Source organism: Spiribacter sp. 1M189 (assembly GCF_040838345.1).
Lineage (GTDB): Bacteria > Pseudomonadota > Gammaproteobacteria > Nitrococcales > Nitrococcaceae > Spiribacter > Spiribacter insolitus.
Map to the genome: position 1 here is coordinate 1133366 of NZ_JBAKFF010000001.1, position 55124 is coordinate 1188489.

Sequence of the window (55124 nt, forward strand, 5' to 3'; positions counted from 1 at the left end):
GCCGATGGGCATCTGTGCGCTCGGCGGGGTGCACATCGGCGACTTGCCCCGAATTGTCGAATTCGATCACCGATTCGGTGGTATCGAAATCGAGCGCGCCGCGCTGTTCCCGGTCCCCTCGCATGGCATGGAACACTTCGTAGAGGTGCTCGATGTGCTTGAGCAGCCCCTTATGCTGACGGCGCAGGGACGGATCGCGGTGATTATGGATCGCATCCACATCCTCATAGGTGAGCCGCGCCGAAGAGTTCATCACCCCTTCGTAGAAGCGCGAGCGCGTCAGTTGCCCCTCGGGATTGATCTGCATCTCGCAGACCATGCAGAGCCGATCGACCTCGGGATTGAGCGAGCACAGCCCGTTGGAGAGTGTCTCCGGCAGCATGGGCACGACATTGCGCGGGAAGTACACGGAGTTGCCGCGCTCGGCGGCCTCGGTATCCAGCGCCGAGTCCGTCGTGACATACGTGGCGACATCCGCGATGGCCACGATCAGCTTCCAGCCACTCTTGGTCGGTTCGCAGTACACCGCATCGTCGAAATCCCGCGCATCGGCACCATCAATGGTGACCAGTGGCAGTTCGCGCAGGTCACGGCGGCCGGCCTTGTTCTCCTCCGGAACCTGATCACCGAAACGCTCACTGTCGCGCAGCACCTCATCCGGCCATTCCACCGGAATGCCATGGGTCCGGGCGGCCACGGCCACCTCGTCGCCCGGCGCGATCTGCGTGCCGAACACCTCGATGATGCGACCGATGGGCTGGCGGCGCTGTGAAGGCTGATTGACCACCTCGGCGGTGACCAGCTCGCCATGCTTCGCGCCGTTACGATCGGCGGCCGGAATGATCAGATCCTGATGCAGGCGCTTGTTGTTCGGCACCACAAAGCCGATGCCGCTTTCCTCGTAATAGCGCCCGGCGATCTCCTGGTTGGCGTGCTCGATGATTTCGACGACTTCGCCGCCGGGCCGGCCCTGCTCGTCATCGCCGGTGAGCCGGACCACGACGCGATCCCCGTTGAGCAGGCGACGCATCTCGCGTGGCGCAAGGTAGACGTTGGGGCCGGGCCGATCGGGATGCACCATACCCGAGCCGTCGGCCGAGGCGCGGATCCGGCCCCGCACAAGCTCTTCATTGTCGACGACGACGTAGCCGTTACGGCGGTTGCGGACCAACTGCCCGTCGCGCTCCATCGCCTTGAGCCGGCGTCGCAGCCCCTCCAGGGCGTCTTCGTCATCGAGGCCGAACAGCTCGGCCAGTTCCTTGCGCGACAACGGACGGGCCTGGTTCTCGAGTTGATCGATGATGTACTCCCGGCTGGGCACCGGGGACTCGTATTTCTCACGCTCCCGATCCAGGTACGGATCCCGGCCGGGGTCGGCGGTTTCGGTCTTGCGTTTTGACATGGGCGAAGGATACGGCATGCGCCGCGCGGTGCCTACGCGCAAATGACCGGCATTTGACAGCAACGGGGTGCGACAGTATTCTCAGCGCCGCTGTCGACGGGGTCCCGTCGATCAGCAAAGCCGAGGTGGCGGAATTGGTAGACGCGCTAGCTTCAGGTGCTAGTGGGGGAAACCCCGTGGAGGTTCAAGTCCTCTCCTCGGCACCACGTCCCCGACGCAGTCCGTGCACTGCAACCCGACCGAAGAAGGTGTCCGCGCAGGCAATAGCCCGCGCGAACGGTGATCACTCCATAGGACGCCTCACCGGCCCAGATCCGGCAGACGCGCAGGTTCGATAACTTCGATCCAGTATCCATCGGGATCACGGATGAACGCGACATCCGGCAGCTTGCCCTGCTCAGGGCGCTTTATGAAATCAACACCCTGATCATCAAACCATTTCATCGCTGCATCCAGATCCGGTACGGCGATACAGATGTGACCATACCCTTGGGGTGCATCATTCCCGTTGTGGTACTGGACATCAGGGTCATCTTCGCTGCCCCAGTTATGCGTGAGCTCGAGAAGCCCGCTCTGCGAGAACGTCCATACCGTGCGCTCACCGGTCTCCGCCGGGGGGGCTCCCGCCTCGCCGGGCGGTTGGAGGAAATATAGAGAGAAACCCAGCTCCTCGAAGTCCAGCCGGCGCAGCACCCGCATACCCAGCACGCCCGTGTAGAACGCCAGTGAGCGCTCGGGATCCTTAACTCGCACCATACTATGGTTGAGAGTGAAGCCTCGCGTTGCGGCGGGGGTGTCAGCGACCACGCCGGGATACTTCTCGGTGGTGAATGCCATCCTCTGAAAGCCTCCTGCTAGATGAAAGAGAAACGGTAGCGTAGCGTCGACACCCGGATCCACTGTGGCGGCATCCAGACCGCTCACGACCAGCGGGCGCGAGCGATGGCCTGTCGCGCGCTTCGATTGAATCGCAGCCGCGCACAAGCAATACTTTGTGCCTTGTGAACCGCCCATGTCTGACTGAACAGGGATCATCCCATGACGGATTGCGCCGATAGCACCACCGACGAGCTCTACGCCTCCCATACGCTCTCTCTGGCACTTGAGAAATCGCAATTCCCCGCTGACGCGGCCAACCCGCGGGCGGTGAGCGCGGCGATCCGCGACGAACTGCTACTGGACGGCAATGCCCGGCAGAACCTCGCGACCTTCTGTCAGACCTGGGAGGAGCCGGAAATCCACGAGCTCATGGACGTCTGCATCGACAAGAACATGGTCGACAAGGACGAATATCCACAGACGGCGGAAATCGAGGCGCGCTGCGTGCGCATGCTGGCCGACCTATGGAATGCGCCGGCCGGGCCGGCCACCGGATGCTCGACCACCGGCTCCAGCGAGGCCGCGATGCTGGGCGGGCTCGCGATGAAACGCCGCTGGGAGGCGAAGCGCAAGGCTCAGGGGCTGAGCACGGACAAACCCAACCTCGTCACCGGGCCGGTCCAGGTCTGCTGGCATAAGTTCACCCGCTACTGGGACATCGAGCATCGCGAGATTCCCATGGAGCCGGGACGCCTGCTGATGACCCCGGAGGAGGCGCTGAAGTACTGCGACGAGAACACCATCGGTGTGGTGCCCACCCTGGGGGTCACGTTCACCGGTGAATTCGAGCCGGTCAAGGCGATCAGTGACGCCCTCGATCAGCTCGAGCGGGACACCGGCCTCGACATCCCGATTCATGTGGATGGGGCGAGCGGGGGTTTTCTGGCCCCGTTCTGCGCCCCGGACCTCGAGTGGGACTTCCGCCTCCCGCGGGTGCGCTCGATCAACGCCTCGGGGCACAAATTCGGCCTGGCGCCGCTCGGCGTCGGTTGGGTGCTCTGGCGCGAGCAGAGCGATCTGCCCGAAAACATGGTCTTCTGGGTCAACTATCTGGGCGGCGACATGAAGGATATCGCCCTCAATTTCTCCCGGCCCGGCGGCCAGATCGTCTGCCAGTACTACAATTTCGTGCGCCTGGGCCGCGACGGCTATGAGCGCGTGCACGGCGCCTGCTATGACACGGCCGCCTATCTCGCCGGCGAGATCGCGGCGATGGGACCTTTCGAGATCATCTACGACGGCGATCGCTCCCGCGGCATCCCCGCGGTCTCCTGGAAGCTGAAGGACGGAACCGATCCCGGCTTCACGCTGTTTGATCTGGCGGATCGGCTGCGCGCCCGGGGCTGGCAGGTGCCGGCCTACACCCTGCCGCCGAAGTGCGATGATCAGGCGATCCAGCGCATCCTCGTGCGCAATGGCGTGAGCCGCGACCTCTCAGAGCTTCTGATCGGCGATATGAAGGCGGCACTCGAGCATCTCGAGGAACATCCGGCAAGGGTGCCGCTCGGCGAGGACGACGCCTCGGGTTTCCACCACTAGGGGCAGTCCCATCGCTCGGAAAAACCACCACGGCATGATCACCCGGGGCGTGGCGGGGTTCGTCACGTTCCGCCGCTTCCAGCGCCACGGCAGGGAGGTGATCTGGCGGGCGCGTCAGCATCGCAAGGGCCTGCAGCGCCATCATCGCGATGTGGCGGCACCCTTCTGGCAGCGGCCCGGTTATAACGCGGGGACCGCCAGCTTTTTCGCGGTGGGCTCTCTGCTTTTCATGCTGGGCGCGGGCCTGTCGCTGGTTCCAAACCCGCTCACCCCGACGCAGATCGCCATCGTCTTCTTCGCCGGATCAATCCCGTTCACGATCGGCGGATTCCTGCAGAATTTCCAGGCCGCGAATACGACGGATTTCTCGCCATCCGGCGATGTGCAGCCGGGACGACGGTTACACCTCGTTGGCTGGCGCCCCGGGAGCCTGGGCTGGCTCAGCACCGTCACGCAATTCATTGGCACCGTCGCGTTCAACTTCAACACCTTCGACGCGATCCATCCCATCGCCGGGTGGTACGACCAGGACATCACCATCTGGGTACCCGGGATGATCGGATCGGTGCTGTTTCTGGTCTCGGGCTATCTCGCCTTCATGGAGGCGAGCCACGGGTTCTGGTCGTGGCGGCCGGCCTCGCTGGACTGGTGGATCGTGTCGGTGAATCTGCTCGGCTGCATCTTCTTCATGACAGCCGCCATCACCGCCTTCATTCCGGATGGCCGTGCCCCTGCCTGGATCGGGATCATCGCCAATGTCCATCTCTGGCTGGGTGGCGCCTGCTTTTTTATCGCCGCGCTGCTGACGATCATCGAGAGCCGTCAAAGCGAGGCGGCCAATGCAGCAGCGCCCGGGAATCAGCCGTCGTAGGGATGCCGGCGTATGATCGTGTCCCGCCGGTCGGCACCGGTGGAGACGATATCCACCGGGACGCCACAGAGCGCCTCGATCCGCTCGAGATAGTCGCGCGCCGCCCGCGGCAGATCCTCGTAGCGCTGTACGCCCAGCGTGGAAGACTGCCAGCCGGGCAGCTCGACATACTCCGGCTCGCATTCGGCCAGTGCCTCGGCGCCAGTGGGCAGGACATCACTGCGCTTTGAGCCGCAGCGGTAACCCGTGCAGATGCGCAGCGTATCCAGCTCGTCGAGGACATCCAGCTTGGTCATGCACAGCCCCGAGATGCTGCTGATCTCCACCGCACGGCGCATGGCCACGGCGTCGAACCAGCCACAGCGCCGCGGTCGGCCCGTGGTCGAACCGAACTCATGGCCGCGGCGGGCCAGATGCTCACCCAGGTCGTCAGAGAGCTCAGTGGGAAAAGGACCCGCGCCCACCCGGGTGGTGTAGGCCTTGGTGATGCCCAGCACATAGTCGAGCTCGAGCGGGCCGACGCCGGTACCGGTCGCCGCCGCGCCGGCGGTGGTATTCGAAGAAGTGACGAACGGATAGGTCCCCTGATCGATATCCAGCAGCGTGCCCTGGGCGCCCTCAAAGAGCAGATTGTTGCCGTTCTCGCGATGGGTCTGCAGCAGATGGCTGACATCGGCCACCATCGGCTCAAGCTCGCCGGCCACCGACAGGCACTGCTCCTGGATGGCCTGGAAGTCCTGCCCGGGTTCGCCGTAGTACTGCTTGAGGATGAAGTTGTGATAGTCCAGCAACTCACCGAGCTTGGCCGCCAGTCGCTCACGATGGAAAAGATCTCCCACGCGGATGCCGCGCCGGGCCACCTTGTCCTCGTAGGCCGGACCAATGCCGCGACCCGTGGTGCCGATCGCCGCCTTGCCGCGGGCCTTCTCCCGCGCCTGATCGAGGGCGACGTGCGAGGGCAGGATCACCGGGCAGGCGGGGCTGATGCGCAGCCGCTCCCGAGCCGGCACGCCGGAGGCCTCGAGGGCCTCCAGCTCGGTCATCAGCGCCTCGGGCGAGAGCACAACGCCGTTGCCGATCAGACAGAGGACGTCTTCCCGGAGGATTCCGGAGGGAATGAGATGGAGGACGGTCTTCTCGCCATCGATGACCAGGGTGTGTCCAGCGTTATGCCCGCCCTGGAAACGCGCAACCGCCGATACCCGATCGGTGAGCAGGTCGACGATCTTACCCTTGCCCTCGTCTCCCCACTGGGAGCCGATCACTACCACGCTTCTGGCCATTGTGTTCCTCGTTATCTAGAGCGGCTCGACCCGCCAGTCGCCATCCGCAGTGGATGACAACTGCCGGTCGCATCCCATATCCGCTGCTTCGCCCTCATGGCCCGGCAATAACCAGACCACGGTCTCGCCAGCCGCCCGCAGCGCGGTGATCCTTTCCCTCAGGGCGGTATCGCCACGCCAGGGGGCAGCGATCGCTCCCGGTTCTGCGTGGCGGTCACGCCTGCCGGCCGTCACCCGGTAGAGCGCCTTGAGATCGGCACTGAACCCGGTGGCCGGACGGCCGCGACCGAATACCGCACCGATATCGTCATAACGCCCGCCCCGGGCTAGCTCGCCGGACACCCCCGGGGTATAGGCGGCAAAGACGACACCCGTGTGATACCGATAACCCCGCAGCTCACCGAGATCAAAATGCAGCGTAACCTCCGGCAGGCCGGCCGCCAGTGCCTCGGCGATGCGGGCGAGCGAATCCAGGGCCTCGCCCACCGCCTCACCGGCACCCCGAAGCCGCTCCTGCGCCTCAGCAAGCACTTCGAGTCCGCCACTCAGCGAGGCGAGTGCCGCCAGTCGGTCGCGGAGAGGCGATGCGACGCCGAACGCGTCGAGCAGCTCGTTGATATCCGCCGCGGCCTTGCGCTGCAACGCGTCCCAGAGCTGTCCCTCGGCATCGCTGTCCAGACCCGCCTCCGCACTCAGGCCGCGGAAAATACCCACATGCCCCAGGTCGATGTGCAGCGCTCCGACACCCGCCTCCGAGAGGAGCTCGGCCATGAGGGTGATGACCTCGACATCGCTCTCGATGCCGGCATGGCCATACAACTCGGCACCCATTTGGAGGGGGTTGCGGGAGCCGTCGGCACCCTCCGGCCGCGTCCGCAGTACGGTGCCGCTGTAGCAGAGCCGCACCGGCCCTTCCCGGCGCAACTGATGGGCGTCGATGCGCGCGGCCTGCGGCGTGATATCCGCCCGCACGCCCATCATGCGGCCACTCAACTGGTCGGTCAGTTTGAAGGTCTGCAGATCGAGATCATGGGCCACGCCGGAGAGCAGCGCCTCCAGGTATTCGATCGCCGGCGGCATGATCAGGGCGTAGCCCCAGCGCGCGCAGCGCTCGAGGCATGACTGGCGGAGCTGCTCGAGGCCCGCTGCCGCCGGTGGCAGCAGCTCTTCCACCGCATCGGGCAGCAGCCAGGGGTTGCGCTTGCCCGCCAGATTGTCGTTCATGCCCCCTCCCCTCAGCGGATCAGATAAAGCAGCAGGACGCCTGCCAGCATGGTGCCCAACCCTGTCAGACGCAGGCTCTTGTCATTCTGCTGCACGATCGAGAACAAGGCCCGACGCAGGCTACGCGGGCTCAGGAATGGCAGGATCCCCTCGATGATCAGCATCAGCGCGATCGCCGTGAGCAGATCCTGCATCCCGTTGACGTCAATCAGGGCTGCAAGGTGTCAAGCTGGTCGAAGTAGCGGAAGAACTCCGATTCCGGCGAGAGAACGAGCATGTCGTCCTGAGAGTTAAAGGTGTTCTCGTAGGCCCGCAGGCTGCGATAGAACCTGTAGAACTCCTCATCGGCCCCATAGGCATCGGCATAGATCGCCGTTGCCTGCGCATCCGCCTGACCGCGAAGCTCTTCGGCCTGTCGTTGCGCCTCGGCGATGATCTCCGTGCGCCGGCGATCCGCCGCCGACCGGATGCGCTCCGCCTGCTCCTGACCTTCCGCCCGGAACTCACGCGCCACCTGTTCTCGCGCCGCGACCATGCGGTTGAACACCGATTCGCTCACGCCCTCCGGCAGGTCGACACGCTGCAGTCGGACATCAAGGACCGCGATGCCAAGGGAGTCGCCGGCCCTCTTCGCCTGCTCGGTGAGGATCGACATGATCTCGGCGCGGTCGCCGGAGATCACCTCCTGGACCGTCCGCTTACCGAACTCGGCCCGCAGGCCGTCCCGGATGATCTCGGAGAGGCGCAGGTTGGCGCGCCGGGGATTGGCACCCACGGTCACGTAATATTGCTCGACGTCCTCAACGCGCCACTTCACGAACGAGTCAACGATCAGGTTCTTCTGCTCGCTGGTCAGAAACCGCTGCGGGCTCTCGTTGAGAGTCTGCACCCGGGCGTCGACCTTGCGAACGTTGTTCACGAACGGGATCTGAAAGTAGAGACCCGGCATGTAGTCGGTACGGACCACTTCACCCAGCCGGAATTTCAGTGCGCGTTCGGTTTCCTTGACGGTGAAAGTGCCGAAGGTGATACCCACGATCAGCAGGACGATCACCACCGCGCCGATTGTAGTCAGGCGATTCATCAGCGTGTCTCCCGCATGCGCAGCGAGCTGCTCGGTACGCTGCTCTGTGATCGGTTCGAGCTGCTGTTGCTCGAGACGGTGTTATCCATCGACGATGTTCCGCTGGTGTCCGTACTGCTGCCGGTGGCACCGCTGGAGCGCATCATCCGGTCAAGCGGCAGGTACATGAGCTGCTGACTGGATTCGTTGTCGATCAGCACCTTGGCCGAGTTACCCAGCACGCGCTCCATCGTGTCGAGATACAGGCGATCGCGCGTCACGCGAGGCGCCTTGGCGTACTCCTGCTGCTGCTGCGAGAACCGGCTGGCATCACCCTCGGCCCGCTGCACGATGCGCGCGACGTAGCCCTGGGCTTCCTCGCCGATACGCGCGGCCTGACCCTGAGCCCGCGGAATCACCTCGTTGCGATAGGCCTCGGCCTGGTTGATCAGTCGCTCGCGGTCCTCACGTGCCTTGATGGCATCCTCAAAGGCCGGCTGCACCTGCTCCGGCGGCTGGGCATCCTGAATGACCACTTCCACCACTTCGATGCCGACCTCGTATTCATCCAGCGCCTGGACCACGAGCTCGCGGGTGCGCTGGGCCACCTCGGTCCGGCCCTCGGTGATCACAAAGTCCATACGCCGTTTGCCAACGACCTCGCGGAGCGCGCTCTCGGTGAGCTCCTTGAGGGTCTGCTGCGGATCAACGAAGTTGAAGACGAAGTCCGCGGCGTTAGAGACCTGATACTGCACCGCAAGCTGGACGTTCACGATGTTCTCGTCCTCGGTGAGCATGAGGGCCTCGGAGAGCACTGGCCGGGTCTGCTGCGCGGAGACCGCCTGGTAGCCAATGGTGATCCGTCGACGGCTGGAGACGTCGACCGTCTGCACCGACTCGATGGGATAGGGCAGATGCCAGTGTGGACCCGGCATGGCGATCGACTGATAGGCGCCGAAGCGGGTGACGACCCCTCGGGTCCCCTCGTCGATGATGTAGATGCCAGAGAGGATCCAGACGGTCAGCAGCAGGCCGACGATGATGCCGATACCCTTGAGGCCCGGCGCCTTTGGCCTGCCTCCTCCGCTGCTATCATCGCCGCCACCGCCGAACCCGCGGTTGCCACCACCGCGTTTACCGAACAGGCCTTCCAGGCGCTGACGCAGCTTGCGGATCGCTTCGTCCAGGTCAGGCGGCCCCTGATTGTTGCCGCGGCCGCCCCCGCCACTGCTCCAGGGGTCGCGGTTGCCGCCACCGGGTTCGTTCCAGGCCATGCAAATTCTCCAATGTTTGGCGATCGGCACCGTCGCCGGCACCAACCGCGTGATTCTAATGAGCCACCGCACCTACCGGCAAGTTGGCATCCGCGAAAGGCATGAGTTCCGCGGCCAGTCCTTCGTGCCGGTAGAGCCGTTCGAGCTCCCGACGCGGCAGCTCGACGGCCAGCCGGACATGGCCCGAATCGGTGTATTGCTCCTCAAGGACATCCCCAAGGGCGTAGAAACGCGCCCGCAGCCGTCCTTCCGACGGACTGAGCTCAATCACCCCGCGCGCCTGCTCGGCGCTCACGCGCTCGGCGATGGCCTCATGGAGCAGATCGAGGCCTTCACCCGTGGCCGCAGACAGCCACACCGCCACGGCCTGCCCGTCATCATCCCGATCGATCCTGGGCGCCATGCCCCGCGCGTCGATCTTGTTGTAGACGCGCAACTGCGGCACCTCATCCGCTGCCAGCGCCTTCAACACCGACGCCACCTCCACCGCGTTGTCTTCACGCGCTGGGTCGGCCGCATCAATCACGTGCACCAGCAGGTCCGCCTCGACCACTTCTTCAAGCGTCGAGCGGAACGCCGCGACAAGCTGCGGCGGCAGATCACGGATGAAGCCGACGGTATCCGCGAGCACGGCCGCCTCACCGCCAGCAAGCTCGATACGCCGCAACGTGGTGTCGAGCGTGGCGAAGAGCTGGTCGGCGGAGTAGACGCCCGAGTCGGCGACGCGATTGAACAGCGTCGACTTGCCGGCATTCGTATAGCCCACCAGCGAGACCGCCGGCAGATCCTTCCGGCGACGGGCCTTGCGTCCCTGGTCGCGCTGCTGGCGAACCCGGCCGAGGCGTTTCTCGAGCTGCCGGATCCGGTTGCCGAGCATGCGACGGTCGAGTTCGAGCTGGGTCTCGCCCGGGCCGCGCAGCCCGATGCCACCCTTCTGGCGCTCTAGATGCGACCACCCCCGCACCAGGCGGCTGGCGATATGGCGCAACTGGGCAAGCTCGACCTGGAGCTTGCCCTCGTGGGAGCGGGCACGCTGGGCGAAGATATCGAGAATCAGACCGGTGCGATCGAGCACTCGGCAGCGCAGGGCGCGTTCGATATTCCGCTCCTGCACCGGCGACAGCGCATGGTTGATGAGCACCAGGTCGGCGTCGTGGTCGCCCAGCATGCGGGCGAGCTCTTCGACCTTGCCCGGCCCCACGTAGGTCCGCGGATCCGGCTTCCGGCGTCGCCCGGTCTGGCTGGCAACAACCTCTGCACCAGCGGATTCGGCGAGGGCATGGAACTCGCGCAGGGCATCGTCGGCATCGACGACGCCATCATCCACCTGCACCAGCACCGCCCGCTCACCGCCGCCGGGGCGCTCGAAAAGCTGCGATGGCGCGGTCTCGGGACCCGCCGCGCGCTCAGTCTTCGTCGGCTTCGGGATTACGCTCCTCCTGCAACAGACTGCGGACGTTGCGGGACGGGACAATCGTGGAGATGGCGTGCTTGTACACCATCTGGCTGATGGAGTTACGCAGCAGGATCACGAACTGGTCGAACGACTCCACCTGGCCCTGCAGCTTGATGCCGTTGACCAGATAGATGGACACCGGAACCTTCTCCTTGCGAAGCGCGTTCAGAAATGGTTCCTGCAATGACTGCCCCTTCGACATAGTGCCGTGACTCCTTGATCGCTAGCAGCGGTTTTTCTTCTCGATGCCGTGCCCTAAATTACCACGTCCGGGAGCAGATCCCTAAGCTGTTCCAGCCGGTTGCCGGCCCCGGTATCAACCCAGTTGAGCGCCGGCTCCCGACGCAGCCAGGTCATCTGCCGGCGCGCGAACTGGCGAGTGGCGACCACACCCCGGAAAAGCAGTTCATCCCGGGGTATCCGTCCATCGAGCCAGTCCCAGACCTGGCGATACCCCACCGCCCGCATGGACGGCAGGTCCCGATGCAGATCAGCCCGCGCCCGCAGCCCGGCTACTTCGTCAACGAACCCCTCGGCGAGCATTGCTTCGAACCGGGCGGCGATCCGCTCATGCAACTCGGCGCGAGACGCCGGTGCCACGGCTACTCTGACCAGCCTGCCCGGCCAGGGTTCCGGAGCCGCCTGTGCCTGCAACGCACTGAGCGGCTGCCCGGCCAGAATATGGACCTCGAGCGCCCGCTGGATGCGCTGCGCGTCGTTGGGATGCAGTCGCGCCGCAGTGGCCGCATCCACCGCGGCCAGCCGCCGATGCAGAGCGGGCCAGCCGACTTCGACCGCCTCGCGCTCCAGATCCGCCCGGATTGCCGGATCGGCGGTGGGCAGGCGCGAGAGCCCCTGGAGGAGCGCACGGAAATACAGCATCGTCCCCCCGACCAGCAGCGGCACGCGGCCGGCGCGATGGGAGGCGTCAATCAGTGCACGGGCATCCCGGGCAAATTCCGCGGCGGAGTACGCCTCAGCCGGGTCACGGATATCAATCAGCGCATGTGGCGCACGGGCCTGCACCGCCGCTTCGGGCTTGGCGGTCCCAATATCCATGCCCCGATAGACCATGGCCGAATCGACACTGATCAGGTCGACGCCGCCGCCGGCATGCAACGCCAGCGCGACGTCGGTCTTGCCGGCCGCCGTGGGGCCCATCAGACAGACCACCGGCGGTTTATCGGCCGCGCCCCTGCTCATCGCCCGCGCAGGAAAAGCCGATCCAGATCCGCCATCTCCAGGGCAACCCAGGTCGGCCGGCCGTGATTGCATTGATCGATATTGGGCGTGCGCTCCATCTCGCGCAGCAGGTTCTCCTGCTCCGCCGGGGTCAGGCGGCGGTTCGCGCGCACCGAGCCATGGCAGCCCATGGTGGCCAGCAGGTGGCGCTGCCGCGCCTCGACAGCGGCCGTACCACCCTGCGCCCGCAGGTCGGCAAGGACATCTCGGAGCAGGGCCTCGCCATCGGCCCGGGCCAGCAACGCCGGTACGGCCCGTAGACGCAGTTGCTCGGGCCCGGCCCGATCCACCTCGAGGCCCACGGCCTCGAGCAGCGAACGGCTGTCCTCCGCCATATCGGCCTCCGCGGGGGTCACGCCCACCGCCACCGGCACCAGCAGCGGCTGGCGGGCGATCCCTTCCCGGGCGTACTGACGCTTCAGACGCTCGTAGACGATGCGCTCATGGGCGGCGTGCATGTCGACCAGAATCAGCCCGGTGGCCGATTCGGCCAGCACGTAGACGCCATGGATCTGGGCGATGGCATGACCGAGCCGCGGCACCGCCCGCACCCCGACACCCAGGTCTGCGGACTCGGCCTCGGCGGCCGGTGTTCCATCCGCCGGCACCGCATAGACCGCCCTCGCCTCGGCCACCGGCAGGGGAAGACGTCCGGGCTGAGGGGCAGCCAGGCGGGTCTGCGCGCTACCGAATGCATCGCCCCGCCATCGGGTCTCCGCCGTTGCCGAATCACCTGGCCCAGCCGGACGCCCGGCCTCGACTGAATGCTCCTCCGGCGCCGCGCCGCCATGGGCGAGGGCGCGGGTGACCTGGCGGTGGAGGAAATCAAACACCAGACGACCGTCGCGAAAACGCACCTCATGTTTGGTCGGATGGACGTTGACATCCACCAGCGCCGGGTCCATCTGCAGATGCAGAAGATAGGCCGGAAAGCGATCCTTGAAGAGCACGTCGGCGTAGGCCCGGCGCAGGGCCTGGGTGATCAGCCGGTCACGGATCATCCGGCCGTTGAGATAGACGTACTGCAGATCCGGCTGGCCCCGCGAGGCAGTGGGCAGGCCGACCCAGCCCTGCAGCCGCAGCCCGGCCGCCTCGGTGTCCAGGTGCAGGGCGGCCTCGGTAAAGGCACGGCCCATGAGTTCGCTCACGCGCTGCTCGCTGCGCTCGGCGGGGAGGGCCGGCAGGTGCAGCAAGTCACGGCCATTATGTGTCAGCCGGAAGGCGACCTCCGGACGGCCCAGCGCGACGCGGCGCACCAGCTCCTGGACATGGCGCAGTTCGGTGCGCTCGGTGCGCAGGAATTTGCGCCGCGCCGGCACCGAGTGGAACAGATCCCGCACCTCCACCGTGGTCCCCGGCGGATGCGGGGCTGGCACGGGTGTCTGCCCCTGGCCGGCCTTGAGTCGATGCCCGTGATCGGCGTCGACGCGGCGCGAGGTGATCGTCAGCGCGGCCACCGAGGCGATGCTCGGCAGGGCCTCGCCGCGAAACCCCAGCGTGGCGATATGCTCGAGATCATCAAGCGCGGCGATCTTGCTCGTGGCATGCGACTCCACCGCGAGCGCCAGATCCGCCGCCGCCATGCCACGGCCATCGTCGCGCACCCGGATGAGCCGCGTGCCGCCGGCCTCGATATCCACCTGAATCGCCCCAGCGCCGGCGTCGAGGGCGTTCTCCAGCAGCTCCTTCAGCACCGAGGCGGGTCGCTCGATGATCTCACCGGCGGCGATCTGGTTGACGAGTTCGGGGGGCAGGCGGCGAATGCTCATGCGCGCATTATGCCGCTGCACTGCCCGGGGGAGGAAACCGGATCAGGGGATACGCAGCGTGCGACCGGCGGTGATCATGTCGCCGCCGAGGTCGTTGACGCGGCGCAGCGCGCCGACACTCACCGAATGGCGCTGGGCAATGGCCGATAGCGTGTCGCCGCGGCGCACCATGTATTCGCTGTCGTCCACCTCGAGGGCGAGCTGCGGGCGAGTCCGCGCCACATACGCCTTGACGCCGTGGACCAGCCCGTCGGCGAGCTGGCGCTGGTAGGCCTTCGAGTTAAGGCGCCGTTCCTCGTCGGGGTTGGAGATGAAGGCGAGCTCCACCAGCACCGAGGGCATGTCCAGCGATTTGAGTACCGCAAAACCGGCCTGCTCGACATCTCCGCCGTGCACGTCGCCCAGTGCGTCGAGCTCTTCAATGAGCACGCTTGCCACGTCAACGCTCTCCTCCACCGTGTGAGCCCGTGACAGGTCCACCAGCACGGAGGCGAGCTGTTCATCCTTGTCCGCCAGCGACACACCGCCGATGCGGTCCGCCCGGTTCTCGCTCCGGGCAAGAACCCGGGCCATCTCACTCGATGCCCCGTTGCGGGAGAGCACGAAGACCGACGAGCCCTTGACGCGGCGGTCGTGGAAGGCATCGGCATGCAGCGAGATGAACAGATCCGCATCGGCGTCCCGCGCCTTGCGGGTCCGCTCCCGCAGGCCGATATAATAGTCGCCATCCCGGATCAGCACCGCGTGAAGGCCATCAACGGCGTTGACACGGTTCGCCAGCTTGCGCGCCACCGCCAGCACGATATCTTTCTCATAGGTGCCGGCGGCGCCGATGGCACCGGGGTCTTCACCGCCATGACCGGCATCGATGGCCACCACGAACTCACCGGCCGCCCGCGACTCGGCAATGCGCACCGGCGCCGTACTCTGGTCGGCCGACGGCTGATCATCGGCGCCACCACCGACGTGGTCGAGATCCACCACCAGGCGGTGGCCATAGGTTTCATTGGGCGCGACACGGAAACTCTCGGTGGCCAGCGCCCGATCGAGGTCGAGCACGATGCGCACGCCACCGTCGCGGCGCCCGCTGCGGATCCGCCGGATCGGCCCTTCATCACGGATGTCCTCGACCAGCGCCGGATCGAGGCGTGCGCCCGCGAGGTCGATGACCGCCCGATGCGGACCCTCGAGCGTAAAAAGCTCGTGATTCGCCGGCGCGCTCAGGTCAAACACGACCCGCGTGTGATCGGGGCCGTTCCAGGTCCGGACGTCCTCCACCACCGTTGTGGCCAACGCGGTGGCAGGCGCCAACACAAATGCAAAAATCATTGCCAGGACGCGCATCGTCCCCCCATTCCCGGAATTCTTTTCTCCAGTACGCCACAGCGCCGAGGAGATTTCAATAAAACCCGTGGTTCGATAGGAGGATAGGTTGATCTCTTAGCCTAGCGCATCAACCATTGTCCGCGGATCGGGCCATTCCCCGGACACCGCCTCGAGATGCGCAAGGCGTCCACTGCCTGACAGCGCCAGATGCACGCGCAGCCCGGGCGCCGGAAGGACGCCCTCGCCCCGCTCCGGCCACTCCACCAGCAGCAGGCCGGCATCGAGGAGCTCTCGCAGCCCGATGAATTCGAGCTCTTCGGGGTCTGACAACCGATAAAGATCCAGATGAAAGACCGCGCCATCGGCCAGCTCATAGGGCTCGATCAGCGTGTAGGTCGGGCTGCGCACTGCGCCCTGGTGGCCCGCCGCGCGAAGGAACCCGCGCACCAGGGTGGTCTTGCCGGCGCCCAGATCGCCAGTGAGATGCACGCAGCCATACCGCGGCCGCCGCCCCTGGAGGACGGCACCCAGCGACTCGGTGGCCGCCTCATCCGGCAGATAGCGTTCTGCCGCACTCATGGATTGACCACGCCCCGCAGCATATCGAGCAGATCACCGGCGAGCAGGCCACGCTCGCCATCGACTGCGGCCCGATCCGCCGCCCGAGCATGGACCTGAACGCCCAGACAGGCCGCCGTCAGCGCATCGAAACCCTGGGCCCGGAAGCCGGCGATCAGTCCGGTGAGCGCATCGCCCATGCCGCCGCTTGCCATGCCGGGATTGCCCTCGGTGCAGACGCGGCAATCCCGGCCATCGCTGATGAGGGTCCCGGCGCCCTTGAGCACCGCCACGCCGCCATACTGGCGGGCGATTGCCGTCACCGCGGCAAACCGGTCGTAATTGATATCCGCAACATCGCTATCCAGCAGGCGCGCCGCCTCCCCCGGATGCGGTGTCAGCACCCAGTCATCACGCCGGGCCGGTGACTGCGCGAGCCAGTTGAGCCCGTCGGCATCCACTACCATCGGCCGGTCACCGTCACGAACCGCCTCGAACAGGGCCCGCCCCCACTCGGCCTGACCCAGGCCAGGTCCGAGCGCGAGCACATCGGCACGCGCCAGCGGTGTCGCCAGATCACCGGCTGCCTCCACGCCCCGCACCATGAGCTCGGGCCGTGCCGAGAGGAGCGCAGCGACATGCGCCGGCCGCGTGGCCACACTGGTTAGTCCCGCGCCACAGCGGGCCGCAGCCTCACCGGCGATGCGCACCGCACCGCCCATGCCATGATCACCACCGATGACCAGCACATGGCCGAAGTCGCCCTTGTGCGCGGTGCGCGGCCGCCGCGGCAGGGCCGCTGACAGCGCCTCACGCGGCAGCAGGCGCGCCGAGGGCGGCATGGCGTCATGAACGGCGTAGGGAACCTGGAGATCATCAAAAACCACCTCGCCGACACAATCGGCGGCATCACCGGTAAAAAGCCCCTGCTTGAGCCCGATGAAGGTCGGCGTCAGCGCGGCGCGCATCGCCACCCCCATGACCTGCCCGGTCCTTGCGTTGAGTCCGGAGGGTACATCCACGGCGACAACCGGACAGGGACGGGCATTGACCGCGTCGATGGCCTCGGCCATGGCGCCGGCCACCGGGCGATCGAGTCCGGTGCCGAGCAGGGCATCGACGACGAGATCCGCCGAATCCAGCCGCTCGGGCGAGAAATCCATGGGGGTGATGCGTGCCAGCGCCTCATCGGCCGCCGTACGCGCATCACCGCTCAACCCAGCCGGGTCGGCGAACGCACAGAGCTCCACCGCGAAGCCGGCATCGGCGGCCAGTCGGGCCATGACATAGCCGTCACCGCCGTTATTGCCGCCGCCACAGAGCACCATGAGCCGTCGGGCCCCGGGGAAACGCCGTCGCAGCAGACGCCAGGCGGAACGGCCCGCGCGGGCCATGAGCACACGGCCCGGTATGCCGTGGGCCTCGATGGCCCGCCGGTCGAGCTCGCGGACCTGCTCCGGTGTGTAGAGGGCGTCAGGCAAGTGATTCATATCTCGATTATAGCGGCTATGCCGATCACGGGCCGGGAGCCGATACACTGGGGTACATGGATCGCACTGCCGACATACAACGCCTCCGCGAGGATATCCGTCAATGGGCGGACGAGCTCGGGTTCGATGAGCTGGGTATCGCCCGTCCGGCGCTGGCGGAGGACGAAGCCCACCTGCTGCGCTGGCTGCGCGACGGCCGCCACGGCACCATGCGCTGGATGGGACGACACGGCGTCAAGCGCGCCCGGCCCGAGCGACTGGTTCCGGGTACGGTGCGGATCATCAGTGTGCGCATGGACTACCGCCCGCCCGATCTCGAGGCCGATGACGCCATCCTTGCCGATGGCCGCCGGGCGTTCATCGCGCGCTATGCGCTGGGACGGGACTACCACAAACTCATGCGCAAGCGCCTGCAGCGGCTCGCGCACCGCATCGAGGCGGCGGTGGGCAAATTCGGCTATCGGGTGTTCGTGGATAGCGGCCCGGTGCTGGAAAAGGCCCTCGGGCGCAACGCCGGCCTTGGCTGGATCGGCAAGAACACGTTGCTGCTAAACCGTCATGCGGGCTCGTATTTCTTCCTGGGTGAGCTCTTTACCGATCTGCCGCTGCCCGAGGACGAACCGGTCGAGGATCTGTGCGGGAGCTGCCGCGCCTGTATCGATATCTGTCCGACCGGAGCCATTACCGGTCCTCGCCAACTCGATGCCCGGCGCTGCATCTCCTATCTGACCATTGAGCATGAGGGGAACATCCCTGAGGATCTTCGACCGGCCATCGGCAACCGCGTTTTCGGCTGTGACGACTGCCAGGCCGTCTGCCCCTGGAATCGCTACGCCCAACCTACCGACGAGGCCGATTTCCATCCGCGGCATGGTCTCGAGAGCGCCTCGCTGGTGACCTTGTTCCGCTGGGATGAGGCCACCTTCCTCAAGCGCACCGAGGGCTCGGCCATCCGGCGGCTCGGCCACGAGCGCTGGCTGCGCAATCTGGCCGTGGCGCTCGGTAACGGCCCGGCCGACCCCGAGGTGCTCGAGGCGCTGCGCGAGCGCCTCGAGCATCCCTCAGAGATGGTGCGAGAGCATGTCGACTGGGCATTGAACCGGCTCAGTCGTCCCAGCGCCGCTGCAACGGCTCGCCCGTCGTCGGGTTGATGTAGGTCTCGATCACCATGCCCTGACCATCGACCATGGTCACCTCATAGGCCCCGTCATCGATCTCGATCTCATAGGGTGTGTAACCCTGATCCTCAAGCTGCAGGGCGAGCTCGGTGAGACTCATCCAGTCGTCACGCGGCATATCGTCATCGCCACCACGGCGGTCGTCGCTATCGGCGAGGGCGATGCCCGCGCTCAAGAGCAACGCACCGGCCAGGCCGCCGATAACACCGGGGATCATTCGATTGCGATTCATATTCTTGTCTCCTTCAGGTCATTGACTGATGCAGCCCTTCGCTGCGGAGACCAATCTGCCACCCCATCGCTGATCCCAGCCTGACAAGCCCTGTCAGCGAACTGTCAGTCTCCCGCGCGCTACACTGTCGCCATGAAATACTGGATACCGGTTTTCGCCCTCGCGGGTTGGCTCAGCGCCGGAGCGGCGCTCGCGGATGAGGACCATGAACGTGCCCATGAGGCGCTCGAGCGGGGGGACATCCTGCCGCTGACCGAGATCCTCGAGACAATCCGTCTGACCTACCCGGGCCACGTCCTGGAGACGGAGTTCGAGCGGGAGGATGGCGGCTACCGCTATGAGCTCGAGCTGCTCGACAACGATGGCTATGTCCTCGAAATCGAGGTGGATGCCAGCACCGGCGAAATCCTCGAGGTTGAGCGGGAGGACGACTGATGCGGGTGCTGGTGGTGGAGGATGACCCGCTCATCAGCGCTGATGTCGGCGCGGCGCTGGCCGCCGCGGGATTTCGTGCCGAGCCCTGCAGCGACGGCGACGAGGCCCTGTTCCTGGGCGATACCGAGGACTATGATCTGATCGTCCTCGACCTCGGCCTGCCGTCGCTGGATGGCCTTAGCATCCTGCGGCGCTGGCGGGCCAACGGCCGGGCCATGCCGGTGCTGGTACTCACTGCCCGGGGCACCTGGAGCGAGCGGGTCGAGGGCATCGAGGCCGGTGCCGACGACTACCTGCCCAAACCCTTCCACATGGAGGAACTGGTCGCCCGCGCCCGGGCACTGATACGACGGGCAGCCGGCCATGGCAGTGCCATCCAGACCCTCGGCGATCTGCGCCTTGATGCCAATCAGATGCGCGTCACGCAGCGGGGCAAGCCGGTGAACCTGACTGCCCTGGAGTACCGGCTGGTGGCCTATCTCTTCCACCATCGCGACCGAACGGTCCCCGTCACGGAATTGCTGGAACACCTCTATGGTGATGATGACTCCCGCGACGTCAACGCGATCGAGGCCATCATCGCCCGGCTGCGTCGCAAGATCGGTGCAGGCACCATCGCCAATCGCCGCGGCTTCGGCTATTACCTGCGCGAGCCGACGCAATGACCCGCGGCTCGCTGCGTCTGCGCCTGGCCGTTGCCGGGGCCATTGCCATCTGCCTCAGTCTGGCCGTGGCCGGATGGGGGATGACCCGGCTTTTCTCGGCCCATGTCGAGCGCGGAGCGGTCAGCGAGCTGGAGACGCATCTTGAGCAGGTACTGGGGGGGCTGGAGCGCGACCCGGGCGGTTCATTGACCCTCGCCAGCGAACCGGCTGATCCGCGCTTCAGACAGCCCTATGGCGGGCTTTACTGGCAGATCAATACCGCCGACGGGAGCCTTCGGTCGCGGTCACTATGGGACTGGCAGCTCGCGCTGCCGCCCCTCTCGCCAACAGAGGGCCTGGCGGTGCTGGATGATCTGCAGGCACCGGATGGCCGGCGGCTCCTGGGTGTCGAGCGCAGTGTCGTGCTACCACCTTCGCTGGGCGGCGAGACCATCACTCTAATGCTGGCCATGGACCGGGCCGCCGTCAGCGCAGCCGTCAGGTCATTCGCGACAGATCTCCTGCCTTATCTGACCCTGCTGGCGTTGGCGCTGATCGCCGCCGGCTGGCTTCAGCTTGAGGTCGGCCTGCGCCCACTGAGAGAGCTCGCGGAGCGCCTGGCGGCCATCCGCACCGGCGAGGCCCAGCGCCTGGGTGGCGATCTGCCACGCGAAGTCAGCCCGCTCGCCTCGGATTTTGATGCCCTGCTCGACGCCCGCGAGGCCGAGATGGACGCGGCGCGACAGCGGGCCGCCGACCTCGCCCATGGACTCAAGACACCGCTTCAGGCCCTGCTGGGTGAGAGCGATCGCCTGCGCCGAACGGGCGACGAGGCCACAGCCGACACCCTTGAGCGCATCGTGGGCCGCATTCGCCAGCACGTCGACCGGGAACTCACCCGCACCCGCGTGGCGAGCCGCGCCAGCGGATCACGTAGCGATGTCATCGAGGTCACTGCGAGTGTCGTGGCGGTGATCGCCCGCACGCCGGATGGTGAGCGCCTCACCTGGGAGACACCGACCAAGGGCGCAGAGGCCATGCCGGTGGCGCTCGATGCGGCCGACCTCGCCGAGGCCATCGGCACCCTGCTGGAGAATGCGGCCCGCTATGCCGATCAGTGCGTGCGAATCAGCGCCCGCCCCGTCGGCGGCGGCAAGGTTGAAATCCGCGTTCGGGACGATGGCCCGGGCCTGCCCGATTCCGCCCTGACGCGTCTGCTGGATCGAGGCGCGCGGCTGGATGAGCGCCGCGATCACACCGGACTGGGGCTTGCGATCTGCCGGGAGATCGCCGAGGGAGCCGGCGGCTCACTGGCCCTGGAGAATGCCGAGCCGGGGCTCAGGGCGCGGCTGACGCTGCCAACACCCCATCGCCCCAGGCCGGATGCTCAGCCGCGCCAGTCTCGGTAGCGCGCAATCAATCCGGCAGTGGAGCCATCCACCCCGTCGAGTGCCTGCCCTCCGGCGATCAGTGGCTTGAGGTCGGCGGCCAGTACCTTGCCGAGTTCGACGCCGAACTGATCGAACGCAGTGATCCCCCAGAGGGCGGCCTCGACGAAGGTCCGGTGCTCGTAGAGCGCGATGAGCGCGCCGAGACTGGATGGCGTGAGCGCTTCGAGCAGGATGGTGTTACTGGGCCGATTGCCGGGACAACGCCGCTCCGCCGCCATGTCGGCATCGCCACGACCCTGCATCAGCGCCTGGCTCTGGGCGAACAGGTTCGCGGTGAGCTCGAGTGGATCGCCCCGCTCGCCGGCCACTGGGCGGGCGACACCGATGAAGTCCACCGGCACGACGTCGGTGCCCTGATGCAACGCCTGGAAAAAGGCGTGTTGCCCCGGCGTCCCGGTCTGCCCCCAGATCGCCGCCGCGGTGGAAAAGGTGACCGGATGCCCGCTGCGGTCCACGGATTTGCCATTGCTCTCCATGACAAGCTGCTGGAGATACGCCGACAGACGGCCGAGCCGTTCAGTGTAGGGCACCACCGCCTGGCTGCGACGGCCAAGCAGCGTACCGTTGAGCACCGAGACCAGGCCGAGCATCACCGGCATATTCGACTCGAGCGGGGCCTCGGCAAAGTGTCGATCCATGGCATGGGCGCCCGCCAGCAACGACTCAAAGGCCTCCGGGCCGATCCCCAGCACGATCGCAAAGCCCACCGCGGACCAAAGTGAGTAACGGCCGCCGACCCAGTCCCACATGGGCAGTGCCAGTTCGGGGTCCAGGCCCAGCTCGCGGACGCGGTCGAGGCTGGCGGTCACCGCCATGACCTGTCGCTCCAGCACGTTATCGGCGGGCACGCGCCGGCGCAGCCAGGCCATCGCCTCATGCGCATTGGCCATGGTCTCGACCGTACCGAAACTCTTGGAGACGACCAGCACCAGTGTGCGCTCGGGATCGCAGTGTGCCATCGCCTGCTGCAGCTCGACGCCGTCCACATTGGCGACGAAATGCACCGCCGGCCCGTCCGCGAGCGGGGCCAATGCCTCCAGCACCAGTCTGGGCCCCAGATCGGAGCCCCCGATGCCGATATTGATGACATGCTCGATGGGCTGGCCGGTGGCCCCGGTGCGCCGGCCTGTCCGAATCGCCTCGGCCAGCTCGGCCATACGCGAACGGGTGTCCTCTACCGCCCGGGCAATGTCGGCTCCGGCCCAGCCGGTCTCTCCTTCCGGCACCCGCAGTGCGGTATGCAGCACCGCCCGACCCTCGCTGGCATTGATCGGCTCGCCCGCGAGCATGGCGTCACGCTGGCCGATCACATCCCGCGCCCGGGCGAGCTCGAGCAACCTCTCGCGGGTCTGCCGGCTGAGCGGCTGCTTGCTGTAATCGAGCAGCATCCCGCCGGCGGTCAGCGAGAAATCCTCGAATCGGTCGGCATCCTCTGCGAAAAGGCCGTTGATGGACTGCGTGGCAATCGCCTCCCGGGATGCCCACAGGCGCTGCCAGGCCTCCGTGTGCTCCAGCGTCTTCATGCTCTCCCCTTATCCGGTATGCGGGCGGCTTACCCGCACGTTGTCAATCAGGCGCGCACGGCCGAGGTAGGCGGCCGCCGGAATCACCAGCTCGCGATCGCCGGCCCCCGCCGGCGCCAGATCCTCCGCCCGGCGGATCTCGAGATAATCCGGCGTCATCCCCGCCTCGCGGATCCGCTCCCGGCCCTCGGCCAGAAGGCGCTCGAAGTCGGCCTCTCCGGTCTCGATCCGCTCGGCGAGATCACAGAGCGTGCGATACAGCACCGGCGCCCGCTCACGCTCGGCGGGCTCGAGGTAGGCGTTGCGGCTGCTCATGGCGAGGCCGTCGGACTCCCGCGCGATGGCCCCGCCGACAATCTCCACCGGCAGACTGAGATCCTGTACGAGGCGGCGGATGACCAGGAGCTGCTGATAGTCCTTGAGTCCGAAAACGGCGAGATCGGGCTGGACGATATTGAGCAACTTCGTCACCACGGTGGCCACGCCGGTGAAATGCCCGGGCCGCGATGCCCCGCAGAGGATATCGCTCAGCTCCGGCACTTCCACCCGCGTACGCAGAGTGGGGCCATGTGGATAGACGGCCTCCACCCCGGGGGCGAATACCAGATCGGTGTCATGGCGCTGCAGCGATGCGTAATCCGTGGCCCAGGTCCGGGGGTAGCTCTGGAAATCCTCGCCCGGCCCGAACTGCGTGGGATTGACGAAGATGCTTGCCACCACCCGGTCGCTCCGGCGCCGGGCCTCATCGACAAGGGCGAGATGGCCGCCATGGAGGTTGCCCATGGTGGGCACGAAACCAATGCGCTCGCCATGGCGACGCCACCGCGCCACCGCCTCGCGGAGTGCCGCGATGTCCGTGATGGTCTGCATGAATTACTCGAATCCGTGTTCCGGGCCCGGGAACCGGTGCGAGCGCACCGCCTCGACATAGCCCTCGACGGCGGCCGGGATACTGCCTTGCTCGGCCAGGAAATCATGACTGAATTTCGGCGGCCGCCCCGGCGTAATGCCGAGAATATCCTGCAGCACCAGGATCTGCCCGTCACAGTCCACGCCGGCACCGATCCCGATCAGCGGCAGCTCGGTGGCCGCCCTCACCCGGGCCGCCACCGGCGCCGAGAGGCACTCCACCAGCAGGACATCCGCGCCGGCCGCCGCCAGCGTGCGGGCGTCGGCGAGTACCTGCTCAGCGGCCTCGTCGCCGCGCCCCTGCACCCGGTAGCCGCCAAGCTGGCCGACCCGCTGGGGGCGCAGGCCGAAATGCGCACAGACCGGTACGCCGGCCCGCGATAATGCCTCCACAATCGGTGCCTGCGCGGCATTGGCCTCGATCTTGACCATATCCGCGCCGCCCTCTTTCATGAGGACCGCCGCGCTCTCGAGGGCCGCCCGGTCGTCGTAATCGCTGAGGAAAGGCAGGTCCACCATCAGATAGGCCCGCTCCAGCCCGCGCGCCACACAGCGGGTGTGATAGGCCATCTCCTCGAGCGTTACCGGCACCGTGCCGCCATGCCCCTGCATGACCATGCCCAGCGAATCGCCTACCAGCACGACGTCGACGCCGGCGCGATCCACAACGCGGGCAAAGCTGTAGTCATAGGCCGTCAGCGCCACGATGGGCGTGCCATCGGCCTTCATCCTGCGCAATGTCGAGAGCGAGATAGAACGTGTCATGGGCTCAGAGTACGCCCCTCTCCGGGTTGAAGTAATGCCGCCCGGTCCGGGCCAGCGCCATTTCCTCGATCAGCAATTCGAGATGATCGGCATTGTCCAGCGGATCGAAGGCGGCGGCGTTGACGATGAGTACCGGCGATTCCTGATAGTGATGGAAGAAATCGACATAGGCACCCGCGAGGCGCTCCAGGTAGTCGATGTCGAGACGCCGCTCCGGGCCGCTGGCATATCGCCGCAGCCGTGCCTGCAGCACATCGGCGGGCGCCTGCAGATAGATCACCAGATCCGGCGCGGGCACCCCAGGCGCCAGGGTTTGCCAGACGCGGTCATAGAGATCGAACTCGTGGGCATCGAGGTTGAGCTCGGCAAACAGGCGGTCCTTCGCGAACAGGAAGTCGGCGACATGGCGCGGCGCGAAGAGGTCGTTCTGCCGCATACCGCTGAGCATTTCCGCACGCTGCATCAGAAAGAAGAGCTGCGCGGGGAACGCCGCCTCCCGCGGGTTTTTGTAGAAACGCTCCAGAAAAGGGTTCTCCTGGCTGCGCTCCAGCAGCGGCGTCGCCACCAGGCGTTCGGCGAGCTGCTCGGCAAGACGCGACTTGCCCACCCCGATGGGCCCCTCCACCACCACGTAATCCAGGCCTGGCGACGTCATGCCCTACTCCACTGCCATCAGGTCATCCGCCGCGACGCGCCCGGCGAGGCTGGCCACCGTCCCAAGGCCTGGTACCGAAAGCGCCGGGGCGATCTCGGCCAACGGATGCAACACAAAGGCGCGAGAGGCCAGACCCGGATGGGGCACGGTGAGCGTCGCCTCCTCAATCTCCCGGTCGCCGTAGATCAGGAGATCCAGATCCAGGGGTCTCGCGCCCCAGCGTCGGCCATTGCGATCCCGACCGGCCTCGGCCTCCAGCGCCTGCAGCGCGGCCAGCAGGGCCTGCGGCGAGAGGCCCGTTTCTATCTCGGCCACCGCGTTGACGTAATCCGGCTGATCCGCCGGACCCATGGGTGGATTGCGGTACAGCCGCGAGGCCGCGCAGCGGGACGTCTCCGGGAGCTGATCGAGCCAATCGATCGCCCGGCGCACCTGGGCCACCGGGTCAGCCAGATTGCTGCCTATACCGATGAATACCTGCGCCGCCAAGGATCAGCCCCTGTCACTATCCGCGGGCGAGGCGCTGCCACCGGTGCCGTTGCGGCGCCGACCACCCCGTCGCCGCCGGCGGGGCGGCGTTGGCGGCGGCGCATCCGCGCTGCTCGTAGTATATTCCTGCCACCAGTCGGCAAGCTCGCGATCCACCAGCCCGGCCTCGCCGCGGAGCAACAGGAAGTCATAGGCCGCCCGGAATCGCGGGTGCGAGAACAGTCGCTTGGCCTTTTTCTCCGAGCGGGTATCAAAGCGCGGCTGCAGGGCCCAGATCTCGCGCATGGGCAGGGCAAAGCGCTTGGGAATCGCGACCTGACGCAACTGCCGCTCGAGGGCCTCGGTGACCGACTGCTCGAAGAGCTCGCGGTCGACGCCCGGCTGCAGTCGGCCGCCGGGCAACTGGGCGAGAATGGCCGGCCAGAGCAGTGCCGCGAAAAGGAACGCCGGCGTCACCGGCCGTTCCTCGTTGACGCGTCGGTCCGTGCTCTCGAGGGCGCGGGCCACGAAGGTGATGAGCTCGCCGTGCTCGTCATCATCCAGCGCCGTGTCGCTCGCCGGGAAGAGATAGCGGAACAGGCCATGCTGGCGCAGCGCCTCGAAGGTCTCCACGCCCTGACCCGCCATGAAGAGCTTGAGCACCTCGTCAAAGAGCCGCGCCGGCGGAATGTCGTCAAGCAGATCGGCCATGCGCGGGATGGGATCAGCGGTGCCGGCATCAATGGTAAAACCGAGTTTCGCGGCGAAGCGCACGGCACGCAGCATTCGAACGGGGTCTTCGCGGTAGCGCACGGCAGGATCGCCGATCAGCCGCAGACGACCCGCCTGCAGGTCGGCCATGCCACCGGCGTAATCGACGATCGAGAAATCGGCAATGTTGTAGTAGAGCGCGTTGATGGTGAAATCGCGCCGCAGTGCATCCTCCTCGATGGTGCCGTAGATGTTGTCGCGCAGGATCATGCCGTCCTCGACGACGCGGTCCCCGCCCTCATCATCCGTCGGCGCCGGGGTGAGCGCGCGGAAGGTGGCCACCTCAATGATATCGGGGCCCCAGTGCACATGCGCCAGCCGGAAGCGCCGCCCGATCAGGCGACAATTGCGGAACAGCGCCTTGACCTCGTCCGGCGTGGCATCGGTGGCGACGTCGAAATCCTTGGGCTCGCGACCGAGCGACAGGTCGCGCACGCCGCCGCCCACCAGATAGGCCCCATAGCCGGCGTTCTTCAGCCGGTAGAGCACGGTCAGGGCCCGCTCGCTGATCTGCGCGCGCGATATGACATGCTGATCACGCGGGACGATGGTGGGTTCAATACCCCGGGCTTGCGCTTCAGTCACGGAGTGGGCTCAACCTCTTGTGCGATAACAACGAGCCCGTATAATACCAGCCCTCGCCAGCGAGGCCGATCATGGCCTGCATTCGGCGCAAAACCGGCAACGCTCCCATCGTCTAGTGGTGAGGACGCCGCCCTCTCAAGGCGGAAACCGGGGTTCAAATCCCCGTGGGAGCGCCACTAAGCCACGGACTGATATCCCGCCCGCCCGGAAAAATCTCCAGGCGTCGTTCACGTGCGTGATGCCAACCGGCCCGGGATTCCGTATCCTCCTATGCCATGGCCATTCCCGAGGAAAACCGCCCCAGCCTCCTGCGCCGCCTCGCCGCCGTGCTATACGACGGCATGCTGCTGATCGCATTGTGGATGGGGGCGGGCGCGCTCTGGATCGGTTTTCACGGGGGCAACGCGGCGCCCGCGGGAGACGGCGCTTTCCGGCTTTATCTGCTGGCGGTGGCCTACGCCTTTTTCGTCGGCTTCTGGATCTGGGGCGGGCGCACTCTGGGCATGCAGGCCTGGCGGCTGCGGCTGATTGACGCCGACGGCAACCGCGTCACCGTCCGCGCCGCCACCAACCGTTTCGTGGCCTCCATCCTCTCGTGGCTGCCCGCAGGCGCCGGTTTTCTCTGGGCACTCGTTGACCGTGAGGGCCTGACCTGGCATGACCGCCTGTCGAAGACCTACCTCTACCTCGATCCCAAGCGCAGCCGCTAGCGCACGCGCCGCAGGGCGACGAGCGAGATCACGAAAAAGACCAGCGTCGGCGCGAGCGCACTGAACGATGGCGGCAGGCCATAGACCAGCCCGGCATTGCCAAGGAACCGGTTGAGGAGGAAAAACGCGAGGCCAATGAGCACGCCGAGGAAGACCTGCTGCCCCACACCAGCACCGCGTTGCGAGCCGAACACCAGCGGCACCGTCAGCAACAGCATCACGATGGTGGCGAGCGGCGTGGCCAGCTTCACCCACAGCGCGAGCCGGTAGCGCCCGCTGTCGAGATCATTGCCTTCCAGATAACCGATATAGCGACGCAGCTCGCGACCGGACAGTGTCTCCGGCGCCTGGACGACGACCTCCAGGGTGGCCGGCTGCAGCTCGCCACCAATGGCCAGCGAATGTCCGGATGAGACGACCACCGACTCGCCGCCGAGCGCGGTCACCGAGGCATCGGACAGGCGCCAACGCCCCTGCTCGAAACGCGCCCGGGGCGCACTGATGATGCGCTGCAAGCGGCCATCCCGCAGCTCATAGGCGCGCACATCGGCCAGCAGATCCGGCCGCACGACCTGCTCGACCCGCAGCCGGTAGTTACCATCCCGGGCCCAGAAGCCACCGCCGGCGGTAACCACGCCGCCACCGGCCGCCTCGGCCCGTACGGCCTGGGCGAGCTGATTGGCCGGCGGTGCCACCCACTCCCCCAGCGCTGCTGCCAGCAGGGCCAGCAGCACGCCGGCGGCCACCACCGCGCGGGCGATCTGCCCGACGGACATGCCCACGGCCCGCATCACGGTGAGCTCACTGCGGGCGGCGAGCGCACCGAGGCTGACCAATGCACCGATCAGCGTCGCCATGGGGAAGGCCTCATAGGCACGCTGCACCATCGACAGCGCCACCACCAGCATTACCGAGGCAAGGTCGTAGCCGCCGCGGCCGATGTCATCGGCCTCGTCGATGAACTCGAAGACAAAGCTCAGCGACACGATCACGAAGAGCCCGGCGAGTGCCCCACCGAAAACCGTCTTCGCGATATAGCGATCCAGGCGCCTCACACCGCCCACCTCCGCCAACGCACGCCGAGTCGTGTCCACAGCCCCAGAAGGGCGGCCAGCAGCGCCAGCGCGTGAACCCAGCCAACCCCCACCCAGGCGGGCAGCAGGCCGCTTCCCACCCAGTCGGCCGCGGTGTAGAGCAGATTGAAATAGATCATGAACAGCAGCACCGCCAGGACCACCCGGCCGTAGCGGCCGCTGCGCGGGTCGGTACTGGCAAGCGGCAGGCTGCCCAGCGCCAGCACCAGGACCATCATCGGCAGGGAGAGCCGGAGCTGGAGCTCAGCCAGGGCGGGATCACCGCCATCGGCGAGCAATTGCCCGGGCGGCTGTGCATCGCGCCCGAGACCCGGTTCGACGGCCTCCGGCTCGGCGATGCGAACCCCATGCTCGGCATACTGCATCATCCGCCAGGCGGCCTGGCCCGGCTCGCCCTCATAGCGCCAGCCATCCTCCAGTACCAGGAACTCCCCCTGGCCCATGGCATTGATGGCACGGCGACCGCGCTCCGCCACCCAGATCTGATCGCCATCAGGCTGCGTCCGCTCCGCGAAGATCCCCTGTAGCTCGCCATCGTCGGCCACCCGGGCGACATAAACCGTGGTGTTGTCACCCAGCTCAATGAATCGGCCCGGCTGGACGCCGGCAAAGCGCGCCTGCTGCTGGGCATTGGCCAGTACCCGATCGGCCTGGCGCTCGGCGGCGGGCCCCAGCGACATCGTCAGCATCGCCACCAGAACGGTCAGCGGCACCGCCACCGCGAAAATCCCACGATAGATTTGCCATGGGCCAATCCCGCAGCCGGCCATGGCGGTCATTTCAGCGTCGCGATAGAGCCGGCCAAGTGCCAGCACCACACCGAGGAAGAAGCTCCCCGGCAGCACCACCCCGAGGTTGGCGGCGGCCTTGAGCCCGAGCAGCGTGAAAATGACATTGGCGGGGATATCACCGCTCGCGGCGTCCGCCATGAACTGCACCAGGCGATTGGTGAGCAGAACGACCACCAGCACCACCGTCACGGCCAGCCAGGCGAGCAGCACTTCGCGCAGCAGATAGCGCGTCAGGCGGGTCAGCCCCACGACAGCGCCCCGGCGGCTGCGGTAACCTTCACCCGTTTGTGCAATGCGATCGTTCCCATGCCAGCCGATCCTCGGAGCGTCATGGTACAGCGCCGGAGCCGATGATGCCGCGCATCGATTTCTACATCCTCGCCGCCGAAGGCATCGCCGGTCGGGAGCATTTCTGCTGCCGACTGGCGGCACGCGCCTGGCGCGAGGGGCTGGATGTGCATATCCGCACCGCCGACGAGGCCATGAGCGAGCGCATCGACGAGGCCCTGTGGACCTTCGATGAGGCGAGCTTCATCCCCCATGGCCGGGAGCCACTGGACGGCGACAATCCTATCGTCATCGCCCCGACACCGGCCCCCGGCGCGCTGGTGATCAACCTCGCCGATTCCCTCCCCGAGGACTGGACCGAACGCCAGCGCGTCGCCGAGATCATCAGCGCCGACGCCGCGACCCGCAGGGCGGGACGCGAGCGCTACCGCGACTACCAGCAGGCGGGTGCGGAACCCGGCACCCACCACATCGATCACTAGGAGCCACTGCCGCCCATGGACAAGACCTACAATCCCGCCAGCATTGAACCCCATTGGTATGCCACCTGGGAGCGCAACGGGCATTTCCGCCCCGCGGGCAAAGGCAACCCCTACTGCATCATGATCCCGCCACCCAACGTCACCGGCACCCTGCACATGGGCCATGCCTTCCAGGACACCCTGATGGACATTCTGGCGCGCTACCATCGCATGCGCGGCGACAACACGCTCTGGCAGCCAGGCACGGACCACGCCGGCATCGCCACGCAGATGGTCGTCGAGCGGCAGCTCAACGCCGAGGGCACCGATCGCCATGCGCTCGGCCGCGCCGCCTTCGTTGAGAAGATCTGGGAGTGGAAGGCGCAGTCCGGCGGCACCATCCAGAACCAGATGCGCCGGCTCGGGACCTCGGTGGACTGGTCGCGCGAGCGCTTCACCATGGACGAGGGCCTCTCGGCGGCAGTCCGCGAGGTCTTTGTGCGACTGCATGACGAGGGACTGATCTATCGCGGCCAGCGCCTGGTCAACTGGGACCCCGTGCTGCAGACCGCCGTCTCCGATCTGGAGGTGGAATCGAGCGAGGAACAGGGCTCGATCTGGAAACTCCGCTACCCCCTCGCCGATGGCGGTGAACACCTGGTGGTGGCGACGACACGCCCGGAGACCATGCTCGGCGACACCGCCGTGGCGGTGAATCCCGAGGACGAGCGCTTCCGCCATCTGGTGGGCCGCCACGTCAGACTCCCCCTGGTCGGCCGGGAGATCCCCATCGTCGCCGACGAGTACGTCGACCCAGCATTCGGCACCGGCTGCCTGAAGATCACCCCGGCGCATGACTTCAACGACTACGAGGTCGGCCAGCGCCATGGCTGTGAGCCGATCAACATCTTCACCGAGGCGGCCCGGGTCAACGGCAACGCCCCCGAGGCCTACCGCGGCCTGGATCGCTACGAGGCCCGCGAACGCATCGTGGCGGATTTCGAGGCCGCCGGCCTGCTCGAGGGCATTGAGCCACATAAACTTATGGTCCCGCGCTGTGACCGCACCGGTGTGGTGGTCGAGCCCTACCTCACCCACCAGTGGTTCGTCGACCTCACCCGCGAGGTGCAGGAAGACGGCCGCCCCGGCGGCTGGGCGGAAATCACCCGCCCGGCCATCCAGGCCGTTCGCCAGGGCGACATCCGCTTCGTCCCCGAGAACTGGAGCAAGACCTATTACAACTGGCTCGAGGATATCCAGGACTGGTGCATCAGCCGCCAGCTCTGGTGGGGGCATCGTATCCCCGCCTGGTACGACGGGCAGGGCGCGGTCTACGTCGGCCATGACGAGGCCGATGTGCGCCGTCGCAACGGGCTCGACGACACCGTGACCCTCACCCAGGACGAGGATGTGCTCGATACCTGGTTCTCCTCGGCGCTGTGGCCCTTCTCCACGCTGGGCTGGCCGGAGGAGACGCCGGAGCTCGCCACCTTCTATCCCACCAGCGTGCTGGTCACCGGCTTTGACATCATCTTCTTCTGGGTCGCCCGGATGATCATGATGGGCTTGAAGTTCCGCGGTGACGTGCCGTTCCGCGAGGTCTACATCCACGGCCTGGTGCGGGATTCCGAAGGGGCGAAGATGTCGAAGTCGAAGGGCAACGTCCTCGACCCCATCGATATCGTCGATGGCATCGATCTTGAGTCGCTGGTGGCCAAGCGCACCACCGGGCTCATGCAGCCCCAGCGCGCGCCCGCCATCGAAAAGCAGACCCGCAGGGCATTCCCCGAAGGCATTGCCGCGCACGGCACCGATGCCCTGCGGTTTACCTTCGCCAGCCTCGCCACCACCGGCCGCGACGTGGTGTTCGATATGGGCCGCGTCGATGGCTATCGCAACTTCTGCAACAAGCTCTGGAACGCGGCGCGTTATGTGTTGATGAACACCGAGGGAAAGGACTGCGGCAGTGGCGACGGCGGGATCGAGCTCGGCACCGCCGAGCGCTGGATCATCTCGCGCTTGCAGCGGACCGAGCGTGCGGTCGCCGAGGCCATCGAAGGCTATCGCATGGACCAGGCGGCGCAGGCCATCTATGAATTCACCTGGGACGAGTACTGCGACTGGTATCTCGAGCTCAGCAAGCCGACGCTGCAGGGCGATGCCGATCCGGCCCGCGCGCGGGGTACGCGCCAGACACTGGTCCGGGTCCTCGAGGCGCTGCTGCGGCTGGCGCACCCGATCATGCCGTTCATCACCGAGGAGATCTGGCAGCGCGTGGCGCCGCTCGCCGGCGTTGATGGCGACACGGTCATGACCCGGCCCTTCCCGGTGGCGGAGGCCGGCCGCGAGGATCCCGCCGCGGAGGCGGAGATCGACTGGATGCAGCGCTTCATCCTCGGCATCCGGCGCATCCGCGGGGAGATGGACATCGCCCCGGGCAAGCCGCTGCCGGTGCTGCTGCAGAATGCCGCCGACCTCGACCGACAGCGCCTGCAACGCCATCGCGCCGAGCTCGACTTCCTCGCCCGGCTTGAGTCGGTCACCGTGCTGGAGGCCGGCGAGGAGGCGCCGGAGTCGGCCCTGGCACTGGTCGACGAGCTGGAAGTGCGCGTCCCCATGGCCGGCCTCATTGACAAGGCCGCCGAGCTCGCGCGGCTCGACAAGGAGCGCCGGCGCCTCGGCGACGATCTCGCGCGCACCGAGGGCAAGTTGGCCAACGAGGCCTTCGTCAGCCGGGCCCCGGCCGATGTCGTCCAGCGTGAGCGCGACAAGCTGGCCGAGGGGCGCTCGGCGCTGGAGCGCATCGACGAGCAGATGGCCCGCATCGAGCGGCTCTAGCGCAGGTAGGTTTCGTCGTCGAAGCTTCGAACCCAGTCGGGCTGATAGACGGCGAGCGCCGTCATCACCCCGCCGTTGATAAAGCCCTCGGGGAATAGCACCAGCGGCAGCAGCGCAAGATAGTCACGCTGGATGGCCCAGCCGGGTTGCAGGCCGAGGAGGGCAATGAGCGCGGCGGAGACAAGGATGGGCGCCGCCAGGGCCAGCATGCCGCCAACAAAACCGCTACCGAGGAAGAAAATGAACGGGTTGGGTGGCAGCAGGCGGCGCAGCAGCCGGTGCGATCCGTCGGCCACCCACACCGGGAGCACCGCCAGTAGCAGCCCCTGGTAACCGGCCATCAGGACATCGGTCTGACCGGCCATGATCGTCATCAGCAGCGCGCCGGCGCCGGCCATCATGGCAAGCGCCGGCCCGAACACCAGCACCAGGCTCGCCGTGCCGAGCAGATGCAGTGTGAGGCCTTCGCGCACACCGACCTGCATGCTCCAGAGCAACCCTGCCAGTGCCGTCGCCGCGATGAATACCGTCACCAGCCCATTGGCCCGCAATATCCGCCAGGGCGCGCGCCACGCCGCACGGCCGATGATCAGGCCAAAGACCGTCAGCAGCCCCCAGGCAATCCAGGACGGCAGACTGTCCGCGGCCAGGTTCATGGTCGACTCGGCTCCCTAGCCACCACGCCACCAGGGCTGGCCATGAACGCTCAGGCGCCCCTCGTCCATCGATACCTCCAGCCGCCATTGGTCATCCTGCCGTTGGAGAACACCGAAGGCCTGGAGTTGCCGCAGCCACGTCGACTGCTCCGCGGGGAGCGCCTGAATCAGCGCCTCGTCGATGGCCATCGAGGCATCCAGCCGCAGCGCCGACCACAACGCCATACCGCCGGCCCCTGCGCGCAACCGATCGGCCATCCGCGGTTGAACCTGCAGGTCAGCCCTGGCGCTCAGGCCCACGCCGGCGTCGTCACCGAGCTGCAGGCGGGTGAGCGTGGCCCGGGGGCCGGTCTCGGCAAGCAGTGCCAGCGCGTCCGCGCTGCCCTGCCGGCCCAGCGCGACCACGCCCGCCGGCGATAGCCGCTCGAGCGCCAGCGCGAGGCCGCCGCGCAGGACCGGCAGGCCGGCCACGGCAAGCCGGGTCCAGTCGAGGCCCGCCGTCGCATCGATTAACCCGGCCTCGAGCCGGCCCTCGGCGTCGCCCTGCAGGCCCTCCAGCCGCAGCAGCTCATCGCCCCCGGCGGCTCCCAGGGTGAGCCCTGACCCATCCAGCGACGCCGTCAGGCGACGATCATCGGCCGTGTAGTCCGATTCAAAGCGCAGTGGCTCAAGGCGCAGGCGCAGCGTCCCCTCAGGATCCAACGGTCCCGTCAGCACCTTGGTCTGAACCGTCAGCGATTGTCGGCCAAGTCCAATACGACCACGGATTTGCACGCTTCGCTCACTGCCACCCAGTCGGTCAAAGGGCTCAGCGAGTGCACCGACCGGTTGTAGGTAACCATCGAACGACACGCCGCGCCAGCCGTGCTGAACCGTCTGAACGAGCTTCAGCTTAACGGGACCGGGTGGCAGGGCGAGAGCGGTCCGCAGGCCGGCGTCCAGGACTGAGGCCGGCAGCTCGACCCGGGAGAGCGTCCGGGCGGTAAAGACGCCCCGCTGATAGTCGATCACCGCCGCGCCCGCCCGGTTGTTGGCAGCAGCTAGCGAGGAATCCAGCCAGGCAACCTGGTCACGCCAGTGCCTCTCCGCCTGCCAGCCATTGAATGCCGGGACCGCTGTGGCAAGCGCCCCGAGCAGGATCAGTGCGCCCGCTATCCCCCGGCGCCATCGCTTTTTCATCGGCAACTCCGACACGCGCCAATCATCAGCTCTGCATCATGCCCGGCGCAGCGCCGATTGCCCAGCCAGCCCTGTTTGCACCAGAGCATACCGGCCGGCATACTCGCCCGTGCTGAACAATCTGAACCCACGTCGCCAGGGGAGTCTTCGGACTGAGAGTGCGCATCGCGCTGACCCTGGAACCTGAACCGGATCATACCGGCGGAGGAAGTGCGACATGCCTGCCCTGACCATGGCGGCGATCGCCGCTGCATTGCTTGTTTTCATCGGCCTCGGACTGCGCGCCCGGCATACGGCCGGACTCGACGACTATCTCACCGCCCGACGCTCGCAGAGCGGCACCACCGTGGGCCTCTCCTTCCTCGCCTCCGGGATGGGCGCCTGGATCCTCTTCGCACCACCTGAGGTCGGCGCTTTCGTGGGCCCGGTCGCGGTGGCCGGCTACGCCCTCGGCTCGGCCCTGCCGTTCATCATCCTCGGCCTGCTGGGGCCGGCCATCCGCCGGCGCCTGCCCAGCGGCCGAAGCCTGACCGAGTTCACGGCCAGCCGCTTCGGGAACGGGTTCCGATACTGGGTCGCCGCGCTGTCCGTGCTCTACATGCTCTGCTTCCTGGCCGCGGAACTGACGGCCATTGGCGCCATCACCAGCCTGCTCTCCGGCGTCGATGGGCAGTACGTGATCATCGCGGTGGCGGTGGCCACCCTGCTCTACACGGCGATGGGCGGCCTGCGCGCCAGCCTCGTCACCGATCGCTGGCAGGCCTGGCTGCTGATCGCGTTGATCGGCGTGGTGAGTTACGGCGCACTGGGTCTGGCGCCGGCGGGCGCGACACCCTCGGCGGGTCACTTCCCCTCGCCGGGACTGGGCACCGGGCTGTCGGTGGCCGCGACGCTGATCATTGCGGTCACCGCCGCCAATCTCTTCCATCAGGGCTATTGGCAGCGGGTCTGGGCGGCCCGGGACGATCAGTCCCTGCGCCGCGGTGCCCTACTGGGCGGCGCGGCCACCATTGTCGTCGTCGCAATTCTGGGCGGTGCCGGGGTCCTCGCCGCGGTCCGCGGACTCGATCTGGGAACGCCGCCGATTCCCTTCTTCGCCCTCCTCGGCGATGCGCCCGGCTGGCTCACGCTACCGGCACTGGTTCTGGCGATCACGCTGGTGGCCTCCTCGGTGGATACGCTGCAGAACGCGCTGGTCTCGCTGGGCGTGACCGAGACCGGCCGGATGGGTCTGAGCGGCGCGCGCTGGCTCACAGCCCTGCTCATGCTGCCGGTGGTCGCACTTGCCCTGCAGGACATCTCTGTGCTGCGACTCTTCCTGATCGCGGATCTGCTCTGCGCGACCGCCGTGGTCCCGCTGCTGAGCGGGTTGTCCGATCGCGTGCCGCCCAGGGCGGCCATTACCGGGGCAATTGCCGGACTCGTCGGCGCGGTGATCCCGGGGAGCCTCAGCGGTGGCTCGATCGCCGCCGGCCTGCTGGCCGCCAGCTTTCCCGGCGCGACGCCGACACTGGCGCCGTTTCTGGGCGCATTGCTGGGCTCGGCCGCGATCACATGGCTGGTAGCGCGCCTCGCCCCTGCTAGCCGGCCTGGCTCAGTACCAGGTTGACCACCACCAGCAGGCCCACCACGAAGGCCACGGTGAACAGCAGCCCGGCAATGATGAAACTCGCCGCGCTGCCCTGGGTGAAGTCGCGGCGTCGCGCGTCTTCGGTCTGCACACCGAAGGCCGCCGCCGCAGTACTCTTGATCACCTGCCAGACCGACAGCCGCCGCTGCCTGTCTTGCGGCTCACCCGTATCCGTCATCTTCTCTCCCCTTCGACTGTGTCGACGCGCATCAACAGCAGCGCGCCGGCCATGAACAATACGATAAGCGCCAGCATTGAGTAGCGCACATCACCGAACCACACCCCGAGCAGGCCGAATAGCGGCGGGCCGATGAGTGCCGCAAACTTGCCCAGTAGATTATAGAAGCCAAAGAACTCGCCGGCCCGCTCCGGCGGGATCAGCCCGGCATAGAACGAGCGGCTGAGCGCCTGCACACCGCCCTGCACCAGCCCCACCAGGGCCGCGATGGTGTAGAACTCCCAGGGGGCCTGTATGAAAGCGCCCCAGACGGCAATGCCGATGTACAGCGCGAGGCCGAGGAGGATACCGCGCCGGGCGCCGATGCGCTCACCCAGCGCCCCCATGGCGATGGCCGCGGGGAAGCCCACGAACTGGGTGATCAGCAACGCCACGATCAGATCATTCTGCTCGAAGCCGAGTGACCGCCCGTAGGCCACCGCCATGCGGATGGTGGTACCGACGCCGTCGATGTAGAGCCAGTAGGCGAGCAGGAAAATCCACACCGGACGATGCGCACGCAGATGGCTGAGCGTTGATCGGAGCTGTCGGAGCCCACCCGGAAGGGCCGCCGTCCGGGGCGCGGTACCCGCCGGTTCCGGCACACGGAATGCCAGCGGTAGGCTGAACACCGCCCACCACAGGCCGGTGACGACGAACGCGGCCAGGGCGGCGTCCAGCGCCGAGGCCAGGCCAAACCAACCGGGCCGCAGCACGGCGATCACGCAGCCGAGATACAGCAGCCCCCCACCCAGATAGCCGAGCCCGAAGCCGAAGCCGGACACCGCGTGCCAGCGCCGGCGCGGCGCAATCGCCACCAGCAGAGAATCGTAGAAGAGATTGGCGGCCATGAAGCCCACCGTGGCCAATACGAACAGCCCCGCCGCCAGCCACCACATGCCCGCCGGCACCAGTGCGAACAGCGCCGTGAGCGCCGCCGCCGGGAAGGCGAACAGGAGCAGCGCCCGTTTGCGCCGGCCGGCGCGGTCGGCCATGGCGCCGGCCAGGGGCGCGATGAGCACGATCACCAGACTGGCCAGCCCATTAGCCCAGCCGAGCCGTAGATTGGCCACCGATGGCTCGGCCGCGGCACTCCAGTAGTCCTGGAAGACAATCGGGAAGAGACCCGCCAGCACGACCGTCGCGAACCCCGAATTGGCCCAGTCGTAGAGCGCCCAGGCCCTGACGACCCGGCGCTGCTCGCGCGGCGCGCTCATCGCCGCCCCGCCGGCGCAACCTCCCGCAGGTCATAACGCATGACCAGTGCATCCTCACGCCCCGTCTCCGACGGATAGTAATCGCGCCGTCGGCCGACCCGGCGAAAGCCGGTGCTCATGTACAGATGGACCGCCGGCGAGTTGCTAGGCCGGACTTCGAGGAATACCGATTCGGCGCCGAGACGCTCGGCCTGCTCCAGTGAGCGCTCGAGCAGCGCCCGGCCCAGGCCCTGGTTGTGCCAGTCGGGATGGACCGCGATGTTGAGCACATGGGCCTCGCCCGGCCCCATGGCCAGGATGAAGTGACCGACGACACGGTCGGTGGCCAACTGCACCCAGCACTCGTAGCCCATGCGCAGGCAGTCGCGGAAGATATTCAGTGTCCAGGGATAGTCGTAGGCGCTCGATTCCACCTGGTGGACCGCGGCGACATCACGCGGGCGCATGGGCCGGATCACCGGCAGGAAGTCGGCCGGCGCGGTTGTCATACACCCCCCGCGCGCAGGCGGCGCTTGAGCGCAAGCAGATCCTCCCAGGCCTTTGCCTTCGCGGTCGGACTGCGCAGCAGATAGGCCGGATGATAGGTCGCGATCAAAGGGATCGCCGGTTCGCCATAGGCATGCCAGCGCCCGCGCAACTCGCCCATGCGGGCCGTCGTGGCGGTCAGCGACTGCGCGGCCACCCGCCCCACGGCCAGGATCACCTCCGGCCGGATCAGCGAGATCTGCGCTTCCAGCCAGGGCCGGCAGGCAGCGATTTCGCCGGCATTGGGATCACGATTCTGCGGCGGACGCGACTTGACGACATTGGTGATGTACACGCCCTGCTGCAGAGCCAGCCCAATGGCCGCGAGCATGGCGTCGAGGAGCTTGCCGGCCCGGCCGACGAACGGCTCGCCGCGACGATCTTCCTCGGCACCCGGGGCTTCGCCGACGATCAGCAGCCGGGCATCCTGATCGCCGATACCCGGCACCGCCTGGTTCCGGGTCGCATGCAGCGGGCAGCGATCGCAGTCGCGAATGCCCCGCAGCAGCGCCGCCCAGTCGATCGCGGACTCGGGTGCCTGACGCGACGCCGGCTCAGGAATCGCCTCGGTCTCGGTTTCGGCCTGCGCTGCGGCCTCGACATCGCCCTCGGCCTGGGACACTGGCCTGGCGTCGGCGTGCGGACGCAGACGCCAGACGGGCACCCCCATCTCATCAAGCAGCCGGCGGCGACGGGAATCGAGCACGCCCATGACAGCCGGCCGCGGCTCAGACGCCCTCGGTCTGCGGGTGAGTCCGCTGGCCCCGCGCGCGGAGGCGATTGAGCGCATTCAGATAGGCATTGGCCGAGGCGATCACGATATCGGTATCTGATCCCTGACCGTTCACCACCCGACCACCGCGCTCGAGCCGCACCGTCACCTCGCCCTGCGCATCCGTTCCGGTGGTGATGTTGTTCACCGAGTAGAGCAGCAGCTCGGCCTCCACGCCGAGGATGCCATCAATGGCCTTGAACGCCGCATCCACCGGTCCATCACCGGCTGCCGAGCTCTGCCGCTCCTCGCCATCGACATTGAGGGTGACATCCGCCACCGGCGTCTCGCCGGTCTCCGAGCAGCAGCGGAAGGCCACCAGGGTCACGCCCTGATCCTCCTCCAGCGCCGCCACCGCCTCAGTGGCCACCGCCTGGAGGTCTTCATCGAAGATCTCGTGTTTCTTGTCGGCGAGGTCCTTGAAGCGCTGGAACGCCTCGTTGAGCTGCGCGGCCGTCTCGAAGCGGATGCCCAGTTCGTCGCAGCGGCTGCGGAAGGCATTCCGCCCGGAGTGCTTGCCGAGCACCATGCGGTTGGTGCCCCAGCCGACATCCTCCGCGCGCATGATCTCGTAGGTCTCACGATGCTTGAGCACGCCATCCTGGTGAATGCCCGACTCGTGGGCGAAGGCGTTGATGCCGACGATGGCCTTGTTGGGCTGCACCTGAAAACCGGTGATATTGGCCACGAGCTTCGAGGTCGGCACGATCTCACGGGTCTCGATGCGGGTGTCGCAGGGGAAATCATCGCGCCGCGTGCGCAGCGCCATGACCACTTCCTCGAGTGCGGCATTGCCGGCCCGCTCGCCCAGCCCGTTGATGGTGCACTCGATCTGCCGTGCGCCCTCGCGCACCGCCGCGAGCGAGTTGGCGACCGCCAGGCCGAGGTCGTTGTGGCAGTGCACCGACCAGACGGCCCGGTCGGCATTCGGGATGCGCTCTCGCAGTCCTCGGATGAGGCCGGCGAACTGTGTTGGCAGGTTATAGCCCACCGTGTCCGGGATATTAATGGTGGTCGCACCGGCATCGATCGCGGCCTCAATGATCCGGCAGAGGAAATCCGGCTCGGAGCGGCCGGCGTCCTCGGGCGAGAACTCGACGTCATCACACAGATTGCGGGCGCGGCCCACCGCCGCCATGGCACGCGCCACCACCTCATCCGGCGTCAACTGGAGCTTTTTCTCCATGTGCACCGGCGAGGTGGCGATAAAGGTGTGAATGCGGCCGGCCGGCGCCGGCGCAATGGCCTCGCCGGCGCGGTCGATGTCCTGCTCATTGGCCCGGGCCAGCCCGCAGACCCGGGCATTAGTGATGGTCTGCGCCACCGCCCGAACGGACTCGAAATCGCCCTGGCTCGCCGCCGGAAACCCGGCCTCGATCACATCCACCTGCAGCCGCTCCAGCGCCCGGGCGATACGGACCTTTTCCTCGCGCGTCATGGACGCGCCCGGCGACTGCTCACCGTCTCGCAGCGTGGTGTCAAAAATGATCAGGCGATCGGCTTCGCTCATCTTTCCCCGTCCTCGCGATGTTCCCTTGGCGGTATTCTAACCCGCCTGCCGGCGTTTGCGACGCCGCCGGCGGCGCAGCACCGTGAGCACCGGACCGGAGCCGAGATAGGTGAGCGCCAGCGCGAACAGCACCGTGGGAGGATGCACCGACATCAACGCCACGCCCATCACCCCGAGGACCATGACCACGAAGGGCACGCGGTAGCGAAAGTCGATCTCCTTGAAACTGTCATAGCGCACGTTACTGACCATCAGCACACCGGCCAGCACCGTGATGACCAGCGCCGGGATACCCGCAGGCCAGCCACCGAACTCCAGGCGGTCGCCGGCCCAGACGAGTCCCGCCAGGGTGGCGGCGGCCGCCGGGCTGGGCAGTCCCTGGAAGTAGCGTTTGTCCGCCACGCCCACCTGGGTGTTGAAACGGGCCAGCCGCAGGCCTGCACAGGCCGTGTAGATAAACGCCCCCAACCAACCGAGCTTGTCCCAGACCGGGCCGAGTGCACCGAGGTCCTCCAGCGCCCAGAGATAGACCACCAGAGCCGGGGCGACACCGAACGAGACCATATCGGCGATGCTGTCGTACTGCACGCCGAAATCGCTCTGGGTATTGGTGATGCGGGCGACCCGGCCGTCCAGCCCATCCATGACCATGGCCAGGAACACGGCAACGGCCGCCGCCTCGTAGGCGCCGGACTGGGCTGCCACCACCGCGTAGAACCCGAAGAACAGGGCCAGGGTGGTGATCAGATTGGGCAGGAGATAGATGCCGCGCCGGGATCGACGCGGCTCCGGGAGACGCTCGGTCATGCTGACCTCGATGCAGCGGCCGCCGGCAACGCGCCGGGGCCGCCCAATGGCAGCGGTGGCCGCTCCCTAGTTACGGCTGCGGTCCACCAACTGGTTGGCCTGGATCCACGGCATCATGCTGCGCAGCTTCTCGCCCACCTGCTCGATGGGATGCTCCGCCGCGCGACGACGCATGGCCTTGAGACGCGGCTCGCCGGACTGGCTCTCGAGCACGAATTCCTTGGCGAACTCGCCGTTCTGGATCTCCTCGAGCAGCTCGCGCATGGCCTGCTTCGACTGCTCATTGATCACCCGAGGGCCGCGGGTGAAATCACCGTACTCAGCGGTGTTGGAGATCGAGTAGCGCATGTTGGCGATGCCGCCCTGGTAGAGCAGATCGACGATGAGCTTGGTCTCGTGGAGCACCTCGAAGTACGCCATCTCCGGGGCATAGCCCGCCTCGGTCAGCGTCTCGAAGCCGGCCTCGATCAGCGAGGTGATGCCACCGCAGAGCACGGCCTGCTCGCCGAAGAGATCCGTCTCGGTCTCCTCGCGGAAACTCGTCTCGATCACCCCCGAGCGCCCGCCACCGTTGGCGGAGGCATAGGCCAGGGCGACGTCGCGCGCGCGACCGCTGGAATCCTGATGCACGGCGATCAGGCTCGGTACGCCGTTGCCCTCGACGTAGGTTGAGCGCACCAGGTGGCCCGGGCCCTTGGGCGCGATCATGATCACGTCCATGTCCGCGCGCGGCTCGATCTGCTGGTAGTGGATGTTGAAGCCATGGGCAAAGGCGATCGCCCCGCCGGTCTTCAGATTCGGCTCGACATACTCGCGGTAGACCGCCGCCTGATGCTCGTCCGGCAGGGTCATCATCACCAGATCGGCCGCCGCCACGGCATCAGCGACCTCCGCGACCTCGAGGCCCGCGGCCTCGGCCTTTTCCGCGCTCGCGGAGCCGGCGCGCAGGCCCACCACGACGGGGACACCCGATTCCTTGAGATTGTTGGCATGGGCATGCCCCTGCGAGCCGTAGCCGAGAATGGCCACCTTCATGCCCTGAATGATGGAAAGATCGGCATCCTTATCGTAGTAAACCTTCATGACTCCCCCGAAGTGTGGATTCAGACACGCATTTGCTTGTCGCCGCGCGCAATGCCGATGACACCGGAGCGCACCACTTCCATCGGGGTCTTGTGCTCGAGCAGCGCCAGGAACGCGTCCAGTTTGCTGCCGCGGCCAATCACCTCGATGGTGTAGGTCTTATCGGTGACGTCGACGACACGGGCGTCGAAGATCTCCGCCAGTCGCTTGAACTCCTCTCGCGCCTCGCTGGAGGTGGCCTGCACCTTGACCAGCATGAGCTCGCGCTCGATGTGCGCCGAGTCAGTGATGTCCATCACCTTGACCACATCAAGCAGCTTGTTGAGCTGCTTGAGGATCTGCTCGACGATGCGCTCATCACCCTGGGTGACCAGTGTCATGCGCGAGAGCGTGGGATCATCCGTGGGCGCGACGGTGAGCGAGTCGATGTTGTAGCCGCGGGCGGTAAACAGCCCGGCGATGCGCCCCAGCGCACCGAACTCGTTCTCGACAAGAATGGAAATGATGTGTCGCATAGCCCTGTGACCGGCGCCGGATGGTCCCAACTTTTGTCCGATGAAAGCCGCTCAAGTTACGGCGCCCGCCATTGGGCGTCAAGCGCGGGGGTGGGCGCTCCCGCCCCGGTCGGATAACCTGTGCAGCCTGGCATTCACCACAGGGCACGGATTCATGCGCACAAGCCGTTTTCCATTGTTCACGAGCAAGGAGACCCCGGCCGACGCCGAGATCGTCAGCCATCGCCTGATGCTCCGGGCGGGGCTGATCGAGAAGATCGGCGCCGGACTCTACACCTGGCAGCCGCTGGGCCTGCGGGTGATGCGCCGGGTCGAGCAGATCGTGCGCGAGGAGATGGACGGCATCGGTGGCCTGGAAGTGCTCATGCCCGCGGTGCAGCCCGCGGAGCTCTGGCAGGAATCCGGGCGCTGGTCAGTCTACGGCCCGGAGCTGCTGCGCCTGCAGGACCGCCATGAGCGGGATTTCTGCATCGGCCCGACCCACGAGGAGGTCATCACCGATTACCTCCGCCGCGAACTGCGTAGCTACCGGCAGTTGCCGGTCACCTACTATCAGATCCAGACCAAGTTCCGCGACGAGATCCGGCCCCGATTCGGCGTCATGCGCGCCCGCGAGTTCGTCATGAAAGATGCCTACTCCTTTCATCTCGACCAGCCCTCACTGGAGGCCACGTATCGCGATATGCACGGCGCCTACAGTCGGGTGTTCGAGCGCCTCGATCTGCGCTTCCGCTCGGTGGGCGCCGACAGCGGCGCCATCGGTGGCAGCGTCTCCGAGGAGTTCATGGTGCTCGCCGACTCCGGCGAGGATGAGATCGCGAGCTGCAACGCCTGCGACTACGCCGCCAACACCGAGCTGGCGGCCAGTCGGCCATCGGCGCCGTCGGCCGCGGGACCACTGCCCGCCGAGGAGCGTGCCACCCCCGGCATTCACAGCGTCGCCGAGCAGTGCGACGTCCTGGGGCTGACGCCGCAACAGGTGCTCAAGAGTGTCGTGGTCATGGCCGACGGCGCCCCCGCGGTGCTGTTCGTGGCCGGCGATGATGAACTCAACCTCGTCAAGGCAGCGCATGCCCTGGACGCCGAAGACGTTCGCCTCGCCGAGCCCGACGAGGCCCTCGACGCCACCGGTGTGCCGCGTGGGTTCATTGGACCGAAGGGCCTGCCGGCCGGTCTGCGCCAGCTCGTCGACCACCGCGCCGCGGGGCTCATCAACTTCTCGAGCGGCGCGGGTCGGGCGGACTGGCACTGGATCAACCTCAATTGGGAACGCGATGCGGCACTGCCGGAGACGGCCGATCTGCGCATCGTCAGCGCCGGCGAAGGCTGCCCGCGCTGCGAGCGGGGCCAACTGGAGATCCATCGCGGCATCGAGGTCGGCCATATCTTCCAGCTCGGCAGCAAGTACAGCGAGTCCATGGACGCACGCGTTCTCGACGAGGACGGCAACCTGCAGCCGCTGATCATGGGTTGCTACGGCATCGGCGTCTCGCGGGTGGTGGCCGCGGCCATCGAGCAGAACCACGATGACCGCGGCATCATCTGGCCGGCTCCGCTGGCGCCCTTCGACGTGGCTGTTGTGAGCATCGGAGCCGACCGCTCGCCGGCGGTGGCCGAGGCCGCCGAGCGCCTCTACAACGACCTGCGCGCGGCCGGACTGGATCCGCTCTGGGATGATCGGGACGCCCGCCCCGGCGTGAAATTCGCCGATATGGAGCTGATCGGCATTCCGCACCGCATCGTGGTGGGCGATCGCGGCCTTAAGGCCGGCACGCTGGAGTACCGCGCGCGGACGGCGGAGGAGAACGAGGACATCCCCGTCGATCAGGTGGTGTCGGTGCTAAGCGAGCGGATCGGGTCGCCATCGTCGTCAAGCGCGGGGTAGTTCACGCCCTGGGCTCGGCAGTGCTCGGCGATGCGCGGGTGCAGCCACTCGAAGAGCGTGCGGCGGTAGCAGTCCGGATCGAGCCGCGGGGCGTCGTAGTGCCCCGCCGCCTCACGCTGGCGCTGGGCCTCGAACAGAATCACGGCCGCGGCCACCGAGACGTTCAGCGACTCCACCAGCCCGGCCATGGGCACGACGATATGTCCGTCGGCCTGCTCGGCCGCCACCCGGCTCACTCCCCACAGCTCCGCGCCCATGAGCACCGCGCAGGGAGCGGTGTAGTCCACCTCGCGGAAATCCATCGCCTCTTCAGAGGCATGCGCGGCATAGACGCGCAGCCCGTCATCGCGGGCCGCGGCGATGGCCTCGGTGACATGGTTATGGGCCACCGTATGAATCCACTGGCCGGCACCCGCCGCGCAGTGGCGCTGGATATCCAGCCGACCGCCGCCTAGCACGGCATGCGCTTGATAGACCCCCACCGCATCGCAGGTGCGCAGAATCGCACTGAGGTTATGGGGTTTGTGGACGTCATCCAGCAGTACCCGCAGATCGGGCTGGCGGCGGTCGAGCGTGGCCCGCAATCGGGCCAGGCGATTGGCACTCAAGGCTTGTCCTCCCTGGCGGTATTGCCGCTATTCTAGGCGATCATGTCCAAGCGTATTCTCATCGCCGGCTGCGGCCGGCTCGGCACCCGACTGGGACTGGAACTCGCCGCGGCTGGGCACCAGGTCATCGGTCTGCGGCGCAACCCCGAGGCACTCCCCCCCGGGATCACCCCCTGTCGCGTCGACCTGCTCGATGACGATCTGGCCGCAAGGCTGCCCATCGGGCTCGATCAGGTCTATGCGATTCTCACCCCGGACCAATACGATGACGAAGGCTACCGACGAACGTTCGTCACCGGGCTGGAGCGGCTCTGCCGGGCGCTGCGGGATACAGGGAATCACTCGGCGCGGCTGATCTTCGTGTCCAGCACGGGAGTCTACGGCCAGGATGATGGTCGCTGGGTGGATGAATCCAGCCCCACCGAACCAGGCCGATTCTCGGGCCAGCGGCTGCTGGAGGGCGAGGCCATCGCGGCCGGCCACCCCGGCGGCGCCGTGATCGTGCGATTTGCCGGCATCTACGGCCCCGGACGGGAGGCGCTGATCCGTCGGGTGGAGCGCGGCTCACCGTGCCAGGCCGAACCGCCCCGCTACACCAACCGCATTCACGAGGAAGACTGTGCCGGCGTACTCGCCCACGTCGGCACCCTGGCGGCACCGGCGCCGGTCTACATCGGCGTCGATGACGCACCCGCTACGCAGTGCGAAATCATGGACTGGCTCGCCGCGGCGATGGGCCTGCCGACGCCGCCTCGCGAGTCTGGTACGGCGGGTGGACGGCGCTGCAGCAACCGGCTGCTGCAAGCCGACGGCTATCGCCTGCGCTATCCGGATTACCGCTCGGGCTACCGCTCGCTGTTGGCGGCGCGACGCTCCAGCGTCTGAAGGGCCGGATCCTGCGCGGCATAAAAGGCGGCGAGGTCACGCATGTCCTTTTCGCTCAGTCCTGCCGCCTGACCATTCATGATGGCGTTTTGCCGGTCACCACTTTTATAGGCCTGGAGGGCATACAGTATGTAATCGGCATGCTGCCCGGCCAACATCGGAAAGGCCGTGTTGTCCGAGGCCCCGGTCTCGCCGTGACAGGCGATGCAGGCCTGCGATTTCTCCCGTCCGGCCTCGACGTTGCCAATGGGCTGCGCCTGCGCGATACCGGCGGTTGCCATAAGGCCCGCAGCAATCATGCACATCAAGCGTTTCATTCCGCGCCTCCCCGGCCCTCGGCCTCGAAATACGCGGCGATGTCGAGCATGTCCTGCTCGCTCAGCGTGGCCGCCAGCGCCTGCATGGTAGCGTGCTGGCGATCACCATTCTTGTAGGCCTGGAGCGCGGACACAAGGTATTCCTGGTGCTGGCCGCCGAGCCTCGGCACACGGTAAGAGGGGTAGGCGTTGCGATAGCCCTCCACGGCATGGCAGCCGAGACAGGTGTAGGCCTTGGCGCGGCCTGCTTCGATGTTGCCCTGGGCGGCGCTCACGCCCGGCAGCGCCAGCAGCATCGCAGCCGCCCCCGCCGCCATCCATCGCATGCTCTTCATCGTGCTCCTCTCAGCCGGTCATCCCAAGGCGCAAGTATCGCGGGAAACTTGATATCGGTCAATTTGCGCCGACCCTCAACGGGTCGTGAAGTCCCGGCACCCCGGATCGTCAATGCTCGAGGCGGCGACGTCCGTGACCTCGGCTGACGCCGGCCCCTCCCAGAGCCATTCGCTCAGCGCGTTGAGGGCCTGCTCATCGCCACAGGCGACCACTTGGACGCTACCGTCGGGCAGATTCTCGGCCCAGCCCCGAAGGCCCAGCGCCCTCGCCCTGTCCTGCGTGCTCGCACGGAAGAACACGCCCTGCACCCGGCCCTGTATCCTGAACTGGCGGCATGGAGTGGACGTTGCGTTCATGCGAATCCTCCCGCTCTTGCGCGCGGTCACCCTAACACCCAAGATTCCCGCCATGAGTTGCGAAATCCTGGTCCTCTACTACAGCCGCCACGGAGCCACCCACGCCATGGCCCGGCAGATGGCCCACGGCATCGAGCGTGTTGCTGGGGCCAGCGCACGACTGCGCACCGTCCCGGCGGTCTCCGAAGTATCCGAGGCCACCGCCTCACCGATCCCCGAGGCGGGCCCGCCCTATGCCAGCCTTGAAGAACTCGGCGAGTGCGACGGGCTGATTCTGGGCAGCCCGACGCGTTTCGGCAACATGGCGGCACCGCTCAAGCACTTCCTCGACCAGAGCGCCGGGCTCTGGCTGAGCGGCGCGCTGGCCGGCAAGCCGGCGGCGGTCTTCACCTCCACCGGCAGCCTGCATGGCGGCCAGGAGAGCACGTTGCTGTCGATGATGCTGCCCCTGCTCCACCATGGCATGTACCTGCTCGGCCTACCCTACACTGAGGCGGGTCTTACCGAGACCACCACAGGCGGCACGCCCTATGGGGCCAGCCACCTCGCCGGTGGCGAGGCCGATCGTGAGGTGGACGACACCGAAGCGGCCCTGTGTCGGGCACTCGGCGCGCGCGTTGCGGATGCTGCGCAACGCCTCGCGACGGGTCACGCCGGGGCGGCACGATGAAGGTCCTGCGCGGCAAGGACAACACCCGCGAGTCGGCGACCCAGGTGGCGAGTTCACCGCTCTACCGGGTTGCCGTTGGCTGTTACATGGCGCTCATCGGGCTACTGTTCGCCTGGCTGATCTGGCTCGCGCCGCCCCCCCCGGGTCTGCGCAGCCCGCTACTGCTGGTCTTTCTGCTGCCGCTGCTATTCGGCCTGCGCGGGGTGCTCAATCGCCGGCGCTACACCCTGCAGTGGACCGGCATGCTCATTCTGGTCTATTTCATCCATGGCATCCTCACCGCCACCGGTGGCTTCCCGGAGCGCTGGCTTGGCAGCGCCGAGTCCATCCTGACCATCGGCTATTTTGGCTGCGTGATGCTCGTGCTAAAGCGAGGCAAGCAGGCCCACAAGGCGCGTCAGGCCGAGGGCTGATCGCTCAGTACCGACTTGATGAAAGGCACCGTCAGGCGGCGGCCGGCCTGCAGGGAGGCGGCATCCAGCCGCTCGACCATACTCATCAGATGCCCCAGATCACGGGCCTCGTGGCGCAGCAGGTAGTCAGTGCTGGCATCCGGAAGATCGAGGCCCCGACGGGCCACCGCCGCGGCGAGGATCTGCCGCCGCCGCTCGTCATCCGCCGCCGTCAGGCGCAGCCGTAGCAACGAATCGAGTCGGGAGACGAGATCCGGCAGCCCCAGCCCGAGTGCCGCGGGAGCGGCCGGCGCGGAGACCACCATCAGCCCGCCGGCGTCGCGGAGCCGGTTATAGAGATGGAACACGCCCTCCTGCCAGTCATCCCGTCCGGCAAGGCAGTCCAGGTCGTCGACGGCGACCAGTGACAGGCCTTCGAGACCCTCAAGCTGGGCGACCGACCCCGCCACATGGTCGCCGAGGGAAATGTAGACCGCCGGACCACCGGCATCGCTGACCCGGCCACAGGCGGCCTGCAACAGATGGCTTTTGCCGCTGCCCGGGGGCCCGGTGAGATAGAGAGACTGCTCCGACGGGCCGCCCAGCGCCGCCACGGCCGCCGCTGCCTGCTCGTTACCCAGCGCCACGAACGATGCAAGATCCGCGGCATCACTCCAGCGGAAATCCAGTGCCAGTTGCCCGGTCGAAATGGCGTTGCTCATCAGCGCCAGCGGTAGCCGTCATCGGTCTCGCGAAGCCGCCCATCCCGAGTCAGCGACTCCCGGATGCGGGCCTCGTCCACGCTGACGGCGAGGTCGATACGCACCTGCGCATCGGACACGGCGCTCGTCAGCACCCGCTCCACGCCAGGGAGCGACTCGAGATAGCCCTGCAGACGATCATGTTCGGCAAGCGCGTCGATGCCATCCACCGTCATGGTCATCCGACGCCCGGCCTCCGGATCGGGGACGTAGGCATAGATCGGCCGCAGGCGATCGGCCAGCACCGCGACTGCGGACTCCAGCACGTCGCTCATGGCATCGGCGTCGGTCTGCCAGCGCGCCACGGGCTCACCATCGCCCGGCAGCAGGAGCCAGCGCGCCGCCACCGCGCCATCATCGGACACCTGCAGTCGGCCGGCGAGCACCGCCTCGCCGTCATAACGCGCCGATGCGGCTCGGACCGGATCAGCGAAGCCCCCGGCGACATCGGCATAGCCGAGATCGCGGCGATCCTGCAGATCCATCAGCGGGAAGAGCAGGGACAGGCCCGATGAGCCCGCCGCCTCGCGCAGACGCTCGCGCAACGCGGTGGCCTGTTCGCCATCGACGAGAAAGCGCTGACCCGCCCGCTCGACGGCCAGCCAGACGATCACCGTGGCCGGCGGTTCCGGCCAGATCGCGACCCCCGCCTCGCCAAGCGCGCCACGCAGAAGCGACTGGTCGAAACGCACCGCGAGCTGCAGACCCGTCTCGTCATCGCCGGTACGGTAGGAGAAGCTGGCGAGGTAGCGTCCGGCCGAGGCGCGGAGCCGCTCGGCCAGACCGCGCTCGATGATCGCCGGGTCGCCGGTGAGCCGCACCAGCATGGCATCCATGGCGCGGCCGAGAGCCCGGTCGCGCGCCGATTCCGAGTCGTCCGCCACGGGCACGGTGACCGGCTCGGGCACCGGTTGCGCCAGCGCCGCCGGCAGCAGGCCACAGAGCAGGATCGCCAGGCAGATCGCTCGCAGGGCAAAGCTCATCGGTTCGGTATCCGGACCCTTCGCAAATGGGCTTTTAAGGTACCATGAGCGGCTGACGGGAACGATCAAAGCGAGACTCGGAGCAAAGCCGTGAACCCACCCGATTCCAAGCCCGGACTGACCTACCGCGACGCCGGTGTCGACATCGACGCCGGCGCCGACCTTGTCGAGCGCATCAAGGGCGATGTCGCGGCCACCCGGCGCCCCGGCATGGTCGGAGCGCTCGGCGGGTTCGGCGGGCTTTTCGAGCTGCCCGTCGACCGCTATCGCCAGCCGGTGCTGGTGGCCGGCACGGACGGCGTCGGCACCAAGCTTCGACTCGCCCTGGAGACGGGCCGTCACGACGGCATCGGTATCGATCTGGTGGCCATGTGCGTCAATGATGTCATCGTCACCGGCGCCGAGCCGCTGTTCTTCCTCGACTACTACGCCACGGGTCGTCTCGACACCGAAGTGGCGGCCCGGGTCATCCGCGGCATTGCTGCGGGCTGCCGCGAGGCAGGCGCCGGGCTGATCGGTGGCGAAACCGCCGAGATGCCGGGCATGTATGCCGAGGGCGACTACGACCTGGCCGGCTTCTGTGTGGGTGTCGTCGAGCGGGATAGGGTCATCGACGGCGGCGGCATCCGGTCGGGGGACGCCCTCATCGCCCTCGGTAGCAGCGGCGTTCACGCCAACGGCTACTCACTGGTCCGGCGAATCCTGGAGCGCGACCCGCAGGCGCTCGAGCGCCACCTCGACGGTCGGGCACTCGACGAATGGCTGCTCGCCCCGACCCGGATCTACGCGAGGACCGTGATGCGGCTGCTCGGCGAGGTGACCATCAACGGCATCAGCCACATCACCGGTGGCGGGCTGACCGAGAACCTGCCCCGCATCCTGCCCCGTGGCCTGGCCGCCAGTGTGGATACCACGAGCTGGCAGTGGCCGGCGCTCTTCCAATGGCTGCAGGAGACCGGTGGCGTCGCCACCGAAGAGATGTTCCGCACCTTCAACTGCGGGATTGGCATGGTGCTGGTGGTGCCGGCGGCGGAGGCCGAGCAGACGCTGGATATCCTCCGTGCCGCGGGAGAAACGGCCTGGCAGGCCGGCGAGGTCACCCGTGCCCGGGGCGAGGTCGCGGAGACGATCTATCAGGGGGCGTCGTGAGCCCGGATCAGCCATTTCGCATCGCGGTGCTGATCTCCGGCAGCGGCACGAACCTGCAGGCCATCATCGACGCCGTCGCCGGCGGCGACATCCCGGCGCGCATCGAACAGGTCATCAGCAACCGCCCAGGGGCCGGCGGTCTGGCTCGCGCCGAGCGCGCCGGCATCGGCACCGAGGTGCTCGACCACCGCGCGTTCGCCGAGCGCGGGCACTACGACGCGGTGCTCGCCGAGCGGCTCGAGGCCATCCGTCCCGATCTGGTGGTCCTGGCGGGTTTCATGCGCATCCTCACCGACGATTTCGTGACGCGTTTCATGGGCCGCCTGATCAATATCCACCCATCGCTGCTGCCGGCCTATCGCGGGCTTCATACCCACCAGCGGGCCATTGACGCCGGCGAATCCCGGCATGGCTGCAGCGTCCATTACGTCATCCCGGAACTGGATGCGGGCCCGGTGATCGCCCAGGCCGCGGTCCCCATCCACGCCGGCGATACGGCCGAGACCCTGCAGGATCGGGTACAGGCCATGGAGCACCGCCTCTACCCCGAGGTGGTGCGCTGGATCGCCGAGGGACGGGTGGCGCTGCAGGCAGGCAGGGTGTGGCTTGACGGCAAACCGCTCGCCTCCCCGCCCTGTCTGGAGCCCGAAGCGGCATCATGAACCAGCACGCCGGCTTGCGATCCGCCCTGACCGGGCTGATGGTGGCCGCCGCACTGCTGTGGAGCCCACCGGGGGCGCTTGCCGACGAGACCGCCTGGCAGGCGCTACCGCCGTTCAGTGCCGTCTACGAGGTGCGCAAGGCCGGCTTCACGCTGGGCCGCGCCGATCTCCGGTTCCGCCGGCTGGCCGAGGGACGGTATTACTATCGACTGCACACACGCGCCACCGGCATTGCCCGGATGGTCTATTCCAGCGAAGTCCGCGAGATGAGCATCGGCCATGTCGGCCCCGAGGGATTCCGTCCGGATGTCTACCGCTACCAGCGCAGCGGCGATGACAAGGCCCGTGAGGCGGAACTCCGGTTCGATTGGACGGCACTCGAGGTGGTCAACGATGTCGCCGATTGGGCGTGGCGCATGGACATTACCCGCGACACCATCGATCGGGTCATCAGCCCGTTGCAGCTCATGCACGACCTTGCTGCCCGTCCGGCCGATACCGGGGAGCTCGTCTATCGCATCGCCGACGGCGGCGAGCTCAAGACCTACCTGCTCACTATCGACGGCCGCGAGACGGTGGAGACACCCGCCGGGCGCTTCAAGGCGCTGCGCATTCGCCGCAGCGATACCGACAGCGATCGCCGGACCATCCTCTGGGTCGCGCCGGCGCTGCGCTATCTGGCCGTTCAGGTGGAACAGTGGGAGGACGGCAGCCGCAACTTCCGCCTGGTCCTCTCCGAGGTCGAGGGTCTGACTGACTAGGGACGGGGCAGCGTCACCCCGCGCTGGCCCATGTACTTGCCCGCGCGGTCCTTGTAGGACTGCTCGCAGACCTCGTCGGATTCCAGGAAAAGCATCTGCGCGACGCCCTCGTTGGCGTAGATCCTCGCCGGCAGCGTCGTGGTGTTGGAGAACTCCAGCGTCACATGCCCTTCCCATTCCGGCTCGAGCGGTGTGACGTTGACGATGATCCCGCAGCGGGCATAAGTCGATTTGCCAAGGCAGATCGTGAGGATATTGCGGGGAATGCGGAAGTACTCGACGGTGCTCGCCAGCGCGAAGCTGTTCGGCGGGATGATGCAGACATCCGAGCGCACGTCCACGAAACTCGACTCGTCGAAATCCTTCGGGTCGACCACCGCCGAGTTGATATTGGTGAAGATCTTGAAGTGATCCGCACAGCGCACGTCATAGCCATAGCTCGACGTGCCGTAAGAGATGATCCGACCGCTGCCGGCATCGCGCACCTGCCCCGGCTCGAATGGCTCGATCATGCCCCCCGCGGCCATCTCACGGATCCAGCGATCGGATTTGATGCTCATTGCCCTGCCCCTGTTCTAGTTGTCGTCGACGACGATGTTCGGGAAGCGGCTCGCGCCGGCCGAATCCTGCCGCGAGAGCAGCGCCGCCGTCCGCCGCGCCGCCTCCCGGTAGCGCTCCGCGGCACGCGACTGCGGTGCGGAGACCACCGTCGGCTCGCCGCTGTCGGCCTGCTCGCGGATGCCGATCTCAAGCGGCAGCGCGCCGAGCAGCTCGACGCCCTCCTGTTCGGCCAACCGCTCACCGCCTCCGGTGCCGAATATAGGCTCCTCGTGCCCGCACTGCGAGCACACATGCAGACTCATGTTCTCGAGAATGCCCAGCACCGGCACCTTCACCTTCTCGAACATCCGCACGCCCTTGCGCGCATCCAGCGTCGCGATGTCCTGCGGGGTCGTGACCACCACCGCGCCGGCCACCGGCACCTTCTGCGAGAGCGTGAGCTGAATGTCACCGGTACCCGGCGGCAGATCGATGACCAGATAATCCAGCGCCTCCCAACGGGTGTCGTTGAGGAGCTGGGTGAGCGCCTGGGTGACCATCGGACCCCGCCAGACCATGGGCGAGTCCTCCTCGATCAGAAACCCGATGGACATGATCTGCACGCCGTGATTCTCAAGCGGGTTCATGGTCTTGCCATCGGGGCTGTCGGGCTTACGCCCGGCGACGCCCATCATGCGCGGCTGGCTCGGTCCGTAGATATCGGCATCCAGGATGCCCACCCGGGCGCCCTCATCGGCCAGCGCCAGCGCCAGGTTGGCCGCAGTGGTGGACTTGCCCACACCCCCCTTCGCCGACGCCACGGCGATGATGTTGCGGATGTTGTCCAGCGGCTTCAGCGTTGCCTGCACCTGGTGCGATGCCACCGCCCAGTCGATGGCCACGTCGACTCGCTCGGCACCAGTCGCCTCGCGAATGCATTCGGACACCCCCTGCTCGAGCGCCGGGCGATAGTGATCAACGGGAAAACCCAGCCGGAGCCCGACATGGACTACGCCATCGTCGATGCGCACGTCCTCGAGCGCGCCGGCGCTGACCAGATCCGCTCCCAGACTGGGCTCAGTCCAGCGGGACAGGGCGTTTTCGATGGCCTCGCGGGTCAGTGCGGACATGGTGGCTCCTCGCAATCCGGTTTCAATGCATGATGGCTCGCGAGTCTAACCCCACCCCCTGATGCATAAAACATGCTCGCCATGGGGTTGCCCCTGCTCGGGGGTTGCCGGCAGCAGGCGGCTCCGGCAGATTGCGCCAATGACCCCACCGCGCCGAAACATCGTACTCATCGGTATGCCCGGCGCTGGCAAGAGCACCGTCGGCGCGCTGCTGGCGCAGTCCCTCGGGCTCGAGTTCACGGATACCGATGCGCTGATCGAGCGGCGCGAGGGACGCAGCCTGCAGGCGATTGTCGATGACGAGGGCCATCAGGCGCTGCGCCGCATCGAAGCCGAGGTGCTGAGCACCCTCGACTGCGAGGGCCATGTCATCGCCACCGGCGGCAGCGCCGTCTACAGCGACC

At 67.1% G+C, this 55124-nt stretch carries 59 protein-coding genes, 2 tRNA genes and 1 riboswitch (2 of these 62 running past the window's edge); of the genes, 20 read left to right on the forward strand and 41 right to left on the reverse strand.

The annotated features are described in order from the left end of the window. Positions 1 to 1402, reverse strand: the 5' portion of a protein-coding gene (gene rnr / locus V6X30_RS05695; protein WP_367983659.1) for a ribonuclease R. The gene continues 905 nt to the left of window position 1, outside the view; only the first 1402 of its 2307 coding nucleotides appear in the window; the start codon lies at positions 1400 to 1402; its stop codon lies off the left edge, out of view. Positions 1403 to 1521: 119 nt separating this feature from the next. On the opposite strand from rnr, the gene V6X30_RS05700 reads away from it, so the two are divergent. After that, positions 1522 to 1608: transfer RNA gene (locus V6X30_RS05700), tRNA-Leu, on the forward strand. A gap of 94 nt (positions 1609 to 1702) precedes the next feature. Here V6X30_RS05700 and gloA read toward each other — a convergent pair. Next, positions 1703 to 2239, reverse strand: coding sequence for a lactoylglutathione lyase (gene gloA, locus V6X30_RS05705; RefSeq protein ID WP_367983660.1), 537 nt, complete (start codon positions 2237 to 2239; stop codon positions 1703 to 1705). A gap of 201 nt (positions 2240 to 2440) precedes the next feature. On the opposite strand from gloA, the gene V6X30_RS05710 reads away from it, so the two are divergent. Next, positions 2441 to 3820: a glutamate decarboxylase gene (locus V6X30_RS05710; protein WP_367983661.1), complete on the forward strand. Its 1380-nt coding sequence runs from the start codon at positions 2441 to 2443 to the stop codon at positions 3818 to 3820. A 34-nt stretch (positions 3821 to 3854) separates the two neighbouring features. Next, on the forward strand, positions 3855 to 4691 hold the full coding sequence (locus V6X30_RS05715) for a hypothetical protein (RefSeq protein ID WP_367983662.1): 837 nt from the start codon (positions 3855 to 3857) through the stop codon (positions 4689 to 4691). Here the strand turns inward: V6X30_RS05715 and V6X30_RS05720 are convergent. The 12 genes from V6X30_RS05720 to V6X30_RS05775 form a co-directional block, all read right to left on the reverse strand. Continuing rightward, entirely contained in the window at positions 4679 to 5974 is a 1296-nt protein-coding gene (locus V6X30_RS05720) for an adenylosuccinate synthase (protein WP_367983663.1), read from the reverse strand. The genes V6X30_RS05715 and V6X30_RS05720 overlap by 13 nt on opposite strands. Before the next feature lie 15 nt (positions 5975 to 5989). Continuing rightward, positions 5990 to 7198: an ATP phosphoribosyltransferase regulatory subunit gene (locus tag V6X30_RS05725; RefSeq protein ID WP_367983664.1), complete on the reverse strand. Its 1209-nt coding sequence runs from the start codon at positions 7196 to 7198 to the stop codon at positions 5990 to 5992. Positions 7199 to 7209: 11 nt separating this feature from the next. Then, entirely contained in the window at positions 7210 to 7392 is a 183-nt protein-coding gene (locus V6X30_RS05730) for a DUF2065 domain-containing protein (protein ID WP_367983665.1), read from the reverse strand. A 14-nt stretch (positions 7393 to 7406) separates the two neighbouring features. Next, the gene (gene hflC / locus V6X30_RS05735; RefSeq protein ID WP_367983666.1) at positions 7407 to 8282 is read right to left on the reverse strand and encodes a protease modulator HflC; all 876 of its coding nucleotides are present in this window, start codon (positions 8280 to 8282) and stop codon (positions 7407 to 7409) included. After that, positions 8282 to 9535 carry an FtsH protease activity modulator HflK gene (gene hflK / locus V6X30_RS05740; RefSeq protein WP_367983667.1) on the reverse strand — a complete coding sequence of 418 codons (1254 nt, stop codon included), beginning with the start codon at positions 9533 to 9535 and terminating at the stop codon, positions 8282 to 8284. Before hflK ends, hflC begins: the two co-directional genes overlap by 1 nt. A gap of 55 nt (positions 9536 to 9590) precedes the next feature. Next, positions 9591 to 10964, reverse strand: a complete 1374-nt coding sequence (gene hflX, locus V6X30_RS05745; protein WP_367984548.1) for a ribosome rescue GTPase HflX — start codon at positions 10962 to 10964, stop codon at positions 9591 to 9593. Continuing rightward, positions 10942 to 11193, reverse strand: a complete 252-nt coding sequence (hfq, locus tag V6X30_RS05750) for an RNA chaperone Hfq (protein WP_367967030.1) — start codon at positions 11191 to 11193, stop codon at positions 10942 to 10944. The genes hflX and hfq overlap by 23 nt, the downstream gene beginning before the upstream one ends. Positions 11194 to 11246: 53 nt before the next feature. After that, entirely contained in the window at positions 11247 to 12194 is a 948-nt protein-coding gene (miaA, locus tag V6X30_RS05755; protein WP_367983668.1) for a tRNA (adenosine(37)-N6)-dimethylallyltransferase MiaA, read from the reverse strand. Next, a complete protein-coding gene (mutL, locus tag V6X30_RS05760) occupies positions 12191 to 14002 on the reverse strand; it encodes a DNA mismatch repair endonuclease MutL (RefSeq protein ID WP_367983669.1) in 1812 nt (603 codons plus the stop codon). Before mutL ends, miaA begins: the two co-directional genes overlap by 4 nt. A 42-nt stretch (positions 14003 to 14044) precedes the next feature. Then, complete coding sequence (locus tag V6X30_RS05765; protein ID WP_367984549.1) at positions 14045 to 15316, reverse strand: N-acetylmuramoyl-L-alanine amidase; 1272 nt, start codon at positions 15314 to 15316, stop codon at positions 14045 to 14047. Positions 15317 to 15442: 126 nt separating this feature from the next. Then, positions 15443 to 15907 (reverse strand): tRNA (adenosine(37)-N6)-threonylcarbamoyltransferase complex ATPase subunit type 1 TsaE, encoded by a 465-nt coding sequence (gene tsaE / locus V6X30_RS05770; RefSeq protein WP_367983670.1) that lies wholly within the window; start codon positions 15905 to 15907, stop codon positions 15443 to 15445. Beyond that, the gene (locus V6X30_RS05775; protein WP_367983671.1) at positions 15904 to 17376 is read right to left on the reverse strand and encodes an NAD(P)H-hydrate dehydratase; all 1473 of its coding nucleotides are present in this window, start codon (positions 17374 to 17376) and stop codon (positions 15904 to 15906) included. Before V6X30_RS05775 ends, tsaE begins: the two co-directional genes overlap by 4 nt. A gap of 56 nt (positions 17377 to 17432) precedes the next feature. Here V6X30_RS05775 and queG point away from each other — a divergent pair, with 56 nt between their 5' ends. After that, positions 17433 to 18527: a tRNA epoxyqueuosine(34) reductase QueG gene (gene queG, locus V6X30_RS05780; RefSeq protein WP_367983672.1), complete on the forward strand. Its 1095-nt coding sequence runs from the start codon at positions 17433 to 17435 to the stop codon at positions 18525 to 18527. On the opposite strand, the gene V6X30_RS05785 is transcribed toward queG, so the two are convergent. Continuing rightward, on the reverse strand, positions 18481 to 18786 hold the full coding sequence (locus V6X30_RS05785) for a PepSY domain-containing protein (RefSeq protein ID WP_367983673.1): 306 nt from the start codon (positions 18784 to 18786) through the stop codon (positions 18481 to 18483). The genes queG and V6X30_RS05785 overlap by 47 nt on opposite strands. A gap of 132 nt (positions 18787 to 18918) precedes the next feature. Between V6X30_RS05785 and V6X30_RS05790 the strand changes: the two genes are divergently transcribed. The 3 genes from V6X30_RS05790 to V6X30_RS05800 are packed head-to-tail and all read left to right on the forward strand — an operon-like array spanning position 18919 to position 21274. Continuing rightward, a complete protein-coding gene (locus V6X30_RS05790; RefSeq protein ID WP_367983674.1) occupies positions 18919 to 19221 on the forward strand; it encodes a PepSY domain-containing protein in 303 nt (100 codons plus the stop codon). Beyond that, complete coding sequence (locus V6X30_RS05795; RefSeq protein WP_367983675.1) at positions 19221 to 19886, forward strand: response regulator transcription factor; 666 nt, start codon at positions 19221 to 19223, stop codon at positions 19884 to 19886. Before V6X30_RS05790 ends, V6X30_RS05795 begins: the two co-directional genes overlap by 1 nt. Continuing rightward, positions 19883 to 21274 (forward strand): sensor histidine kinase, encoded by a 1392-nt coding sequence (locus tag V6X30_RS05800; protein WP_367983676.1) that lies wholly within the window; start codon positions 19883 to 19885, stop codon positions 21272 to 21274. Before V6X30_RS05795 ends, V6X30_RS05800 begins: the two co-directional genes overlap by 4 nt. On the opposite strand, the gene pgi is transcribed toward V6X30_RS05800, so the two are convergent. Genes pgi through pcnB form a run of 6 tightly spaced genes read right to left on the reverse strand, consistent with a single transcriptional unit; the run spans position 21253 to position 26992 of the window. Beyond that, on the reverse strand, positions 21253 to 22839 hold the full coding sequence (pgi, locus tag V6X30_RS05805) for a glucose-6-phosphate isomerase (protein ID WP_367983677.1): 1587 nt from the start codon (positions 22837 to 22839) through the stop codon (positions 21253 to 21255). The two genes, V6X30_RS05800 and pgi, sit on opposite strands and share 22 nt — an antisense overlap. Before the next feature lie 9 nt (positions 22840 to 22848). Then, on the reverse strand, positions 22849 to 23709 hold the full coding sequence (panC, locus tag V6X30_RS05810) for a pantoate--beta-alanine ligase (RefSeq protein ID WP_367983678.1): 861 nt from the start codon (positions 23707 to 23709) through the stop codon (positions 22849 to 22851). A gap of 3 nt (positions 23710 to 23712) precedes the next feature. Further along, on the reverse strand, positions 23713 to 24513 hold the full coding sequence (panB, locus tag V6X30_RS05815) for a 3-methyl-2-oxobutanoate hydroxymethyltransferase (RefSeq protein ID WP_367983679.1): 801 nt from the start codon (positions 24511 to 24513) through the stop codon (positions 23713 to 23715). A gap of 4 nt (positions 24514 to 24517) precedes the next feature. After that, positions 24518 to 25168 (reverse strand): deoxynucleoside kinase, encoded by a 651-nt coding sequence (locus tag V6X30_RS05820; RefSeq protein ID WP_367983680.1) that lies wholly within the window; start codon positions 25166 to 25168, stop codon positions 24518 to 24520. Between the two features lie 3 nt (positions 25169 to 25171). Beyond that, positions 25172 to 25657, reverse strand: coding sequence for a 2-amino-4-hydroxy-6-hydroxymethyldihydropteridine diphosphokinase (gene folK / locus V6X30_RS05825; RefSeq protein WP_367983681.1), 486 nt, complete (start codon positions 25655 to 25657; stop codon positions 25172 to 25174). 3 nt (positions 25658 to 25660) lie between these two features. Next, positions 25661 to 26992, reverse strand: a complete 1332-nt coding sequence (gene pcnB / locus V6X30_RS05830) for a polynucleotide adenylyltransferase PcnB (protein WP_367983682.1) — start codon at positions 26990 to 26992, stop codon at positions 25661 to 25663. Positions 26993 to 27093: 101 nt separating this feature from the next. Here pcnB and V6X30_RS05835 point away from each other — a divergent pair. After that, positions 27094 to 27168: transfer RNA gene (locus V6X30_RS05835), tRNA-Glu, on the forward strand. A 99-nt stretch (positions 27169 to 27267) separates the two neighbouring features. Further along, positions 27268 to 27702: an RDD family protein gene (locus V6X30_RS05840; protein ID WP_367983683.1), complete on the forward strand. Its 435-nt coding sequence runs from the start codon at positions 27268 to 27270 to the stop codon at positions 27700 to 27702. Here the strand turns inward: V6X30_RS05840 and lptG are convergent. Both lptG and lptF read right to left on the reverse strand, forming a co-directional pair. Further along, positions 27699 to 28757: an LPS export ABC transporter permease LptG gene (lptG, locus tag V6X30_RS05845; RefSeq protein ID WP_367983684.1), complete on the reverse strand. Its 1059-nt coding sequence runs from the start codon at positions 28755 to 28757 to the stop codon at positions 27699 to 27701. The two genes, V6X30_RS05840 and lptG, sit on opposite strands and share 4 nt — an antisense overlap. Next, on the reverse strand, positions 28754 to 29836 hold the full coding sequence (gene lptF / locus V6X30_RS05850; RefSeq protein ID WP_367983685.1) for an LPS export ABC transporter permease LptF: 1083 nt from the start codon (positions 29834 to 29836) through the stop codon (positions 28754 to 28756). Before lptF ends, lptG begins: the two co-directional genes overlap by 4 nt. A gap of 104 nt (positions 29837 to 29940) precedes the next feature. Here lptF and V6X30_RS05855 point away from each other — a divergent pair, with 104 nt between their 5' ends. Both V6X30_RS05855 and V6X30_RS05860 read left to right on the forward strand, forming a co-directional pair. Further along, the gene (locus V6X30_RS05855; protein ID WP_367983686.1) at positions 29941 to 30357 is read left to right on the forward strand and encodes a DNA polymerase III subunit chi; all 417 of its coding nucleotides are present in this window, start codon (positions 29941 to 29943) and stop codon (positions 30355 to 30357) included. Between the two features lie 15 nt (positions 30358 to 30372). Then, the gene (locus tag V6X30_RS05860) at positions 30373 to 33174 is read left to right on the forward strand and encodes a valine--tRNA ligase (RefSeq protein ID WP_367983687.1); all 2802 of its coding nucleotides are present in this window, start codon (positions 30373 to 30375) and stop codon (positions 33172 to 33174) included. Here the strand turns inward: V6X30_RS05860 and V6X30_RS05865 are convergent. After that, entirely contained in the window at positions 33171 to 33830 is a 660-nt protein-coding gene (locus tag V6X30_RS05865; protein WP_367983688.1) for an energy-coupling factor ABC transporter permease, read from the reverse strand. The two genes, V6X30_RS05860 and V6X30_RS05865, sit on opposite strands and share 4 nt — an antisense overlap. A 15-nt stretch (positions 33831 to 33845) precedes the next feature. Further along, positions 33846 to 35009: a DUF945 family protein gene (locus V6X30_RS05870; protein WP_367983689.1), complete on the reverse strand. Its 1164-nt coding sequence runs from the start codon at positions 35007 to 35009 to the stop codon at positions 33846 to 33848. A 127-nt stretch (positions 35010 to 35136) separates the two neighbouring features. Continuing rightward, positions 35137 to 35237: riboswitch (TPP riboswitch) on the forward strand. On the opposite strand from V6X30_RS05870, the gene V6X30_RS05875 reads away from it, so the two are divergent. Further along, a complete protein-coding gene (locus V6X30_RS05875; RefSeq protein WP_367983690.1) occupies positions 35227 to 36618 on the forward strand; it encodes a sodium:solute symporter family transporter in 1392 nt (463 codons plus the stop codon). Its footprint overlaps the riboswitch before it by 11 nt. On the opposite strand, the gene V6X30_RS05880 is transcribed toward V6X30_RS05875, so the two are convergent. From V6X30_RS05880 to ilvN, 8 genes are all read right to left on the reverse strand, one after another. Continuing rightward, the gene (locus V6X30_RS05880) at positions 36590 to 36817 is read right to left on the reverse strand and encodes a DUF2970 domain-containing protein (protein WP_367983691.1); all 228 of its coding nucleotides are present in this window, start codon (positions 36815 to 36817) and stop codon (positions 36590 to 36592) included. The genes V6X30_RS05875 and V6X30_RS05880 overlap by 29 nt on opposite strands. Next, complete coding sequence (locus V6X30_RS05885) at positions 36814 to 38073, reverse strand: MFS transporter (protein WP_367983692.1); 1260 nt, start codon at positions 38071 to 38073, stop codon at positions 36814 to 36816. Before V6X30_RS05885 ends, V6X30_RS05880 begins: the two co-directional genes overlap by 4 nt. Further along, on the reverse strand, positions 38070 to 38561 hold the full coding sequence (gene rimI / locus V6X30_RS05890) for a ribosomal protein S18-alanine N-acetyltransferase (protein ID WP_367983693.1): 492 nt from the start codon (positions 38559 to 38561) through the stop codon (positions 38070 to 38072). The genes V6X30_RS05885 and rimI overlap by 4 nt, the downstream gene beginning before the upstream one ends. Next, entirely contained in the window at positions 38558 to 39310 is a 753-nt protein-coding gene (locus V6X30_RS05895; RefSeq protein ID WP_367983694.1) for a uracil-DNA glycosylase, read from the reverse strand. Before V6X30_RS05895 ends, rimI begins: the two co-directional genes overlap by 4 nt. A gap of 16 nt (positions 39311 to 39326) precedes the next feature. After that, positions 39327 to 40880 (reverse strand): 2-isopropylmalate synthase, encoded by a 1554-nt coding sequence (locus tag V6X30_RS05900; RefSeq protein ID WP_367983695.1) that lies wholly within the window; start codon positions 40878 to 40880, stop codon positions 39327 to 39329. Between the two features lie 36 nt (positions 40881 to 40916). Next, positions 40917 to 41687 carry a CDP-diacylglycerol--serine O-phosphatidyltransferase gene (gene pssA / locus V6X30_RS05905; protein WP_367983696.1) on the reverse strand — a complete coding sequence of 257 codons (771 nt, stop codon included), beginning with the start codon at positions 41685 to 41687 and terminating at the stop codon, positions 40917 to 40919. Positions 41688 to 41753: 66 nt separating this feature from the next. Next, complete coding sequence (gene ilvC, locus V6X30_RS05910; RefSeq protein ID WP_367983697.1) at positions 41754 to 42770, reverse strand: ketol-acid reductoisomerase; 1017 nt, start codon at positions 42768 to 42770, stop codon at positions 41754 to 41756. A gap of 20 nt (positions 42771 to 42790) precedes the next feature. Next, entirely contained in the window at positions 42791 to 43285 is a 495-nt protein-coding gene (gene ilvN / locus V6X30_RS05915) for an acetolactate synthase small subunit (protein ID WP_367983698.1), read from the reverse strand. A 154-nt stretch (positions 43286 to 43439) separates the two neighbouring features. Between ilvN and V6X30_RS05920 the strand changes: the two genes are divergently transcribed. Beyond that, the gene (locus V6X30_RS05920) at positions 43440 to 45170 is read left to right on the forward strand and encodes a proline--tRNA ligase (RefSeq protein WP_367983699.1); all 1731 of its coding nucleotides are present in this window, start codon (positions 43440 to 43442) and stop codon (positions 45168 to 45170) included. Here V6X30_RS05920 and trmH read toward each other — a convergent pair. Beyond that, positions 45110 to 45778 (reverse strand): tRNA (guanosine(18)-2'-O)-methyltransferase TrmH, encoded by a 669-nt coding sequence (gene trmH, locus V6X30_RS05925; RefSeq protein WP_367983700.1) that lies wholly within the window; start codon positions 45776 to 45778, stop codon positions 45110 to 45112. The two genes, V6X30_RS05920 and trmH, sit on opposite strands and share 61 nt — an antisense overlap. A gap of 42 nt (positions 45779 to 45820) precedes the next feature. Between trmH and V6X30_RS05930 the strand changes: the two genes are divergently transcribed. Beyond that, positions 45821 to 46663 (forward strand): SDR family oxidoreductase, encoded by an 843-nt coding sequence (locus V6X30_RS05930; RefSeq protein WP_367983701.1) that lies wholly within the window; start codon positions 45821 to 45823, stop codon positions 46661 to 46663. On the opposite strand, the gene V6X30_RS05935 is transcribed toward V6X30_RS05930, so the two are convergent. The 3 genes from V6X30_RS05935 to V6X30_RS05945 form a co-directional block, all read right to left on the reverse strand. Continuing rightward, positions 46624 to 46980, reverse strand: coding sequence for a c-type cytochrome (locus V6X30_RS05935; protein WP_367983702.1), 357 nt, complete (start codon positions 46978 to 46980; stop codon positions 46624 to 46626). The genes V6X30_RS05930 and V6X30_RS05935 overlap by 40 nt on opposite strands. Continuing rightward, complete coding sequence (locus V6X30_RS05940; RefSeq protein ID WP_367983703.1) at positions 46977 to 47315, reverse strand: c-type cytochrome; 339 nt, start codon at positions 47313 to 47315, stop codon at positions 46977 to 46979. Before V6X30_RS05940 ends, V6X30_RS05935 begins: the two co-directional genes overlap by 4 nt. A gap of 75 nt (positions 47316 to 47390) precedes the next feature. Next, positions 47391 to 47672, reverse strand: a complete 282-nt coding sequence (locus V6X30_RS05945; protein ID WP_367983704.1) for an acylphosphatase — start codon at positions 47670 to 47672, stop codon at positions 47391 to 47393. A 52-nt stretch (positions 47673 to 47724) separates the two neighbouring features. Here V6X30_RS05945 and wrbA point away from each other — a divergent pair, with 52 nt between their 5' ends. Both wrbA and V6X30_RS05955 read left to right on the forward strand, forming a co-directional pair. After that, a complete protein-coding gene (wrbA, locus tag V6X30_RS05950; RefSeq protein WP_367983705.1) occupies positions 47725 to 48342 on the forward strand; it encodes an NAD(P)H:quinone oxidoreductase in 618 nt (205 codons plus the stop codon). Then, positions 48339 to 48755, forward strand: a complete 417-nt coding sequence (locus V6X30_RS05955; RefSeq protein ID WP_367983706.1) for a DUF2069 domain-containing protein — start codon at positions 48339 to 48341, stop codon at positions 48753 to 48755. Before wrbA ends, V6X30_RS05955 begins: the two co-directional genes overlap by 4 nt. Here the strand turns inward: V6X30_RS05955 and hda are convergent. Continuing rightward, entirely contained in the window at positions 48740 to 49456 is a 717-nt protein-coding gene (hda, locus tag V6X30_RS05960) for a DnaA regulatory inactivator Hda (protein WP_367983707.1), read from the reverse strand. The two genes, V6X30_RS05955 and hda, sit on opposite strands and share 16 nt — an antisense overlap. Continuing rightward, on the reverse strand, positions 49456 to 50478 hold the full coding sequence (locus tag V6X30_RS05965; protein WP_367983708.1) for a DUF2066 domain-containing protein: 1023 nt from the start codon (positions 50476 to 50478) through the stop codon (positions 49456 to 49458). Before V6X30_RS05965 ends, hda begins: the two co-directional genes overlap by 1 nt. 90 nt (positions 50479 to 50568) lie before the next feature. Between V6X30_RS05965 and purM the strand changes: the two genes are divergently transcribed. From purM to V6X30_RS05980, 3 genes are read left to right on the forward strand one after another with little or no spacing between them, the layout of a single operon-like run. Further along, complete coding sequence (gene purM, locus V6X30_RS05970; RefSeq protein ID WP_367983709.1) at positions 50569 to 51627, forward strand: phosphoribosylformylglycinamidine cyclo-ligase; 1059 nt, start codon at positions 50569 to 50571, stop codon at positions 51625 to 51627. Further along, on the forward strand, positions 51624 to 52289 hold the full coding sequence (purN, locus tag V6X30_RS05975; RefSeq protein WP_367983710.1) for a phosphoribosylglycinamide formyltransferase: 666 nt from the start codon (positions 51624 to 51626) through the stop codon (positions 52287 to 52289). Before purM ends, purN begins: the two co-directional genes overlap by 4 nt. After that, positions 52286 to 53050 (forward strand): DUF3108 domain-containing protein, encoded by a 765-nt coding sequence (locus tag V6X30_RS05980; RefSeq protein WP_367983711.1) that lies wholly within the window; start codon positions 52286 to 52288, stop codon positions 53048 to 53050. Before purN ends, V6X30_RS05980 begins: the two co-directional genes overlap by 4 nt. Here V6X30_RS05980 and dcd read toward each other — a convergent pair. Then, positions 53047 to 53610 carry a dCTP deaminase gene (gene dcd, locus V6X30_RS05985; protein WP_367983712.1) on the reverse strand — a complete coding sequence of 188 codons (564 nt, stop codon included), beginning with the start codon at positions 53608 to 53610 and terminating at the stop codon, positions 53047 to 53049. The genes V6X30_RS05980 and dcd overlap by 4 nt on opposite strands. 15 nt (positions 53611 to 53625) lie before the next feature. Then, positions 53626 to 54720, reverse strand: a complete 1095-nt coding sequence (gene apbC, locus V6X30_RS05990) for an iron-sulfur cluster carrier protein ApbC (RefSeq protein WP_367983713.1) — start codon at positions 54718 to 54720, stop codon at positions 53626 to 53628. A 139-nt stretch (positions 54721 to 54859) separates the two neighbouring features. Here apbC and V6X30_RS05995 point away from each other — a divergent pair, with 139 nt between their 5' ends. Then, positions 54860 to 55124 carry the 5' end (the start) of a shikimate kinase gene (locus tag V6X30_RS05995; RefSeq protein ID WP_367983714.1) on the forward strand. It continues 287 nt past the right edge of the window, so the window shows 265 of its 552 coding nt (coding positions 1-265); the start codon lies at positions 54860 to 54862; its stop codon lies beyond the right edge, outside the window.

Excerpts from the sequence above, each read along its gene's own strand:
- V6X30_RS05785 (WP_367983673.1), bottom strand. The coding sequence starts at position 18,786 with ATGAATCGCAATCGAATGATCCCCGGTGTTATCGGCGGCCTGGCCGGT.
- V6X30_RS05725 (WP_367983664.1), bottom strand. The coding sequence starts at position 7,198 with ATGAACGACAATCTGGCGGGCAAGCGCAACCCCTGGCTGCTGCCCGAT.
- apbC (WP_367983713.1), bottom strand. The coding sequence starts at position 54,720 with ATGTCCGCACTGACCCGCGAGGCCATCGAAAACGCCCTGTCCCGCTGG.
- V6X30_RS05880 (WP_367983691.1), bottom strand. The coding sequence starts at position 36,817 with ATGACGGATACGGGTGAGCCGCAAGACAGGCAGCGGCGGCTGTCGGTC.
- V6X30_RS05715 (WP_367983662.1), top strand. The coding sequence starts at position 3,855 with ATGATCACCCGGGGCGTGGCGGGGTTCGTCACGTTCCGCCGCTTCCAG.
- rimI (WP_367983693.1), bottom strand. The coding sequence starts at position 38,561 with ATGACAACCGCGCCGGCCGACTTCCTGCCGGTGATCCGGCCCATGCGC.
- V6X30_RS05930 (WP_367983701.1), top strand. The coding sequence starts at position 45,821 with ATGTCCAAGCGTATTCTCATCGCCGGCTGCGGCCGGCTCGGCACCCGA.
- V6X30_RS05775 (WP_367983671.1), bottom strand. The coding sequence starts at position 17,376 with ATGAATCACTTGCCTGACGCCCTCTACACACCGGAGCAGGTCCGCGAG.
- V6X30_RS05720 (WP_367983663.1), bottom strand. The coding sequence starts at position 5,974 with ATGGCCAGAAGCGTGGTAGTGATCGGCTCCCAGTGGGGAGACGAGGGC.
- V6X30_RS05940 (WP_367983703.1), bottom strand. The coding sequence starts at position 47,315 with ATGAAGAGCATGCGATGGATGGCGGCGGGGGCGGCTGCGATGCTGCTG.
- V6X30_RS05840 (WP_367983683.1), top strand. The coding sequence starts at position 27,268 with ATGGCCATTCCCGAGGAAAACCGCCCCAGCCTCCTGCGCCGCCTCGCC.
- hda (WP_367983707.1), bottom strand. The coding sequence starts at position 49,456 with ATGAGCAACGCCATTTCGACCGGGCAACTGGCACTGGATTTCCGCTGG.
- V6X30_RS05895 (WP_367983694.1), bottom strand. The coding sequence starts at position 39,310 with ATGGGCGTGCTCGATTCCCGTCGCCGCCGGCTGCTTGATGAGATGGGG.
- V6X30_RS05860 (WP_367983687.1), top strand. The coding sequence starts at position 30,373 with ATGGACAAGACCTACAATCCCGCCAGCATTGAACCCCATTGGTATGCC.
- hflC (WP_367983666.1), bottom strand. The coding sequence starts at position 8,282 with ATGAATCGCCTGACTACAATCGGCGCGGTGGTGATCGTCCTGCTGATC.
- pssA (WP_367983696.1), bottom strand. The coding sequence starts at position 41,687 with ATGACCGAGCGTCTCCCGGAGCCGCGTCGATCCCGGCGCGGCATCTAT.
- V6X30_RS05820 (WP_367983680.1), bottom strand. The coding sequence starts at position 25,168 with ATGACGTCGCCAGGCCTGGATTACGTGGTGGTGGAGGGGCCCATCGGG.
- ilvC (WP_367983697.1), bottom strand. The coding sequence starts at position 42,770 with ATGAAGGTTTACTACGATAAGGATGCCGATCTTTCCATCATTCAGGGC.
- V6X30_RS05800 (WP_367983676.1), top strand. The coding sequence starts at position 19,883 with ATGACCCGCGGCTCGCTGCGTCTGCGCCTGGCCGTTGCCGGGGCCATT.
- gloA (WP_367983660.1), bottom strand. The coding sequence starts at position 2,239 with ATGGCATTCACCACCGAGAAGTATCCCGGCGTGGTCGCTGACACCCCC.
- V6X30_RS05885 (WP_367983692.1), bottom strand. The coding sequence starts at position 38,073 with ATGAGCGCGCCGCGCGAGCAGCGCCGGGTCGTCAGGGCCTGGGCGCTC.
- panC (WP_367983678.1), bottom strand. The coding sequence starts at position 23,709 with ATGCAGACCATCACGGACATCGCGGCACTCCGCGAGGCGGTGGCGCGG.
- hfq (WP_367967030.1), bottom strand. The coding sequence starts at position 11,193 with ATGTCGAAGGGGCAGTCATTGCAGGAACCATTTCTGAACGCGCTTCGC.
- V6X30_RS05955 (WP_367983706.1), top strand. The coding sequence starts at position 48,339 with ATGAAGGTCCTGCGCGGCAAGGACAACACCCGCGAGTCGGCGACCCAG.
- mutL (WP_367983669.1), bottom strand. The coding sequence starts at position 14,002 with ATGAGCATTCGCCGCCTGCCCCCCGAACTCGTCAACCAGATCGCCGCC.
- V6X30_RS05875 (WP_367983690.1), top strand. The coding sequence starts at position 35,227 with ATGCCTGCCCTGACCATGGCGGCGATCGCCGCTGCATTGCTTGTTTTC.
- pgi (WP_367983677.1), bottom strand. The coding sequence starts at position 22,839 with ATGAAGACGCTGGAGCACACGGAGGCCTGGCAGCGCCTGTGGGCATCC.
- tsaE (WP_367983670.1), bottom strand. The coding sequence starts at position 15,907 with ATGAGTGCGGCAGAACGCTATCTGCCGGATGAGGCGGCCACCGAGTCG.
- miaA (WP_367983668.1), bottom strand. The coding sequence starts at position 12,194 with ATGAGCAGGGGCGCGGCCGATAAACCGCCGGTGGTCTGTCTGATGGGC.
- V6X30_RS05730 (WP_367983665.1), bottom strand. The coding sequence starts at position 7,392 with ATGCAGGATCTGCTCACGGCGATCGCGCTGATGCTGATCATCGAGGGG.
- ilvN (WP_367983698.1), bottom strand. The coding sequence starts at position 43,285 with ATGCGACACATCATTTCCATTCTTGTCGAGAACGAGTTCGGTGCGCTG.
- V6X30_RS05935 (WP_367983702.1), bottom strand. The coding sequence starts at position 46,980 with ATGAAACGCTTGATGTGCATGATTGCTGCGGGCCTTATGGCAACCGCC.
- V6X30_RS05965 (WP_367983708.1), bottom strand. The coding sequence starts at position 50,478 with ATGAGCTTTGCCCTGCGAGCGATCTGCCTGGCGATCCTGCTCTGTGGC.
- V6X30_RS05900 (WP_367983695.1), bottom strand. The coding sequence starts at position 40,880 with ATGAGCGAAGCCGATCGCCTGATCATTTTTGACACCACGCTGCGAGAC.
- wrbA (WP_367983705.1), top strand. The coding sequence starts at position 47,725 with ATGAGTTGCGAAATCCTGGTCCTCTACTACAGCCGCCACGGAGCCACC.
- V6X30_RS05865 (WP_367983688.1), bottom strand. The coding sequence starts at position 33,830 with ATGAACCTGGCCGCGGACAGTCTGCCGTCCTGGATTGCCTGGGGGCTG.
- V6X30_RS05870 (WP_367983689.1), bottom strand. The coding sequence starts at position 35,009 with ATGAAAAAGCGATGGCGCCGGGGGATAGCGGGCGCACTGATCCTGCTC.
- V6X30_RS05710 (WP_367983661.1), top strand. The coding sequence starts at position 2,441 with ATGACGGATTGCGCCGATAGCACCACCGACGAGCTCTACGCCTCCCAT.
- V6X30_RS05980 (WP_367983711.1), top strand. The coding sequence starts at position 52,286 with ATGAACCAGCACGCCGGCTTGCGATCCGCCCTGACCGGGCTGATGGTG.
- panB (WP_367983679.1), bottom strand. The coding sequence starts at position 24,513 with ATGACACGTTCTATCTCGCTCTCGACATTGCGCAGGATGAAGGCCGAT.
- hflK (WP_367983667.1), bottom strand. The coding sequence starts at position 9,535 with ATGGCCTGGAACGAACCCGGTGGCGGCAACCGCGACCCCTGGAGCAGT.
- V6X30_RS05790 (WP_367983674.1), top strand. The coding sequence starts at position 18,919 with ATGAAATACTGGATACCGGTTTTCGCCCTCGCGGGTTGGCTCAGCGCC.
- V6X30_RS05855 (WP_367983686.1), top strand. The coding sequence starts at position 29,941 with ATGCCGCGCATCGATTTCTACATCCTCGCCGCCGAAGGCATCGCCGGT.
- V6X30_RS05795 (WP_367983675.1), top strand. The coding sequence starts at position 19,221 with ATGCGGGTGCTGGTGGTGGAGGATGACCCGCTCATCAGCGCTGATGTC.
- queG (WP_367983672.1), top strand. The coding sequence starts at position 17,433 with ATGGATCGCACTGCCGACATACAACGCCTCCGCGAGGATATCCGTCAA.
- V6X30_RS05945 (WP_367983704.1), bottom strand. The coding sequence starts at position 47,672 with ATGAACGCAACGTCCACTCCATGCCGCCAGTTCAGGATACAGGGCCGG.
- V6X30_RS05920 (WP_367983699.1), top strand. The coding sequence starts at position 43,440 with ATGCGCACAAGCCGTTTTCCATTGTTCACGAGCAAGGAGACCCCGGCC.
- dcd (WP_367983712.1), bottom strand. The coding sequence starts at position 53,610 with ATGAGCATCAAATCCGATCGCTGGATCCGTGAGATGGCCGCGGGGGGC.